The organism is Micromonospora psammae (genome assembly GCF_036902725.1).
Lineage (GTDB): Bacteria > Actinomycetota > Actinomycetes > Mycobacteriales > Micromonosporaceae > Micromonospora.
The window spans coordinates 1-56745 of sequence record NZ_JBAKHM010000005.1; the positions used below are offsets into that span (position 1 = coordinate 1).

The following is a 56745-nucleotide window of genomic DNA, read 5'->3' on the forward strand; positions in this document are numbered from 1 at the left end:
CGCCCGACGCCGCCGTCCGCGCCGCCGGCCGGCTCCGGTGCTGCCGCCGCCGCCCCCGACGCGGGCGGGGACGAGGACTGGCCTGAGCCGGCCCGCCCCGGCGGCTCCCCGACGACCCCCGGCTCCCCGCCGACCCCCGCCGCCGACAGCGGCGCCGGTGACGGTGACTGGCCCGAGGCGGCCAGGCCGGGCGGTAGCCCGTCCACCCCGCCCACCTCGTCGGCCGGCCCGGCCGTGTCCTCGGCCCGGCCGGCGGCCGGCGCGGCCGGCGCGGCACCGGCCGCGCCGAAGCAGGCTGTCCCGCCGGCGCAGTCCGCGCCGCCCGCCGGCAAGGGCGCCCCGGTGAGCAGCGCCATCGCGGCGGCCCGCGCGGCCGCCGCCGCGGCGGGCTCCGGGGCGGCGAAGGGGCCGCGTACCGCCCAGGCCACCCGGAAGACCGCGGACGCCGACTGGGCCGGCGAGCCGCCGTACGACCCGGACTTCGACGGCCCGTTGGGTGGCGGCGGGGGACGCCCCGGCGGCGCCCAACCGGCGGCCACCCCGACGTACGAGGGGTTCGACCCGGGCGACGAGCCGCTGGACGAGGTGATCGACGAGCGGACCGCCCGGCAGTCCAGCGAGGAGCAGGCGGTGCAGCTGCTGCGGGAGGCGCTCGGCGCCGAGAAGATCGACGAGGTGGACGCCCGCTGAGGCGGGTGTTCCCCGGGCGGGGTACGGGTCGCCCCCGGCTAGGCTGGGCGCGGCCGAGCAGACGAGTGCGAGAAGGAGCCCATCCGTGCGCCCAGGTGGACAGCCGAACATGCAGCAGATGCTGAAGCAGGCGCAGAAGATGCAGCAGCAGATCGCCAAGGCCCAGGCCGAGCTGGCCGAGGCCGAGCTGACCGGCACGGCCGGCGGTGGCCTGGTCACCGCCACCGTCTCCGGTGCCGGTGAGATCAAGAGCATCAAGATCGATCCGAAGGCGGTCGACCCGGAGGACGTGGAGACGCTGGAGGACCTGGTGGTCGCCGCGCTGCACAACGCCGCCGAGGCGGCCCGGGAGCTGACCGAGAAGAAGATGGGCCCGGTCACCGGCGGCATGGGCGGCCTCGGCCTGCCCGGTTTCTGAGCCGGCAGATGTACGAAGGCGCCATCCAGGACCTGATCGACGAGCTGGGGCGGCTGCCGGGCGTGGGCCCGAAGAGCGCCCAGCGGATCGCGTTCCACGTCCTGTCGGCCGACCCGGCCGACGTCAACCGGCTGGCCGGCGCGTTGCGCAAGGTCAAGGAGCTGGTCCGGTTCTGCACCACCTGCTACAACGTGGCCGAGTCCGACCAGTGCCGGATCTGCCGCGACCCGCGCCGTACCGACGAGGTGCTCTGCGTGGTCGAGGAGCCCAAGGACGTGGTGGCGATCGAGCGGACCGGTGAGTTCCGGGGCCGCTACCACGTGCTCGGCGGGGCGATCAACCCGTTGGAGGGCATCGGCCCGGACAACCTGCGTATCCGCGAGCTGATGACCCGACTCAGCGGCGGGGCGGTCCGTGAGCTGATCCTCGCCACCGACCCCAACACCGAGGGCGAGGCGACCGCGACGTACCTCGCCCTGATGGTCAAGCCGATGGGGATCGCGGTGACCCGGCTCGCCAGCGGCCTGCCGGTCGGTGGCGACCTGGAGTACGCCGACGAGATCACTCTCGGCCGGGCGTTCGAGGGCCGCCGCGCGGTCTGAGGTCACCCGCACCACGGGCGCCGGGGAGGTCGCAGCGCGACCCCCTCGGCGCCCGTGTCGTATGCGCACGTCGACCCGTCCGGATCTGACACCCAAGGTCCGCAGCGGCCCGGATGACGTAACAGTTTGGCATCGCAGTTTCGGATTGTTCGGCGAAGACGGCCGTTTGCCTTCGATTCGTCGGTCATGTCGCGGCTGGGACACGATCCGATACCAACCCGCCATCCGCCGGTTTCCGCAGCGTCGAAACGGGGGCTATGGTCACCGCCATCGGTGACCCCTGTCACCACGTTGTCCGTACCCCCAAGGAGAAGCACCATGCGTGCATCCAGGCCGAAGGTCGCGATCGCGGCCGTCGCGGTCGCGGCCCTCGCGGTAGCAGGCTGCGCCGAGAGCGACCGTGATGGCAGTTCCGGTGACAGCAAGAAGAAGGACACTCTCGTCTTCGGCGTAGCCGGAGACCCGAAGGTGCTGGACCCGAGCTTCGCCAGCGACGGTGAGTCGCTGCGCGTCGCGCGTCAGGTCTTCGAGACGCTGGTCCGCCCGGAGGAAGGCGGCACGAAGGTCACCCCCGGCCTGGCCGAGTCCTGGACCCCGGACGCCGCCGGCACCACGTGGACCTTCAAGCTGCGCTCCGGCGTGAAGTTCCACGACGGCACCGAGTTCAACGCCGAGGCGGTCTGCAAGAACTTCGACCGCTGGTACAACGCGAAGGGCCTCATGCAGAGCCCCGACGTGACCGCGTACTGGCAGGACGTCATGGGCGGCTTCGCCAAGAACGAGAGCACGGACCTGCCGCCGAGCCTCTTCAAGTCCTGCACCGCCAAGGACGCCACCACGGTCGACCTGGCCTTCACCCGGGTCTCCAGCAAGATCCCGGCCGCGCTGATGCTGCCGTCGTTCTCCATGCACAGCCCCAAGGCGCTGGAGCAGTACGACGCCAGCAACGTGGGCGGCACCGCCGAGGACATCAAGTACCCGTCCTACGCGACCGAGCACCCCACCGGCACCGGCCCGTTCAAGTTCAAGTCCTGGGACGTCGCCAACAAGACGCTCACCATCGAGCGCAACGACGACTACCACGGCACCAAGGCCAGGCTGAAGACCCTCATCTTCAAGACGATCTCCGACGAGAACGCCCGCAAGCAGGCGCTCCGCTCCGGTGACATCCAGGGTTACGACCTGGTCGGCCCGGCCGACGTCGAGCCGCTGAAGAAGGAGGGCTTCAACGTCCTCACCCGCCCGGCGTTCAACGTGCTCTACCTGGCGATCAACCAGAGTGGCAACCCGAAGCTCGCCGACCTCAAGGTCCGGCAGGCCATCGCGCACGCCCTGAACCGGCAGGCGCTGGTCGACTCGAAGCTGCCCCCGGGCGCCAAGGTCGCGCTGAACTTCATGCCGGACACCGTCGAGGGCTGGAACGGCGACGTCACCAAGTACGAGTACGACGTCGAGAAGGCGAAGAAGCTGCTGGCCGAGGCCGGCGCAACGAACCTGAAGCTGAAGTTCCACTACCCGACCGAGGTCACCCGGCCGTACATGCCGAACCCGAAGGACATCTTCGAGCTGCTTTCGGCGGACCTCAAGGCGGCCGGCATCCAGGTCGAGGCGATCCCGCTGAAGTGGAGCCCGGACTACCTCAACGCCACCACCTCCGGCAGTAAGCACGACCTGCACTTCCTCGGCTGGACCGGTGACTACGGCGATGCCTACAACTTCATCGGCACCTTCTTCGACCGGAAGAAGGACGAGTGGGGCTTCACCAACAAGGCCCTGTTCGACCAGTTCAAGGACGCCGACAGCACCGCCGACCCGGCGGCCCGGGTGGAGAAGTACAAGGCGCTGAACAAGGCCGTCATGGACTTCCTGCCGGGTGTCCCGGTGTCGCACTCGCCGCCGGCGATCGTGTTCGGCAAGGACGTGACCGGGATCAAGGCGAGCCCGCTCACCGATGAGCGGTACGCCAGCGCCGAGTTCAAGTCCTGACCTGACGCACGCAAGGAACGCGGGCGGACGCCGTTTCGACGGCGTCCGCCCGCAACCCTCCGCACCCCCTTCGAGGCCACCGTGTTCCGGTTCATCGTCAGACGCCTGCTCCAGCTGATACCGACGCTGTTCGGGCTCTCCCTCCTGCTCTTCATCTGGCTCCGTCGACTGCCCGGCGGTCCGGAGACCGCCATCCTCGGCGAGCGCGGCACACCCGAGATGCGCGCCGCGATCCGCCGCAACATGGGCCTGGACGAGCCGATCCTGGTGCAGTACGGCCGGTTCGTCCGTCGGCTGATCCGCCTGGACCTGGGCACCTCGACCGCCACCAAGCGCCCGGTCACCACCGAGTTCCTGGAGCGCTTCCCCGGCACCGTCGAGCTGACGATGATGGCCCTGGTGCTCGCGATCGGGATCGGCATCCCGCTCGGCTACCTGGCCGCCCGCCGCCGGGGCCGGCTGCTCGACCACCTCTCGGTCGGCGGCTCGCTGATCGGCATCTGCATCCCGGTCTTCTTCCTGGCGTACGTGTTCAAGGCGATCTTCTCGGAGAACCTCGGCTGGTTCCCGTCCTCCGGCCGCCAGGACCCGACCATGGACGCCACCCGGATCACCAACTTCTTCTTCCTCGACGGTCTGCTGACCCGGGAGTGGGACGCCGCGGCCGACGCGCTGTGGCACCTGGTCCTGCCCGGCCTGACGCTGGCCAGCATCCCGCTGGCGATCATCGTGCGGATCACCCGGGCCAGCGTGCTGGAGGTGCTCAACGAGGACTTCGTCCGCACCGCCGAGGCCAAGGGCCTGACCGAGTCGACGGTGCGCCGCCGGCACGTGCTGCGTAACGCCATGCTGCCGGTGGTCACCTCGATCGGCCTGCAGACCGGGCTCCTGCTCTCCGGCGCGGTGCTGACGGAGACCGTCTTCGGGTTCACCGGCATCGGTGCCTTCGTCGCGGAGGCGATCAGCCAGCGTGACTACCCGGTGCTGATGGGCTTCATCCTGATCATCGCGGTGGTGTACGTGCTGGTGAACCTCCTGGTCGACCTCTCCTACAGCCTGATCGACCCGAGGGTGAGGGTTCGATGACGATCACCACCGGCAAGAAGAAGCAGAAGATCGACCGGCTCTCCGAGCTGGCCGCCCGGGAGGACGAGCGGGGGGTGAGCCTCTGGCAGGAGGCGTTCCGCCGGCTCCGCCGCAACCCGGCCGCCATCGTCGGCACCGTGATCCTGGCGATCTTCGTGCTCGTCGCGGTCGTCGGCCCGTTCCTCGTGCCGTACAGCCCGACCGACACGATCGGTATCAGGGACGGGCTGATCAAGCCCGGCGTCATCCCCGGCATCGACGGTGACCACTGGCTCGGCTACGACCACCAGGGTCGGGACGAGTTCAGCCGGCTGATCGTCGGTGCCCGGCAGACCCTCCTGGTCGGCGTGGTCTCCACGCTGATCGGTCTGGCCGTCGGCGCGCTGATCGGCGGCGTCGCGGGTGCCGCCGCCGGCCTCGGCGGCCGGTGGGGGCGGTGGATCGACAGCATCCTGATGCGCTTCATCGACATGATGCTGGCGTTGCCCAGCCTGCTGCTCGCGGTGAGCATCGCCGCCCTGCTCGGGGCGAGCCTGACCACCGTCATGATCGCTGTCGGCGTGGTCTCGGTGCCGGTCTTCGCCCGGCTGCTGCGCGGCTCGATGATCTCCCAGGCGAACAGCGACTACGTGCTGGCCGCCACCTCGCTGGGCGTGAAGAAGCCGAAGATCGCACTGAGCCACGTGGTGCCGAACTCGCTCGCCCCGGTCATCGTGCAGGCCACCCTCACCCTGGCCACCGCGATCATCGAGGCCGCCGCGCTCTCCTTCCTGGGGCTCGGCAACCCCGACACCTCCGTGCCGGAATGGGGTGTGATGCTCGCCGACGCGCAGCAGTACATCGACATCCGGCCGGGCCTCGCGGTGTACCCGGCGGTCGCCATCATCATCACCGCGCTCGGCTTCACCCTGCTCGGTGAGGCGATGCGCGAGGCCCTCGACCCGAAGCTGCGGAAGTAGGTCGACCTAATGGCACTGCTCGAAGTGGATGACCTCTCCGTCACGTTCTCCCGGCGCGGTCAGCGCACCGTGCACGCCGTCGACGGGGTCTCGTTCTCCGTCGACGCCGGCGAGGTGGTCGGTCTGGTCGGTGAGTCCGGCTGCGGCAAGAGCGTCACCTCGCTGGCCATCATGGGGCTGCTGCCCAAGCAGCCCGGCCTGCGGGTCGGCGGCAAGGCGGTCTTCGACGGCACCGACCTGCTCCAACTGGACGACCGGTCGCGGCGGGACATCCGTGGCCGCGACGTGGCCATGATTTTCCAGGACCCGCTCTCCTCGCTGAACCCGGTGATCCCGATCGGGTTGCAGGTGACCGAGGTGCTCACCCGGCACCGGGGGATGAAGGGCGCGGCGGCGGAGAAGGAGGCGGCGTCGCTGCTCGACCGGGTCGGCATCCCCGACCCGAAGCGGCGCCTGAAGGAATATCCGCACCAGCTCTCCGGCGGCATGCGGCAGCGCGCCCTGATCGCGATGGCGGTGGCCTGTCAGCCCCGGCTGCTGATCGCCGACGAGCCGACCACCGCGCTGGACGTCACCATCCAGGCGCAGATCCTGGAACTGCTCAAGGACCTGGTCCGGGACTCCGGCACCGCGCTGGTCATGATCACGCACGATCTCGGCGTGGTCGCCGGCATGTGCGACACCGTCAACGTCCTCTACGCCGGTCGGGTGGTGGAGACGGCCCGCCGCCGTCCGCTGTTCCGCGAGCCCCGGCACCCGTACACCGTGGGGTTGCTCGGGTCCGTGCCGCGCCTGGACGCCGGGCGTGGCGAACGGCTCAACCCGATCCCCGGTTCGGTGCGGGACGTGCTGCCCTGGCCGGACGGCTGCGCCTTCGCCCCGCGCTGCACCCGCCGGGTCGACGAGTGCGTGGGGGAGCCGCCGGAGCTGGTGCTCGCCCACGACGGCCGCAGCTACCGCTGCGTCAACCCGGCGCCGGTTCCCGGACTGACGCCGGCCGAGGACGTCCGGGCCGTGGTGCCGACGGACGCGCAGCCAGGTTCGGTGCCGGCCCAGGCCGTTCCGGACGACCCGCCCACGGTGCCCGGCCTGGGCCCCGCGCCGCGCGAGGAGGAGAAGCCGTGACCGAGAGCGACATCCTCGTCGAGGTCCGCGACCTGAAGGTGCACTTCCCGATCAAGCGCGGGGTGATCTTCGACCGGACGGTCGGCCAGGTGAAGGCGGTCGACGGGGTCGACCTCAGCATTCCCCGGGGCAAGACGTACGGCCTGGTCGGCGAGTCCGGGTGCGGCAAGTCGACGCTCGGCCGGGCGCTGCTCCAGCTCACCCCACCGACCGCTGGCGAGGTCAGCTTCGACGGGGTCGAGCTGACCACGCTGCCGGCTGGGAAGCTGCGCGCCATGCGTCGCCGGATGCAGATGATCTTCCAGGACCCGATGTCGAGCCTCGACCCCCGGCAGAACGTCGAATCGATCCTCACCGAGGGGTTGCAGGCCCACGGGATCGGCGCCGACCGCGACGACCGGCGGCGGATCATCGGCGAGACGCTGGACGCCGTCGGGCTGCCCCGCTGGGCGCTCTCCCGCTACCCGCACGAGTTCTCCGGCGGGCAGCGACAGCGCATCGGCATCGCCCGGGCGCTGGTGCTCGGCCCGGACCTGATCGTCGCCGACGAGCCGGTCTCCGCGCTCGACGTGTCGATCCAGGCCCAGGTGGTGAACCTGCTCGACGAGCTCCAGGAGAGCCTCGGCCTGACCTACCTGGTCATCGCGCACGACCTCGCCGTGGTGCGGCACATCTCCGACGTGATCGGCGTGATGTACCTGGGCGCCCTGGTCGAGGAGGCGCCGAGCGACCGGCTCTACACCGAGCCGCTGCACCCGTACACCCGGGCGCTGATGTCGGCGGTGCCGGTGCCGGACCCCGACGTGGAGGACCGGCGGGAGCGCATCCTGCTCGCCGGCGACCTGCCCTCCCCGGCGAACCCGCCGTCCGGTTGCCGGTTCCACACCCGCTGCCCGTGGGCCCAGCCGACCCGCTGTGCGGACGAGCGCCCGGCGCTGCGGGAGATCCGGGGCAGCCGGGTCGCCTGCCACTGGGCCGAGCAGATCGCCAGCGGGGAGCTGAAGCCGCACGCCGTCAGCGCCGAGGTGGTCCGCCCCGAGGGTGAGGGTGAGGCCCCGAGCGTGGTCTCCGCGCCCAGCGAGCCCGGCTCGTACGTCTGAGACGTCGGCGGGCGGGACACCCGGGTCGGGTGTCCCGCCCGCCGTGGTTCAGCCCTCCGGGCGGTGGAGCAGGGCGACCGCGATCGCGTGCACCGCGTCCAGCCCGGCCGGGTCGGCCAGCGGCGCCTTGCCACCCGTCACCACGTACCACTCGTCGGCGTCCTTGTACTGCACGGCGAGGGTGACCTGGCCGTCCGCGTACCCCGTCCGCAGGGTCAGCTCGCCGGTGACCACGCCGACCTCGTCGGTCATCACCCCGCCCGGGCCGGCGACCAGGTCCGCGGTCAGCTCCCGGGGGGCGCCGGTGCCGCCGGCGTCGGCGCTCATCCCCGCGCCCGGCACCTCGGCGGAGGCGGCCGGGCTGCCGTCGGCGGTCATCCCGGCGGTGGTGGCCCCCGGGGCGGGTGTCGCCCCGGCCCCGGTCACGGCTTGTTCGCCCATGTGCAACCCTCCAACATGTCGCTGAGGGCGGCCTTCTCGGCGCTGGTCACCGTCAGCCGCCAGTGGTGCTTGACCGTCACCCAGTCCTCGGCGTACTTGCACCAGTACGACCGGTTCGCCGGTTTCCACTGCGACGGATCCTGGTCACCCTTTGCCCGGTTGGAGCTCGCGGAAACCGCGATGAGCTGCGGTCGGGACAGGTCGTTGGCGAAGTCGCCGCGCCGCGCGTCGTCCCACTCGGCCGCACCTGAACGCCACGCGTTCGCCAGCGGGACCATGTGGTCGACGTCCACGTCGGAGGGATCGGTGAAGGACCGCCCGTCGTAGACGCTCTCCCAGCGCCCCGCCACCACGTTGCAGCCGGAGAGCCGGATGTCGTCGCCGTCCCGCTTCAGCACGCTGTCCCGCACGTCGCAGTTCGTGCCGGTGTCCCGCCAGTGCGGGAAACGCTCCCGGCTGTAACCCTTCATCGACGCGGCCTTCGCCACGGTCAGCTCGGCCAGTTGCTCACCGACGTTCCCGGCGCTGCTCGGCGGCGCCTGCGGCTCGTCTTCCGCGACGTCGCAGCCGCCCACGCCGAGCGCGAGCACCGCGGCGAGCGCGCCCGCCACCGTCCCGCGGGCTCCTGATCTGGTACGCACAGTCGACACCTCTCCAGCTTGCGGGCTCCCGGCGATCCCGCACAGTACCCAAGCGGGGTTTCGTCGTTTCGTGGCGTGTCCGGTCCCCGCCGTGGAGATTGGTACCCATGACCGCACCCGAGCACGCGCTCCGGATGGGCACCGTCCCAGCCCGGGGGACGCTGCTCGCGGCGGTCCTCGCCTCCGGCATGGTCTTCCTCGACAGCACGGTGGTGAACGTGGCGCTGCCCCGGCTCGGCGCCGACCTCGACGCCACCGTCGCCGGTCTGCAATGGACGATCAACGGCTACCTGTTGATGCTGGCCGCGTTCGTGCTGCTCGGCGGGGCGCTCGGGGACCGGTTCGGCCGCCGGCGGATCCTCCTGCTCGGGGTGGTGTGGTTCGCGGTCGCCTCCGTCGCCTGCGGCCTGGCGCAGGACACCGGCCAGCTCGTCGCCGCCCGGTTCCTCCAGGGCGCCGGCGGCGCGCTGCTCACCCCCGGATCGCTCTCGGTGCTCCAGGCCAGCTTCCGCCCCGACGACCGGGCCCGGGCCATCGGCGCCTGGTCCGGGCTCGCCGGGGTCTCCACCGCGCTCGGCCCGTTCCTCGGCGGCTGGCTGGTCGACGTCTTCTCCTGGCGGTGGATCTTCCTCGTCAACCTGCCGCTGGCGGCGGCCGTGGTGCTGGCCGCGCTGCGCTGGGTGCCGGAGAGCCGGGACGCCGACGCCTCCCGCGCCGGGCCGGGCCGCCGCTTCGACGTGGCCGGCGCGCTGCTCGGCGCGCTCGCCCTGGGCGGGCTCACGTACGCTCTCATCGACGCTCCGGCGCGCGGCGTGCGCTCGCTGCCGGTGCTCGCCTCGGCGCTGGTCGGGGTGCTGGCCGCGGTGGCCTTCGTGCTGCTGGAGCGGCGGCGGGGCGACGCCGCCATGCTCCCCGCCGGCCTCTTCACCAGCCGGCTCTTCACGGTGCTGAACCTCTTCACCGTGGCGGTCTACGCGGCGCTCGGCGGGTTCACCTTCTTCTTCGCCGTCTACCTGCAGAACGTGGTCGGCTGGTCGGCGCTGCGGACCGGGCTGGCCACCGTGCCGATGACGCTGTTGCTGCTGGTGGGCTCGGCCCGGGCCGGCGCCCTGTCGGCGAAGATCGGTCCCCGGCTGCCGCTGACCGTCGGGCCGGTGATCGCCGCCGTCGGTCTGCTGCTGCTGCACCGGATCGGACCGGGCGCGTCGTACTGGATGGACGTGCTGCCCGGGGTGCTTCTCTTCGGCCTCGGACTGACCCTGGTGGTGGCGCCGCTGACCGCCTCGGTGCTGGCCGCCGTCGCCGACCGGTTCGCCGGGGTGGCCAGCGGCTTCAACAACGCCGCCTCCCGGGTCGGCGGCCTGCTCGCGGTGGCCGCGCTGCCGCTGCTGGTCGGCCTCTCCGGCGCCGGGTACGAGCAGGCGACCGAGCTGACCGACGCGTACCGGGGGGCGATGCTCTGGTGCGCCGTTGGGCTGCTGGCCGGCGCGGTGACGGCCGCCGTGCTGATCCACCGGCCCGACGGCGGGGCGCCCCCGTCGCCGCAGCGCTGAGCGGAGGGACCCCCTGCTCCGCGCGAGGCGTCGACAGGGGGCCCCTTCCGGCCGGGTCAGTCGCGGGCGCGGTTCACGGCGCTGGTGACCGCCTTGATGGAGGCGGTGACGATGTTCGCGTCCGTGCCGACGCCCCAGACGGTACGACCGTCCACGTCGCACTCCACGTACGCGGCGGCCTGCGCGTCACCGCCGGAGGAGAGCGCGTGCTCGTGGTAGTCGAGCACCCGTACCGCCACCCCCACCGACTGGAGCGCGTTGACGTACGCGTCGATCGGGCCGTTGCCGACCGCGGTGATCGGGCGCTGCTCCCCGCCGCGGCCGACCCGGGCCTCGATCTCGACCTTGCCGTCGACGGTGCCGATCGTGTAGCCGGCCAGGGTGAGGTCCGCGTCCACCTGGTGGTCGAGCAGGTAGTTCCGGGCGAAGATGTCCCACATGGTGCCCGGGTCGACCTCGCCGCCGGCGTGGTCGGTGACCTGCTGGACCACCCCGGAGAACTCGATCTGGAGGCGACGCGGCAGGTCGAGCTGGTGCTCGGTCTTCATGATGTACGCGACGCCGCCCTTGCCGGACTGCGAGTTGACCCGGATGACCGCCTCGTAGGTGCGCCCCAGGTCCTTCGGGTCGATCGGCAGGTACGGCACCGCCCAGGTGTGCTCGTCGACCGGCACCCCGGCCGCAGCCGCGTCGGCGGCCAGCGCGTCGAAGCCCTTCTTGATGGCGTCCTGGTGGGAGCCGGAGAAGGCGGTGTAGACGAGATCGCCCGCGTACGGGTGCCGCTCGTGCACCGGTAGCTGGTTGCAGTACTCGACGGCGCGCTTGACCTCGTCGATGTTCGAGAAGTCGATCATCGGGTCGATGCCCTGGGAGAAGAGGTTCAGCCCCAGCGTCACCAGGTCGACGTTGCCGGTGCGCTCGCCGTTGCCGAAGAGGCAGCCCTCGATCCGGTCGGCGCCGGCCAGCAGGCCCAGCTCGGCGGCGGCCACCCCGGTGCCCCGGTCGTTGTGCGGGTGCAGGCTCAGCACCAGGCTGTCGCGCCGGGGCAGGTGCCGGTGCATCCACTCGATCGAGTCGGCGTACACGTTGGGCATGGCCATCTCGACGGTGGCCGGCAGGTTGACGATCAGCTTGCGGTCCGGGGTCGGGTCGACCACCTCGATGACCTTGGCGCAGACCTCCAGCGCGTACTCCAGCTCGGTGCCCGTGTACGACTCCGGCGAGTACTCGTAGTGGATGTCGGTGTCCGGGGTGTGGATCTCGGCGTACTTCCGGCAGAGCCGGGCGCCCTGGGTGGCGATGTCGGTGATCCCGTCGCGGTCCAGCCCGAAGACCACCCGCCGCTGGAGCGTCGAGGTGGAGTTGTAGAAGTGCACGATCGCCCGGCGGGCACCGCGCAGCGACTCGAAGGTCCGGTCGATCAGGTGCTCCCGGCACTGGGTGAGCACCTGGATGGTGACGTCCTCCGGGATCAGGTCCTGCTCGATCAGCTGCCGGACGAAGTCGAAGTCGGTCTGGCTGGCCGAGGGGAAGCCGACCTCGATCTCCTTGTAGCCCATCTGCACCAGCAGCTGGAACATCCGGCGCTTGCGCTCCGGCGACATCGGGTCGATCAGGGCCTGGTTGCCGTCGCGAAGGTCGACCGCGCACCAGCGGGGCGCGGCCTCGACGTGCCGGGTGGGCCAGCTGCGGTCCGGCAGGTCGATCCGGAACTGCTGCTGGTACGGCTGGTAGCGGCGGAACGGCATCCGGCTGGGACGCTGCCGGGCGATCGGATCGGTCTCGGCGTCGGTGACGGGTTGAGCCATGGCGGAGTGCTCCCGTGAGGTCATGTCGGGCGTCAGCAATCGGAAGGTGTCGGCGAGGTGCGCGGGCGACGGTGCCCGCGCGGTGCCGAGGGGAGGTTCGGATGTGCTGGACGGCGCGGTTCGACTCCGCGACGAGGTGCCGGCCGGTCAGGCCTCGTCGCGGCGACCAAGGAGAAGGTACGCCTGCCACATGACAAGGTCACCCTACGTGGTGAGACGGGGGGTGGGAAGGCAGGTCCGGACTATGGGATCGGAGTCGCAGCTTCCGGTGCCGGCCCCGGTCCCGGTTCGCGCGGGATCGGCCCGTCCCGGCGACGCAGCGACATGATCCGTTGCTGATCCCGTCCGTACAGGGACTCGTACCGGACCTCAATCTGGAGCCGGTGCCGGATGAGGTGCCAGAACCAGGCGTCGGCCTCCGGCCGGTACTCCGGCAGGTGGAAGAGGAAATCGTGGAAGCCAGCGGGTAGCACCTTGCGGTCCCGCAGCGTCAGGACCCTCGGACGGATCGGCAGTGATGCGCTGATCCGGTCGACCGCGAACTCCTCCCAGGTGCCGAGGTGTTCGCCGTCGAGTGTGACGGTGGTGCCGGTGACGACCGCGGGGCCGAGCCCGTGGTTGGACAGACGCATGCCGGTCTTCTCGTGAGGCTGCCACACGAATTCGAACTGGAGGACTGGTCGCACGGATTGGCGGTTGTGGCGTCGGGAGGCCCGAGCCTCGGTGATCGAGACGGCGAGCGAGGCCACCGCGATGCCGGTGGCGCAGACGGCGGTGATCGTGTTGGCGTCCATGGCACTCCGATGTCACCCAGGTGCTCGACCGACGTCGCCCACCGTAGTGCCGCTCCGCAACGTCGGCGACGCTCGTCGGGCGGGCCGCCCACCGTGCCGGACCCCGTTGGGCGGGCGGCGGGCCGGCGCCGGTGGTCAGTGCAGCAGCAGCGCGGCGACCGGGCGTCGGCGGCGCAGCGCGGTCTCCCGGCGGCGCAGCTCCTCGGGCAGGTCGAACGGGTCGCCGAGCCGCCCGACGGCGGCCACCACCAGTGGGCGTACTCCCGGGGGGAGCTCCAGGTCGGCGGCGAGGGCGGCCCGGTCGAAGCCGGCCAGCTGGTGCACGTGCAGGCCGAGTGCGGTGGCCTGCACGGTCAGGTGGGCGACCGCCTGCCCCAGGTCGTATGCGGCCCGTTCCTGGTTGCCGCCGGTGTGCGCCCCCACCACCAGCGCGGCGGCGTGCCGCGCCCAGCCCTGGTCGTACGCCGGCAGGCTGACCAGGATCCGCTTCCACGTCTCGTCGTCGCGGTGGCCGAGCGCGAACCGCCACGGCTGGGAGTTGCCGACGGACGGGGCCCAGCGGGCGGCCTCCAGCAGCGAGGCCGCCTCGTCGCCGGTCAGTTCGGCGTCCGGGTCGAACGCCCGGGGGCTCCAGCGGAAGGCGAGCAGCGGGGTGAGGTCGGCCATGGGAAGAGAATCCCGTATGGGCGTTTCGCACCTTGGGAGGGGTGGGGCGAATGTGGGCAAGACCACCCGTAACGCCACGCCGAGTCAGGGCGTTCCCGCGCCCGGGCCCCCGGACGGCTCGGCCGTGTCGGTGCCCGACGGGTCGACCGCGTCCCGACCCAGCGGCGCGGCCTGCACCACCGGGCCGGCCAGCGGGACGGTCGCCGGCCCCGGGCCGGGCACCCCGGCCAGCGTGAGCGTGCCGAGCGCGGTCCGCACGAAGGTCGGCGTGCCGTCCCGCTCGTAGCAGTAGATCCCCACGTCCAGCGGGGGGCTCAGCGAGGCGGAGGTGGTCTCCACCGCGTAGCAGCTGCCCGTCGCGCCGGTCGGCGGCACGGCGACCGAGACCGACAGGGCCGCCCGCCGGTCGGTGAGCACCTCCAGCCAGTCCGTGAACGGATGGTGCACCCGCGGGTCCAACCGGCTCGGCAGGGAGTCGTCGCGGTCGCCGAGGCGTACGCAGGTCGCCGGCTCCGGCCGGGCGGCCGAGGGCAGGCCGCACTGGAAGAGACCGTCCCGGGTGGCGGCGAGCGAGACGTCGACGCCGCCACCGAGCGCGCCACCGGGCACGTCGACCCGCCAGCTGCCGTCGTCCGCGGTGGTCACCGTGATGTCCCGGGTGGTGCCGTCGGAGCCGGCGAGCGTGTAGCGGGCGGTCAGGTGACGGTCCCGCGCGGCCGCCGCCAGGGCGGCCAGCTCGTCCCGGGCGGCGTCCGATCCCGACGGCGCCGCGGCGGAGGCCGGGGTGGGGGCCGGGGTCTCCGGTTCCTCGTCGCCGCAGGCGGCGAGGAGCGCGGGGAGGAGCAGGAACAGGGCGCCGGTCGACCGTCGCGACGCGCGGAGATGGGCATGCACCGGGTCATTCTGCGTCCCGCGAGGCAGCCGACGGGCCGGCGCCACCCGCCGCCCACCCGCGTGTCGCGGACTCCGCTGTCGACGCCCCCGATGGCGGCGAATCCCGCGCCGACGCCGCTCGACCGACGCGGCGGACCCAGGTCGGACCGGGGTTTCGCGCCGGATGGTGGGATCACCCGACCTGCCCTCGCGTACCGCCCGATACCCTGGACAGGTCTGACACGCGCCGCCGGACACCGGATCCGGCGGCGTCGGCACGCTCAGGGTCGTCGCTGGGAGGGAGTGCGCCGTCGTGGCACTCGTGGTGCAGAAGTACGGCGGGTCCTCCGTCGCGAACGCCGAGCGGATCAAGCGGGTGGCCGAGCGCATCGTGGCCGCCCGCAAGGCCGGCGACGACGTGGTGGTGGTGGTCTCCGCGATGGGCGACACCACCGACGAGCTGCTCGACCTGGCCAACCAGGTCAGCCCGTTGCCGCCGGGTCGTGAGCTGGACATGCTGCTCACCGCCGGGGAGCGGATCTCCATGGCGCTGCTCGCCATGGCCATCCACAACCTGGGGTACGAGGCGCGCTCGTTCACCGGCTCGCAGGCCGGCGTGATCACCACCTCGGTGCACGGCCGGGCGCGGATCATCGACGTCACGCCGGGCCGGCTCAAGGGCGCGCTGGACGAGGGCGCGGTGGTGATCGTGGCCGGCTTCCAGGGCGTCTCGCAGGACACCAAGGACGTCACCACGCTCGGCCGGGGCGGCTCGGACACCACCGCGGTGGCGCTCGCCGCCGCGCTGCACGCCGACGTCTGCGAGATCTACACCGACGTGGACGGCATCTTCAGCGCCGACCCGCGGATCGTGCCGAACGCCCGGCACATCAAGCACATCACCTACGAGGAGATGCTGGAGCTGGCCGCCTGCGGCGCCAAGGTGCTGCACCTGCGCAGTGTCGAGTACGCCCGGCGCGCGGGGTTGCCGATCCACGTCCGTTCGTCATACTCGACCAACACCGGCACCATGGTCACCGGATCGATGGAGGACCTTCCTGTGGAACAGGCACTGATCACCGGGGTCGCCCACGACCGCAGCGAAGCCAAGATCACCATCGTCGGGGTACCGGACGAGCCGGGCGCCGCGGCCCGGATCTTCGACACCGTGGCCGGCGCCGAGATCAACATCGACATGATCGTGCAGAACGTCTCCACCGAGGGCACCGGCCGCACGGACATCTCGTTCACGCTGCCCAAGACCGACGGCCCCACGGCGATGGCCGCGCTCAGCAAGATCCAGGAGGGGGTCAAGTTCCGGGGCCTGCTCTACGACGACCACGTCGGCAAGGTCTCGCTGATCGGCGCCGGCATGCGGTCGCACCCCGGCGTCGCGGCCGGCTTCTTCGCCGCCCTCGGCGCGGCCGGGGTCAACATCGAGATGATCTCCACCTCGGAGATCCGGGTCTCGGTGGTCTGCCGGGACACCGACCTCGACAAGGCGGTCCGCGCCATCCACGACGCGTTCGAGCTGGGCGGCGACTCCGAAGCCGTGGTCTACGCGGGGACCGGGCGGTAGCGCCGATGACGGCGCTGCCCACCCTCGCCGTGGTCGGGGCGACCGGTGCCGTGGGCACCGTGATGTGCCAGCTGCTCTCCTCCCGACGCAACGTCTGGGGGGAGATCCGACTGCTCGCCTCCGAGCGCTCGGCCGGGCGGAAGGTGCACTGCCGGGGCGAGGAGCTGACCGTTCAGCCGCTCACCCCGGAGGCGTTCGACGGCGTCGCCGTCGCCATGTTCGACGTGCCGGACGAGGTCTCCGCGCAGTGGGCGCCGATCGCGGTCGCCCGCGGCGCGGTCGCGGTCGACAACTCCGGCGCCTTCCGGATGGACCGGGACGTCCCGCTGGTGGTGCCGGAGATCAACCCGGACCAGGTGCGCAACCGGCCCAAGGGCATCATCGCCAACGCCAACTGCACCACCCTCGCCATGATCGTGGCGATCGCCCCGCTGCACCGCGAGTACGGGCTGCGCGAGCTGGTCCTCGCCTCCTACCAGGCGGTCTCCGGCGCCGGCAAGGCCGGCGTGGACACCCTGCACACCCAGCTCACGAAGATCGCCGGTGACCGGGTGCTCGGCTCCCGCCCCGGCGACGTACGGCAGGCCGTCGGCGACGAGCTGGGCCCCTTCCCCGCGCCGCTGGCGCTCAACGTCGTGCCGTGGGCCGGGTCGTTCGCCGACGGGGGCTGGTCCTCCGAGGAGATGAAGGTCCGCAACGAGTCCCGCAAGATCCTCGGGCTGCCCGACCTGAAGGTCTCCGCCACCTGCGTACGGGTGCCGGTGGTGACCGGCCACTCGGTGGCGGTGCACGCGGTCTTCGCCACCGAGGTGGACGCCGAGGGCGCCCGCGAGGCGCTGCGCAACGCCCCCGGGGTGATCCTGGTCGACGACGCGGCCGCCGGGGAGTTCCCGATGCCCATCGACGCGGTGGGCACCGACCCCTCCTGGGTCGGCCGCATCCGCCGCGCCCTCGACGACCCCCGGGCCCTCGACCTCTTCGTCACCGGCGACAACCTCCGCAAGGGCGCCGCCCTCAACACCGCCCAGATCGCCGAACTCCTCGCCAAGGAACTGACCCCCCGCCCCTGACCCCCTCACCCCGCGCGTCGGGGTCAGGCGGCGGAGAGGTGGACGCCGTCGCGGCCGTGGCGTTTGACCCGGTAGAGGGCCTGGTCGGCGCGGCGGAGGGTCACCTCGGGGGACTCGCCGGGGTGCGGGAGGGCCACGCCGACGCTGATGGTCCGGCCGGTACGCCGCGCCGCCTCGGTCAGCCGCTCCGCGACGCCCACCGCCTCCTCCGGGCGGGTCACCTCGATCACCGCCACGAACTCGTCGCCGCCGACCCGGTACAGCTCGTCGCCGTGCCGCAGCGCCCCCTCCAGGGCGCGGGCCAGCCCGACCAGCAGCCGGTCGCCGGCCTGGTGGCCGTACGTGTCGTTGACGGTCTTGAAGCCGTCCACGTCGATCGCGAGCAGGGCGGTACGCCCCGGCGTGGCGGCCCGGATCCGCTGCCCGAACGGCCCGGTGTGCCGCAGCCCGGTGAGCGGGTCGGAGCTGGCCTGCTCGCGCAGCTGGGTCAGGGTGCGCAGCCGGTCCAGCGCGCCCCACGCCTGCCCGGCCAGCAGCTCCATCAGGTTGACCGTGGTCGGGTCGGGTCGCAGCAGCCGCTCGTCGGCCACCAGCAGCACCCCGCCGTCGTCCGGCCGGCCGACCGGCACCGACACCAGGGTGCGCACCCCCGCCCGGGCCAGCGGTAGGTAGTCGTCCGTCGGCGGGTGCCCCGCCTCGCCCAGCGTGTACGCCGACCCGTGGCGGTGGGCGCCGGCGATCATGCGGCCGAGGGGGCCCGCGCCGGCCTCGGTCAGCTCGGCCCGGATCCGGGCCTCCAGCTCGCCGGTGGCGCCGGTCGGCTCGCTCACCCGCGGGCCCCGCCGGCCGGCCAGCACCAGCACGGCCGCGGAGAGGGTGGAGACGTCCCGGGCCGCGGTGATGGCGGCGGTCATCAGGTCCCACTCGGTGGGGGCGGAGGTCATCGCGGTGGCGTGCCGGAGCAGCTTCTCGCTGCGGCTCTCGGCCGGCGGGCCGCCGAGCGCCATGATCCGGGCGCCGAGCCGGGCGGCGAGCCGCTCGGCGGTGGCCCGCCAGGGCGCCAGCTCGACCGGTCCGCTCCACTGGAGGTCGAGCACCCCGACCGGCCGGCCCGCCGGGTCGAGCACCGGTACGCAGATCTCGGCGGTCACGTCGGGGCGTACCGGGAGGTGGTCGGGGTCGGCGGCGACGTCGGGGACGGTGGCGGCCTCGCCGGAGGCGTAGACCCGGCCGACGATGCCGGACTTCGGCGGCACGGTGGAGAAGACCTGCCAGGACCCGGTGGCCGCGACGCAGCGCAGCCGGTCGTGCACCTGGAGCAGGACGGAGATCGTCGCCGGGGTGTACCGGGCGAGGGCGGTCACGGTCCACTGGCACGCCTCGATCGCGCTCGACGCCATCGGCAGGCGGACCGTGACGTCCCGGACGACTCGCTCGTGATCCACGTTCTTCCAGGTGGGGAGGGCCCGGACGGGTGCCGGGGCTGCGAGCAAGCGTACTCAGCCGGCGGCGGTCCGCCCACGGTCAAGATCAGCGACTGTTCGTACACATGTGCCATCCACAGGCTGTGGACAGGGGCTGTGGGGCTGCGGGACGGGCCACGCCGGGGAGCCTGCCGGGGTTAGCGTGAGGGTCCCGGTCGCAGTGGAGGAGCCATGCTCATCGCCCAACTGACTGACCCGCACGTCACCACCGGCGCGCTCGCCGCCGTGCCGGCGGCCGGCCTGCACCGCGCACTGGGCCGGGTGCTGGCGCTGCGCCCCCGCCCGGACTGCGTGGTGATCACCGGCGACCTGGTCGACCAGGGCCGCCCCGACGAGTACGCGGCGCTGCGCGAGGTGCTCGGGCGGTACCCGCTGCCGGTCCACCTGGCCGCCGGCAACCACGACGACCGGGAGTCGCTGCTGGACGCCTTCGGCGGCACGCCGTGCCTCGGTGGCGGCTTCTCCGCGTACTACCACGTCGACCACCCGGAGGTGACGGTCGTGATGCTGGACTCGTCGACCCCCGGCGAGGACGGCGGCCGCCTCGGCGAGGACCAGCTCGGGTGGCTCGACGGGGTGCTCGGCGGCCGTACCGAGGTGCCCGCCCTGGTCTGCCTGCACCACCCGCCGGTCGCCGTCGGCGTCCCGGCCGCCGACGCCATCCGGCTCGCCGACGGCGACGCGCTCGCCGAGGTCATCCGCCGACACCCCCACGTGGTACGCGTCGCCGCGGGCCACCTGCACCGCCCGGTGACCACCGCGTACGCCGGCACGGTGCTCACCGTCGCGCCGAGCACCTGGCGGCAGGCGTCGCTGACGATGAGCGCCGACGACCAGATCGGCTGGGTGGACGAGCCGACCGCCTTCCTGCTGCACGCGGTCGACGGCGACGGCTGCGTCACGCACACCGTCCAGGTCAGCCACGCCGCCGGGCAGACCTGCGGCTACTGAGCCGCACCGGTGGACCTGCTCCCGCTTCGCGGTCGCCACGCCGAGCCACCGATCGTCGGTCGTCCGCGGACCGGTGCGGACCAGCCGACACGCCGGCCGGTCGGGCGGCGGTCGTCGCCGGAAGGGGCATCGCCGGCCCGACGACCGCCCGTTCCATGATCACCGTCCGGTTGGGACAGTCCACCCGCGCGGGTTTGTTTGCCGACGCAGAGGTTTCACAGTCCACGATTGCCGCCCGACATCGATAGCCTCGGCCCACTCCGTGGCCGACCCCCGGGTCGGCCCACCGCATGTGGGGGAACGCATGAAGCAGAAGCTCTTCGGTTACGCGGCGACGCTCGCCGCCGTCCTCGGCGGCACGGTCGCCGTTGCCACGCCGGCGCAGGCGGCCACCCCGGCCATCCAGATCACCAAGGTCTACTACAACTCGCCGGGCACCGACAACCGCTCCAACAGCAGCCTCAACGCCGAGTACGTCAAGCTCACCAACCGGCGTAGCACCACCATCAACCTCAAGTCCTGGACGCTGCGCGACAAGTCGAGCCACGTCTACAAGTTCGCCACCGACTTCCGCCTGGCCTCCGGCGCCAGCGTCTACATCCACACCGGCAAGGGCACCAACACCTCCACCCACCGGTACTGGGGCTCCGGCGCGTACATCTGGAACAACACGGGTGACACCGCCTACCTGCGCAACTCCGCCGGTACGGCGATCGACTCCTGCTCCTGGGGCAGCAGCGGCAGCTACACCTACTGCTGAACCCTGCGGGCCGGCACGGGCCCGCGTGACCCCCCCCGCCGAGACGGCCGGCACCCGCGTGAGCGGGAGCCGGCACTCGACCGACCGCCCCGGGCAGCGGGCGGCTCCTCCGCACCGGGAGCCGCCGGCCCGCCCGGGGCGGTCGTCCGCGTCACGGGGCCGCCGAGCCGTCGCCTGGGTGCGAGATCCGGCGACGGCGGTCAGCTCCGCAGGAAGCGGCGCAGCTCGACGGCGAGCAGCTCGGCGGGCACCTCGTGGAAACCACCCGCCAGGCTCACCCGCCGGGCACCCGGGACCGCCCCGGCGGTGGCCCCCGCCGCGTCGCGCAGCCAGTCCGGGCTGCCGGTGCTCTCCACTACGACGGTCGGCACGCTGATGCCGGCGAGCAGCTCCGCGGGGAGCGTCCCGTCGCCGGTGACGGTGGCGTCGTGGACCAGGGACGGGGCCATCAGCTCCAGCCACGGCCACATCGGTTGGTCGCGCATGCCGCGTACCTGGTCGGCGGGGATGCCCACCGCGTCGAGCAGGAAGCACTCGACGGCGTCGCCCCGCCGGCCCGCCGCCACCAGCTCGGCCAGCCGGGGTGCGAGCGCCGTGCCCGACCCGGCGCGCGGCCCGACCTGGAACGGCGGTTCGAAGAGGGCCAGCCCGGCGACCGGCAGCCCGGCGGCGGTCGCCAGGGCGGCCAGGATCGCCCCGGAGGAGACCCCGTACAGGTACGCCGTGCCGCCGGCCGCCTCGATCAGGGCCGCCAGGTCCTCGATCTCCCGCCGCACCGCGTACGGCGCGGTGTCGCCACTGTCGCCCCGGCCGCGCCGGTCGTATCCGAACACCGTGAAGTCACCCGCCAGCGCGGCGGCCACCGCCCGGGTGGTCGACCGGTCGTTGAACGCGCCGCCCACCAGCACCATCGCCGGCCCCTCGCCGCTGCGCTCGTACGCGATGGTCGTGCCGTCGGCGGAGCGCACCGTGCCCACCGCCGGGGTCGTGTCGGTCATTCGCGGATCCTCTCCTCGTCGTGTCGTCCTCCATCCTGGTCGGTGCCGCCGACAGGAATCCGACGCACGCCGGACCGCTCCCACCTACCCGTCATGTCGGAATGGTCCGAACGTCCGTCCCGGGTCACCTCACGTATCCGCAGGTCTGTCGACTTCCCCAGTCGACCGGGTCGGCCGGAGGTGAGAGGCTGACAGCCGACGGGAGCGGCGACCCCCGACCGCCGCCATCCGCGAACGACCCCTGTCACGGCACGGATCAGGGTCGCTCGGGCGAACCATCGCCCGGGGGGAGCGTCCAACGCCGAACCTCACAAGGAGTTCCATGTCCGTCCCCGGGATGCGTCGGGCCGCCATCGGCCTGACCGCACTCGCCGCGGCCGCGCTGAGCACGGTCGCCGTCCACCCGAGCCAGGCCGACGCCGGCCCCAAGCCGGTCGACGTCAAGCTGCTCGCCCTCAACGACTTCCACGGCAACCTGGAGCCGCCGACCGGCTCCAGCGGCACCATCGCGGGGCAGTTCGCCGGCGGTGCGGAGTACCTCGCCACCCAGCTCGCCGCGCTGCGCGGCGCGACCGAGGAGGAGCAGGAGCGGACCATCACGGTCGCCGCCGGTGACCTGATCGGCGCCTCCCCGCTGCTCTCCGCCGCGTTCCACGACGAGCCCACCATCGAGGCGCTCACCCTGGCCGGGCTGGACTTCGCCAGCGTCGGCAACCACGAGTTCGACGAGGGCGCAAACGAGCTGCTGCGCATCCAGAACGGCGGCTGCCACCCGACCGACGGCTGCGCCGACGGCACCCCGTACGCGGGCGCCGGCTTCCAGTACCTCTCCGCGAACGCCTTCAAGACCGCGACCGGCGAGCCGCTGCTGCCGCCGTACGGGGTGAAGAAGGTCGCCGGCGTCAAGGTCGGCTTCATCGGGATGACCCTGGAGGGCACCCCGCAGATCGTCAGCCAGGAGGGCGTCGCCGGCCTGACCTTCAGCGACGAGGCCGAGACCGCCAACCGGTACGCCCGCATCCTGCGCGCCCAGGGCGTGGAGACCATCGTCGTGCTGCTGCACGAGGGTGGCCAGCAGGACGCCACCGGCGGCATCAACGACTGCGCCGGCTTCACCGGCCCGATCGTCGACATCGCCAACCGGATGGACCCGGCCATCGACGTGGTGGTCAGCGGGCACACCCACCAGGCGTACAACTGCGAGATCAACGGCAAGCTGGTCACCAGCGCCAGCTCCTTCGGTCGCCTGGTCACCGACATCGACCTCCAGATCGACCGGAAGACCGGCGACGTGCTGACCGCCCGGGCCAACAACGTCGTGGTCACCCGGACCGTGACGAGGGACCCGGCGCAGACTGACCTGATCACCCGGTACAAGACGGCGCTCGGCCCGGTCGCCACCAAGGTCGTCGGCAAGACCGCCGAGCCGCTCAACCGCGTCCAGGAGACCCTCTTCGGTACGGCGAAGGGCGAGTCCCCGCTCGGCAACGTGATCGCCGACGCGCAGCTCGCCGCGACCGACGACGAGCAGGGCGCGCTCGGCGCGTTCATGAACCCCGGTGGTGTCCGCGCCGACCTCGACGCCGGCCCGGTCACCTACGAGGAGGCGTTCACGGTCCAGCCGTTCGCCAACAACCTGGTGACGCTCGACCTCACCGGGGCGCAGCTCTACTGCGTGCTGGAGCAGCAGTTCGTGGTGGGCCGGACGCTCTACCCGTCCTCGTCGGTCCGCTACACGGTCGACGTGAACGGCGTCACCGGCACCACCGCCGACCCGTGCGCGGGTAGCCGGGTCGTCCGGGGCAGTCTCACCCTCGGCGGCGTGGCGGTCACCGAGGACGCCACCTACCGGGTCACGGTGAACAACTTCCTGGCCGGCGGCGGGGACGGCTTCACCGTCCTCAAGGGTGGCACGAACCAGGTCACCGGCATGATCGACCTGGACGCGTTCGTGGCGTACCTGACCGCGTCCTCGCCGGTCTCCGCGCCGGCCCTGGACCGCATCCGCACCACCGCCGAGACCCCCGCCGCCTGACGGCAGGACTCCCGCGCGAACGGGCCCCGGAGCGACGCTCCGGGGCCCGTTCCGTACCCGCCGTTCGCGTCATGATCGTGCTCGATCCCGGATGTAGTGGCCTCCGACGTGCTCCGAGCCAACTACATCCAGGATCGAGCACGATCATGGCCGTGCGCCTGGTGCGGGCCGGCCGGGGCGCGTGCCGACCGGGCGGGTCAGGCGGGGGCGGGTCAGGCGGGGTGGGGCGGGTCAGGCGGTGGTGGGCTGCGGGGTGCGGTCGGTGGGGGCGGGGGAACGGCCGTCCTGGACGGCGGTGAGGAGTGGGCGCAGGGAGAGAGCGATGACGGAGGCGACCAGGCAACCGCCGACCACCACGGCCACCCAGATCCGGCCGTCGGCGGCGCCGATCAGCGGGCCGGCGGTCACCGGACCGATCACCCCGCTGATCCCGAAGATCATGGAGCTCATCGCGTTGTACCGGCCGCGCAGCTCGTCGGTGGCGAGCGCGTTGGTCAGCGCCGGCATCACCGGCGACAGCATCGTCTCGCCGAACCCGAAGATCGCCGCGCAGGTCACCACGCCGAGCGCCGCCGCCAACGCGTTCTCCGGGCCGATCAGCCCGGCCGCGCCGAGGACCAGCCAGGCGGCCGCGAAGACCACACCGACCAGGGCGAGCGCCCTGGTCCGGCTGCGCCCCTCGATCCGCCGGATCATCAGCAGCTGCGAGAGCACGATCGTCACCGTGTTGGCCGCCAGCGCCCAGGCGACCACCCGCGGGGTCACCTCCGCCACCCGGACGGCGTACGCGGTGAAGCCGACCTCGATCTGGGCGTACCCGCAGGTGGTGAGGACCAGGCCGAAGATCACCAGGCGGCGGAAGGGCCGGTCCCGCAGCACGGTCAGGTAGCCGCCGGAGCCGGCCCCGCCCGCCCCGCCGGCGGTGCTGAGCCGGTGCCCGACGTGCGGCAGGCTGAGCAGGATGAGCGCCGGCATCAGATAGGTGACCGCGTCGAGCAGGTAGATCAGCTCGAAGGTGACCGGCCGGCTGGTGTCCACGATGGCGCCCGAGGTCAGGCCGCCGATCCCGATACCGAGGTTGAGCAGGGCGAAGTTCAGGCCGTACACCCGTTGCCGCTCGTCGTCGGCGGTCAGCGACGCCAGGATGGTGCTCTGCCCGGACCAGATCGCGGAGCTGCCGATCGCGATGAGGGTGACCACCACGAACGCCGAGGCGGTCGAGTCGACCAGGGCGAGCGAGCCGGTCCCGACCGCCTCGACCAGCAGGCAGGGCAGGACGACCCGGCGCGCGCCGAACCGGTCGATCAGCGTGCCGCCCAGCGGCGACAGCGCCAGGGTCACCGCGCCGTACCAGCCGATGACCAGGCCGGCGCGGGGATCGGAGAGGCCCCGGACGTCGGTCAGGTAGATGAAGAGGAACGGCAGGGTGAGGCCGCGACCGATCGCCGACAGGAGGGTGCCGAGGAGGATCCGTCGGGCTTCCGGGCGGCGGGGGAGGGATCGGCGCAGCATGCGGGGATTCTGCTGGCCGGGTACGACGATCCGCGAACGTTTCACCGCCCGGCGGGCGCCCGGGTGAGCAGGCCCACGCCGGCCATCGCCTGCGTGTCGGGGTGCTCTGCCATGCTGGGCCGGTGACCGTGACCTGGCGACACCTCCCCGCGCCCGCCCGCGAGATCGCGTTGGCGGCCACCGACGCCGTCCACGCCGCCCGGGCCCGCGACGGCGAGGCGTACGAGGCGGCGGTCGACCGGCTCGGCGGCGCCGAGCGGGCCGGCCTGGTCCTCGGCGTGGTGGTCCGGCTGCTGCTGGAGGAGACCCACCCGGACGGGCTGGACGGCGACGACGTCCGGCAGGTGCTCGAACGCTGCGTCCGCGCCGCGGTCCCGTGGCGACCCGACGTCGACCCGCACGTGGTGCTGGTCCTGCTCGCCGGGGCGCTCGGCGTCTACGACCCGGGCGACGACGACTCCCCACCCGACCCGGCGGCGGTCGCCCGGCACGCCCCACTGCTCGTGGCCGACCTGCTGGCGGCGGCGGACCGGCCGCTCGACGGCTACCTGCACGCCGCGTTCGCCGAGATCGAGCGGACCGAGCGGCACGACTGACCCGAAATCTGCCGCGTCGGGTCAACCTCGTGGGCCTCCGCGTTGTCTTGGTTGGCGGACTGACCGGGAGGGCAGATGCGGGATTCACGGGGCGCGGAGTTCGACGACTTCGTCCGGACACGATCGGTGACCCTGTTACGGGTCGCCTACCTGTTGACGGGTGACCGGAACGCGGCGGAGGACCTGCTCCAGGAGGTGCTGGAGCAGGTGTACGTGCGGTGGCGCCGGGTGCGGACCACCCCGGAGGCGTACGCCCGCAAGGCGCTGGTCAACCGGGCGGCCAACCGGTGGCGCCGGCGCGCCCGTCGGCCCGAGCGGGCACTGGCCGAACACGACGGGGTACGGCAGGACCACGCCGACGACGTGGCGACCCGTGAGGGGATAGTCGCGGCGCTGCGCACCCTGCCGCCCCGGCAGCGCGCCACGGTCGTGCTCCGGTATCTGGAGGACCTCTCCGTCACCGACGTCGCGGCGGCCCTCGGCTGCTCGGAGGGCGCGGTGAAGAGCAACACCTCGCGCGGACTGGCCCGCCTGCGGGAGTCCCTGGCCGGTTCCGGTCTCGTCCTGTCCTCCTCCACCATCCCCGGGAGCCCGCGATGACCATGAGCGACAGCGACGTCCGTGCCGCCCTGCACCGCGCGACGGACCAGTTGACCACCCCGCCGGACCTCCTGCCCGCCGTACGCCGGGGTGGGCGCCGCCGGTTGGTGCGCCGCCGGGCCCTGCTGGCCGTCGCTCTGACGGCCGTGGTGGCGGTGCCGGTCGGCGGGGCGCTGCGCCTGGCCGACCGGGGCGAGCCGATCGAGGTCGCCTCGCCGCTGCTGGACGAGCCGACCCGCGGCGACCTGGCCGGTGACCAGGGCTACCTGCGACAGGTCCGGGAGGCGTGGCGACGTCACCTGAGCCGCGGGGAAGCCGTGGCGATGCGGGGCGAGCCGCACGTGGTGTGGGCGGGGAACACGCCCGCCGGTCCGGCCGCCTACGTCGCCCAGCGCACCCGGACCGAACCGGGCGTCAGCGAGCCCGGGGGCGACCGTAACTTCGCCGCGGCGGCCTTCGTCGAACCCACCGCCGACGGGCCGAAGGTGCTGACGGTGGAATCGGTCACCACCGCCGGCACGGACGGCAACTCCCAGGCGGTCCTGCTCGGCCCCGAGCGGGACGTGCTGGTCGTCGTCGACTTCGGCGATCCGGTGGTGTTCTCGCCGCGGCTGCGCTACAAGGCCGACGGCCGGATCGACCGGGACTTCCAACCGGTGCCGTTCCGCGACGGTGCGGCCGTGCTGCCGGTGCCGCCGCAGCGCGGGAAGATCACCGTCGCGCTTTCCCGGACGCCGGTGAGCGCGCTGAACATGGTCCACATCGCGAACAGCTCGGCCATCCTCTTTCCCGACAGCGAGGGCAGCGGGAGCCCCAACCCGAAGCAGCTCACCTACACGCTGCCGGGAGCCGAACGGGCGTGGGGCGGTGACCCCGCCGCGGCGGCGGAGCCCACCAACCAGGGGGAGAATCCGCTCACCCCGTACGTCGACGTGGCCGGCAACCACGGCGCCGGCGATGGTCCCCTGCTCACCGTCTACGGGACCACCCCGGACGGGCGGCGGCTGCGGATGGAGACCATCCAGTACGACGACGACCCGGCCCGGGTGGTCGCGACGCTCGCCCCCGCCGAGAGTCCTTTCACGGCGGTGGCCAGCGGATTCGCCGACTGGAACGCGCCCCTGCCGGTGCGGCTGCGGCTGCCCGACCGGCAGGGCGTCCTGGTCGCCGCCGAGGGCGCGACGTTCAGCTACCGGACCGGCGCCGGCGGATGGCGTGCCGCCGGCCGCGACGCGGCCCTGCTGCCCGCCACGGCGACCGAGGTGAGGATCATCGGGGCCCGCGGCACCACCACCGTGCCGTTGACCAACTGACCCGGCCGAGCCGGCGACGCCTCCGTCCACCGTGCGGTGGACGGAGGCGTACGGGTCAGGGGCTGGCGGCGAGGAAGACGAACGCGGCCAGCAGCACCAGGTGCACTCCGCCCTGGAGCACCGTGGCCCGGCCGGGGACGACGGTGAGCACGCCCACCACGGCGGTCAGCGCCAGCAGGGCCAGTTGGGTGCCGCCCAGCCCGAGCAGCAGCGGTCCGTCCAGCCAGATCGAGGCGATGGCGATGGCCGGGATGGTGAGGCCGATGCTGGCCATGGCGGAACCGAGCGCCAGGTTGAGGCTGATCTGCACCCGGTCGCGGCGGGCCGCGCGGGCCGCCGCGAGGGTCTCGGGAAGGAGCACCAGCAGCGCGATGACGACACCGACGAAGGCCTGCGGGAGGTTCGCGGCGGCCACCCCGGCCTCGATGGCCGGGGAGACGGTCTTGGCCAGGCCCACGACGGCGACCAGTGCGACGAGGAGCAGGGCGAGGCTGACCAGCGCCGTGCGCGTCGGCGGCGGGTCGGCGTGGCCGTCGCCGTCGGCGTCGACCACGCTGCCGTCGCTGGTCACCGGGAGGAAGTAGTCCCGGTGGCGGCCCGTCTGCACCAGGACGAAGAGGCCGTAGAGGGCGAGCGACGCCACCGCGGCGAAGGCCAGTTGGGCGGGGGAGAACTCCGGGCCGGGCCGGCTGGTGGTGAAAGTCGGCACCACCAGGCTGAGCGTCGCGAGGGTGGCCACCGTGGCCAGCGCCCCGCCGGTGCCCTCCGGGTTGAAGACCGCCACCCGACGCCGGAGCGCACCGAGCAGCAGGGACAACCCGAGGATCCCGTTGCAGGTGATCATGACGGCGGCGAAGACGGTGTCCCGGGCCAGCGCCTGGGTCTTCTCCCCACCGCTGATCATCAGGCTGACGATCAGCGCCACCTCGATCACCGTGACCGCCACCGCGAGCACCAGCGAGCCGTACGGCTCACCGACCCTGTGGGCCACCACCTCGGCGTGGTGGACGGCCGCCAGCACCGCCCCGGCCAGGAAGGCGGCCGCCACCGCCACCACCACCCCCGGCAGGTCTCGCCCCCAGGTCAGAGCGAGCAACACGACAGCGAGGACGGGGACGGCGAGCGTCCAGTCGGTCAGGCGGGTTCGGGCGAGCGCGGCCATGTCCCAACCCTGCCAGGTGCGCCGACCCGCCGCCCACGGGTAGCGGCTCGATCACGTTCAGCGAACGCGCTTCGCGTCGGGCCGACATCGCGCCGTTCCGGATTGAGCCGCCCACCCCTGGGTACGGATTCTCCTGGACGAGGACGGCTCTCTCCCGAGTGGAGCGAGGATTCGACCGAACGAGGAGGAATGCCATGACCACCGTGGTGGAAAAGTCGATCGAAGTGGACGTCCCGGTCAGCACCGCCTACAACCAGTGGACGCAGTTCGAGGAGTTCCCCCGGTTCATGGGCGGCGTCGAGGAGGTCCGCCAGCTCGACGACAAGCGGATGCACTGGGTCGCCCAGATCGCCGGCGTCAAGCGCGAGTGGGACGCCACCGTGCTGGAGCAGGTGCCGGACCAGAAGGTCGCCTGGGCGGCGACCGAGGGCGCGACCAACGCCGGCGCGGTCTACTTCCAGCCGGTCGGCGCCGGCCGGACGATGGTCCGGCTGCACCTGGAGTACGAGCCGGAGGGCCTGGTCGAGAAGGCCGGCGACAAGCTGAACATCATCGAGAAGCAGGCCGAGTCGGACCTGGAGAAGTTCAAGAGCTACATCGAGTCCCGGGGCGCCGAGAGCGGCGCGTGGCGCGGCTCCGTCGGTGCGGGGCACGGCGTCGGCACGCCGGGCGTCGCCCACGCCGCGTCGTCGAAGGGCGACAGCGGCAAGGCGGGCGTCTCCGGCACGGCGGTGGCGGCGGGTGCCGCCGTCGCGGGTGCTGCGGCAGCCGCCGCGGCGGCCGCCGCGAAGCACCGCTCCGGCAGCGACGAGGACGACCGTACGACGACCGGCACCGAGTCGGACTACGTGGTGACCGAGATCGACGTGGTGCCCGAGCCCGGTACCACCACGTACCCCGGTGGCCCGGTGAGCGAGCCGAACCGCCCGCTCTGACGCACCTCCGCGGGGCCCGGCGGACCGACCACCCGGTCGGGCCGTCGGGCCCTTCGTGGTGTCCAGGTCCCAGCTATCCGGCGATCCGAAGGTTGGCCCGCTGTGGGTCCTTCCGGAGCGCACCGGGTTCGCGTTCGTCACGGACATCGGCGACTCCGCACCCCCACTCGCGGCTGCCCGAAGGCCATCCCATCGCCGAGTTCACTGGCGGGTCCTTTAGAGCTGATGACGTGAACGGATCGCCGCTGAGTCGTTCACGTCATCAGCTCTAAAGGACCGCAACACCAACCCAAGGGCCGGCAAGAGGTTGGGCTCGCGGGCCGCCCATGCGAGCACCTGGTGGCGCCGCCCACGAGGTTTGTCCCCGCCCGCTGCCGCCGCGGTCTTCCCGGGTGTCACGATGCGCTGGTGAGCAGCTCCGCCACCCTCGGCAGCAGGCCGCGCCTGCGCTCTGCAGTGTGATCCCGGGCGGGTGGTGAAGTCACCGGCGGCGGCACGGCGCGGGAGGCGGCTACTGGGGCCGGAGTATGCCTCCGGCCCCAGTGCTGATCCCACGGGCCAACGCAGCCGCTGTCCGTGGGCGAGCTCAGCCGCGCGTCTCGCCGTCCCGGCGTCGGTAGAGAACGATCAGCATGCTCCCGAGCAGAAGCAGGCTGCCGCCGAGCGCGGCCGGTACGACGATTGACGGACTGCTGAGCGAGTCACCGGTGATCGGCAGTGTCGTCTTCGTCGGGGTCGGTGTCGCGGTCGGTGTCGCGGTTGGGGTCGCGGTCGGCGTCGGGGTCGGCGGCGTGTCGAAGCCACACACGAACCAGTGGCTGATGTCGTGCGGCTCGCCGGTCTCGGGGTTGATCGGCGCAGTCATGTCCTCGACCACGATCGGTCCGACGAACGGCCCGTCGTACACGTTGGCGTCCGGGCCGCCCTTGACCACGATGCCGGTAGCGGTGAAGCCCTCGTTGATCGTGACGTCCAGCGTCCTGCCGGTAACGGTTCCGGTGCCTGCCTCGGAACTCGCCGGGCCCGAGGTGTTCGGGCTGCCCAGAATGATCTCGCCTTGCAGGCCGGCGCCCTCGCAGGTCGTGACGTTGCCTGCGACCACCCGGGGCTCCGGTGCCGGAATCGCACTCGCCAAGCGGCCCTTGATGGGGATCTGATGTGTGACGGGCTGGGCCGATGCCGGTCCGGCGACCGACAGCACGATCATGGATGCCAGGAGTGCCCTCCGGCGAAACGAACTCGCGTATGCAGCCGCACAGAAACCGCCTTGATCTGTAGGAAGTATGTTGGCCAGCCAATCAGGACAATCGGCGCAAACATTAAATACCTACATAAAAGTGCGTATAACTGCCCAATCGTTGCAAGCAACTCGAACGGGTGACTTTACCCTCCGTGACCGGCGCGTGATCGACGACAGCTTCCGGTGCCGACGAGGCCGCCACCGACGGTCACCAGCCTGCGGCGCTGCTCGCGTCGTTTACTGCCTTCTCGCTGCCTCCGGGAGAGCAGTGATCGGCGGAAACGAGTCAAGGCCCCTCCGTGGAGGGGCCTTGACCTTCACTTACCTCTGGTCGGGGTGGCCGGATTCGAACCGACGACCTCTTCGTCCCGAACGAAGCGCGCTACCAAGCTGCGCCACACCCCGAGGCGTGCCGACAAATAGTAGCCCACCCGGTCCGATGGTCAAACTCGGTACCCCCCGGCGCGGCCCGGCCGCCCCGCCCCGGCCTGAATCGTCAACGTCATCAGCTCCAAAGCAGCCCGGCGGCACATCCGGGTCCGGTCGCCGGGTGGATGAGTCGCCCCGTCGGGCGACGCCGCTTAGCGGGGGATGAGGGTCAGCACACTCGCCTCGGGTGGGCAGGCGAACCGCACCGGCGCGGTCGGGTGCGTGCCGAGTCCGGCGGAGACGTGCAGCCAGGAGTCCGAGCCGGGCCAGCGGTGCAACCCCCTGGCCATGGAGCGGGGCAGCCCGCAGTTGGTCACCAGCGCCCCGTAGCCGGGTACGCAGACCTGGCCGCCGTGGGTGTGCCCGGCGAGCAGCAGGCCGAAGCCGTCGGCGGCCATCTGGTCCAGCAGGGCCGGTTCCGGCGAGTGCGCGAGCGCGATGGCCAGGTCCGCCGAGGCGGAGACCGGGCCGGCGACACTGCCGTAGTCGTCCCGTTCGATGTGCGGGTCGTCCACGCCGACCAGCTCCACCTCGCGGCCGCCGGCCTTGATCGAGGTACGCGCGTTGTTCAGGTCGGCCCAGCCGGCCCCGGTGAAGACCTCGCGCAGCTCCTCGTACGGCAGCTCGACGCCCTCGGTGTAGCCCCGGTCGGACAGGAAGTAGGTGAACGGGTTCTTCCACACCGGGCCGGTGTAGTCGTTTGAGCCGAAGACGAAGGCGCCCGGGTGGTCGAGCAGCGGTTGCAGCGCCCGCAGCACGCCCGGGACGGCGTCGGGGTGCGCCATGTTGTCCCCGGTGACCACCACCAGGTCCGGGTCGAGGGCGGCCAGCGACGCCACCCAGTCCTGCTTGCGCCGCTGGTTGGGCATCATGTGCAGGTCCGACAGGTGCAGCACGCGCAGCGGCTCCGCGTCGGCCGGCAGCACCGGCACGTCGTACCGGCGCAGGGTGAACATGTTGCGTTCGACGAGCGACGCGTACGCCAGGGTGGCCGCGCCCGCGGCGACGGTGCCGGCGCCGAGTCGGAATAGTGTGCGCTTTCGCATGGCGTTCAGGGTAGTTTGACCGTCCATGAGCACGCTGAAGGACCGCCTCACCGCCGACATGCGCACCGCTCTCAAGGCGCGCGACGAACTGGCCACCTCGACCCTGCGGATGGCGCTGGCTGCCGTGGGGACCGCCGAGGTCGCCGGCAAGGCCAAGCGCGAGCTCACCGACGACGAGGTGCTCGCGGTGCTGACCAAGGAGGCGAAGAAGCGGCGGGAGGCCGCCACCGCCTTCGCCGACGCCGGCCGCACCGAGCAGGCCGCCAAGGAGACCGCCGAGGGCGAGGTGCTGGAGCGCTACCTGCCGAAGCAGCTCACCGACGAGGAGTTGACCGAGCTGGTCGCGGGGGCGCTCGCCGCGGGCGGCTTCACCGGCAAGGCGCAGATGGGCGCGGCCATGAAGGCGGCCCAGGCCGCGGTGGCCGGCCAGGCCGAGGGGGGCCGGGTCGCCGCCGAGGTACGCCGACAGCTCGGCCTCTGACCGTCGTACGCGAAACGGGCGGGCCCCCCTCGCAGGGTGCCCGCCCGTTCGTTCTCGCCTACGTCAGCCGCGCGGCCGGCCGGTGGGCCGGCCCGGCACGACCGGTACCTGCGGACCGCCGGGGGTGACGTTGCCGGGCGTGTTCGGCGGCGTGCCGCCGCCGCTGCTCACCTCGATGGTGACCACGCCGCCCTTGATCGTGCGGCCCTCGGGGCTGGTGCCGGCGACCGTGTTCGGCGCGCAGTTCGACGCAACCTTGTTGTCGGAGACGATGACGTCGAAGCCGGCCTCCTTCAACTCCGCCCTGGCGCTCTCCACCGACTGGCACCGGACGTTCGGAATGCTCCGCTGGTCACCATTGATGATCTTGCCGCTGGGCGGGGTGAACTGGATCCGTTCCTTGTTCTTCATGGCGACCTTCAGCGTGTTGTAGACCGCCGGGTTGATGCCCTGGGCCTCGTCGTGACCCATCTTCTGCGTGGTCTGCGGCCAGTCCGGGTCGGCCATGATGCCGGCGACCGAGTACTGCTTGGTCATCGCGACCAGGGAGGAGGTCTTCTCGCTGTCGGTGGTGCCGGACTTGCCGGCGACCGGCGCGTCGACGATGCTCTTGACGTTGCGAGCGGTGGCGCCCACGCACTTCGAGGTCGACGACCGGTCACCGACCGGGCAGCGGGCGGCGTCGACGGCCGCCCGGGCCACCTCGGTGCTGATCCGCTGCTCGCACTTCGGCTTCGCGATGTCCAGCGTCTTGCCGTCCGGACCCTTGATCTCCTGCACCGGAATCGGCTCGCAGTACTTGCCGTCCGCGGCGAGGGTGGCGTACGCGTTGGCCAGCTCGAGCGGGGTGGTCTGCGAGACGCCCAGGGTGAACGCGCCCCACTGGTTGGCACCACCCTCCTTGGTCGCCCGCCGGGCGTCGCCGCTGTCCCGGAAGGTGATGCCGAGCTTCTGCGCCGCCTTGATGACGTTCTCCGCGCCGACCTGCTGCTGCAGCGGGACGAAGAAGGTGTTGACCGAGGAGCCGAAGGCACTCCACATGTTGTGGACACCCGCCATGCTCTTGGAGGCGTTCTTCGGGCAGTAGAGGTTCGTGCCGGCGCAGGCGGCCGGGGAGTTCCGCTCGATGATGTAGTCGGACTTGAATTCGTCCGGCGAGTTGATCTGGTAGCTGAGCGGGATGCCCTTCTCCAGGGCGGCCACGATGGTGAAGATCTTGAACGTCGAGCCGGCCTGGTAGCCGGTGATGCCCTGACCGCCGCTGAGCAGCGGGTTCACCGTGTTCGGGTAGTTGCCCCGGATCTTCTTCTTGGCCTTCCTGGGCTCGCTGGCGATCTTGTTCTGCGGCTTGTTCGGATTGTCAATCTTGAAGTTGCGGTTCACCGAGAGGGCCCGCACCCGACCGGTGCCCGGCTCGACCACGGCGACCATCCGGGCCGCCTTGCTGTTCACGCCGAGATTGGCGCGGACGGCCCTGTCCGCGCCGTTCTGCGCCTGGACGTCGAGGCTGGTGGTGATGGTGTAGCCACCGCTCTTGAGTCGCCGCTCACGGTCGTACGTGGTCGAGCCGAAGGTCTCCTGCTGCATCCACCAGCGGTAGAAGTAGTCGCAGAAGAAGCCCCAGTCCTTCTGGTTGGTGGCGACGCAGCCGTTCGGGGTGCGCTTGTCCTTGACGTTCATCGGCAGGGCGATGGCGGCGTCCGCCTCCTGCTGGCTGATCGCGCCGATCTCGGCCATGTTCTTGAGGACGTAGTTGCGCCGGTCCAGGGCGAGCGGGCGACCGCTCTCGGTGTTCGGGTCGTTGGTGGTCGGCGCCTTCACCATGCCGGCCAGCATGGCCGCTTCCTCGAGCTTCAGCTTGCTCGGCGGCTTGCCGAAGTAGACCTGGCTGGCGGCGTAGACCCCGTACGCGCCGTTGCCGAAGGAGGCGATGTTCAGGTAGCGCTCCAGGATCTCGTCCTTGGAGAACTCCTCGTCGATCTGGAGCGCCAGCCGCATCTCGCGGAGCTTGCGGCCGCTGGTGTCCTCGGTCGCGGCGACCACGTCGGCCGGGTGGGTGGCCGAGTAGGCGATGGCCAGCCGGACGTACTGCATGGTCAGCGTCGACGCGCCCTGCTGTGAGGCGGTGCCGGACTGGTTGTTGACGAAGGCGCGGGCGATGCCGTTGAGGTCGACCCCGTTGTGCTTGTAGAAGTCGTGGTCCTCGGCCGCGATGATCGCCTTCTGCATGAACGGCGAGATGTCGGCGAGCTTCACGTCGCGCCGGTTCTCGTCGTACATGATCGCCAGCGGTGTCTTGCTGTCCGAGGCGAGCAGGTAGCTGATCTGCGGCGACCGGGCCACGGTCAGTTCCTTGGGTAGTGCGCCGAAGGTCTCGGCGCCGGCCTTGGCGGCAAGTCCGGACATCGCCACCGCGGGGAAGGCCGCCGCAGCGACCACCACGCCGGCCAGCAGGCCACAGATGAGTAGCGATGCGGCATTGGCGAAGACATTGTGGTCACGTTTCCGCATCCAGGTCACCTCGACAGGGTACGCGAGTAGGGAACGAGGGGCGCTGGGGCGTTCTTTCCCCATTTCCTGCGCGCGCCGACCTCGTTGTGCTAAACGCACGACCCCCGGTACGTGGTTGCGTGTGACTGGCGTCGAGTCTCCACCGATCGGGTGGAGCGGCGCAGCGTTTTCACGTACTCGGGCCGGGTATGCGGCGAGCGAAGGCCCGGGAAGCCGGGAGTGTCCGGAATGATGGATTTCGCCGACAACGTTGCGTAATCAGGCGACTACAGAGCATGATGGTGGCGGCGACAGGGCCACACGTCGTCCGTGCCTCCTTGGGGAAGGAAGGGCCGGACGACCGGGGGGATTCAACGGCTGGTCGCACGAGGTCGGTAGGTACTGCAAGGGGGGACGTGTACACATGGGCATGATCACTGACTGGCCGTCGCTGGCGGCATGTCAGAACGGGGACCCGGACGCGTTGTTCGTACAGGGCGCCGAACAGAACGTGGCGAAGAGGATCTGCCGGAGCTGCCCAGTTCGGTACGAGTGCCTGGCCGACGCGCTCGACAACCGCATCGAGTTCGGGGTGTGGGGTGGGATGACCGAACGCGAACGTCGGGCGCTGCTGCGACGTCACCCGCAGGTGACGAGCTGGCGCAAGATGTTCGAGGCGGCGATGAAGAAAAACGCCAAGGACAAGGCCGGCAAGGACAAGATCCTGGTCACCACCGGCTGACGCCGGTCACGGCCGGCTGATCGCCGCGCCGATCGTCCGCAGCCCGTCGACGTCGTGCACGTCGGCGGGCTGCGCCGTCACCGACACCGCCGGCACCGCCGGGAACGCCTCGGTGAACCGGGCCGCCACCCGCTGCTCCCGGACCGCCTGCTGGGCCAGCGTCGCGTGCGCCCGCAGCACCTCCACAATGCTGTCGTGGCCGCCCATCTCGGCCAGCCGCTCCGCGGCGGCGAGGCTCTCGGCCGCGGCCAGGTCGACCGCCGGGCGGTGCACCCGGTTGAGCACCAGCCCGGCCAGCGGCATCCGCTCCTCGCGCAGCCGCCCGGCGAAGTAGGCCGCCTCCCGGACCGCGTCCGACTCCGGCGCCGCGACCAGCAGGAAGGCCGTCTCCCGCGCCTGGAGGATCCGGTACGTCTGCTCGGCCCGCTGCCGGAAGCCGCCGAACATCGAGTCCAGCGCGGCGACGAAGCCGGAGAGGTCGGTCAGCAGCTGGGCGCCGAGCACCTTCTGCACGACCTTCGAGAACATGCCGAAGCTGGCGGTGACGAAGCTGAACATGCTCCGCCCGCCGGTACGGGCGGGCGCCAGCAGCAGCCGCAGCATCCGGCCGTCCAGGAAGCGGGAGAGCCGGGCCGGGGCGTCCAGGAAGTCCAGCGCCGAGCGGGACGGCGGAGTGTCCACCACGATCAGGTCCCACTCGCCCCGGGCGTGCAGCTGGCCCAGCTTCTCCATCGCCATGTACTCCTGCGTGCCGGCGAAGGTGGAGCTCATGGCCTGGTAGAAGGGGTTGGCGAAGATTTCCGCCGCCTTCGCCGGATCGGTGTGCTGGAGCACCACGTCGTCGAAGGTGCGCTTCATGTCCAGCATCATGGCGTGCAGCTCGCCGCCGCTGGCCTCGACGTCGATGCCCTTGACCTGCCGGGGGGTGTTGTCCAGCTCGGTCAGGCCGAGCGACTGGGCCAGCCGGCGGGCCGGGTCGATGGTGAGCACCACCGTCCGGCGGCCGTGCTGCTCGGCGGCGCGCAGCGCGAGCGCCGCCGCCGTGGTCGTCTTGCCCACGCCGCCCGCACCACAGCACACGATGATCCGCACGCCGGGGTCGGCGAGGATCCGGTCGACGTCAAGCCGGGGCGCCGCGTCTGTGGAAGGCACCAATCGAGCGTATCGGGCCGGTGGGGCCCGCGCGCCCGGGCCGACCGCAGGTGTGAGTCAATCGGCCCGGCGGAGGAGTTCGGCGAGGGCGTCCAGCCCGGCCCGGTCCACCCCGTCGGGCAGCAGCGGCAGCTCGGTCAGGGGCAGGCCCAGCTCGGCCAGGTCGGTGCGGAGGGAGTCCTCCAGCTCGCGCCGGACCCGCTGGTCACGCGCCTCGTCGGCCAGCCCGGCGACGGTGCCCCGGTCGGCCGGCAGCCCGGCGGCGAGCAGCCCCCGCTTCAGCTCGGCCTGGGTCACCTCGCGTCCCGCCGGCACCGGCGGCCGGGCGCCGTTGACGATCACCCGGCCGACGCCGAAGCCCAGCTGGGTCAGCTCGGCGATCGCGTCGACCGTCTCCTGGACCGGCATCTCCTCCAACAGGGTCACCACGTGCACCGCGGTCATCGGGGAGCGCAGCAGCGCCGCCACCCCCTCGCTCTGGGTCTTGATCGGGCCGACCTTGGCCAGCCGGGCGGTCTCGGCGGTGACGTTGAGGAAACGGCCGATCCGTCCGGTGGGCGGCGCGTCGAGGACCACCGCGTCGTACGCCCGGCGCTGGCCGGTGGTGCGGGTGGTCGCCTCCTTCACCTTGCCGGTGAGCAGCACGTCCCGCAGGCCGGGGGCGATGGTGGTGGCGAAGTCGATCGCGCCGAGCTTGCGCAGCGCCCGGCCGGCCGCGCCGAGCTTGTAGAACATGTCCAGGTACTCCAGCAGGGCCTCCTCGGCGTCCACCGCCAGGGCCCGCACCTCGCCGCCGCCGGGGGCGTCGGTGAGGTGCCGCTCCTCGTAGGGCAGCGGGTCGGTGCCGAAGAGCTGGGCGATGCCCTGCCGCCCCTCCACCTCGACCAGCAGGGTGCGCCGGCCGTCGCGGGCCAGGGCGAGCGCCAGGGCCGCCGCCACGCTGGTCTTGCCCGTGCCACCCTTGCCGGTCACGACGTGGAGGCGGGCCGGCCATCCGGTGCCGGCGGGATCGCTCGGCTGCTCAGCTGCTCGCACCCGTCGAGCGTATCCACTGCGCCGGGTCAGGCCACCTCGCAGACCCACCAACCCGTCGTCCGCACCACCGTGAAGCGCAGCGCCTGCTCGGCGACCTTCTCGTCGGCGGTGGTCATGGTGAGCTTGGCGGTGACGGTGGCCCGGTCACCGGTCTGGTTGTCCACCTTCGGGGAGGACCAGCGGAAGCGCGGGTTCTGGTAGCCGGCGGCGTACCGCTGCACGTCGGCGACCTTCGCGTCGATCTTGTCCTGGTCCCGGGAGTCGACGCAGACCAGGCTGGCCGCCTTCTTCGCGTCCCGGTCCCGGTAGACGGCGGTGAGGAAGTCGTCCACCGCCACGGTCGGCTCCTTGGCGCCCTTGCCGCTCTCGGTGTCCCGCAGGGCCAGGAAGGCGGCCGTGCCGCCGCCGAAGAGCAGGACGGCGGCCAGGGCGATCGCGCCGAGGAGCAGGCCGCGCCGGCGGGGCGTGGCCGGCGCCGGGTACGCCGGGTAGGCCGGCGGGGGCGGTGGGATGGCGCCCGGAGCGGACGTGCCGGGGGAGGCCGGACCGGGCTGGCCGGGTACGTCCTTCCGGGATGCCGGGACATCCGGCGATCCGGTCGCGCCACCGCTGGGCGGTTGGGTCATGTGGTCCCCCGGGGGAAGGGCGTCCTCGCCGCCCCTGGCGATGACGCGGGGTCAGGGCCGGGCGGGCGCGGCCCGTCCGACGGGAAGGGTAACGGTCGATGGGCGCTTCCGTGGCGGAGCGCTCACGACCTGTCGTTCCGTCGGGTCGCGTTACGGACCGGGTGGCTGTCGCATATGTGACTTGGGGTGATCGGGTGTGCGCGTCCCGTTGTGGCTGCCCACGGGTCGGTCCTACGTTCGTGCCGGTGCGGGGGAAGCGGGTCGGGCGGAGGGCCCGGTCCGGACGGTGGTCAATCACGGCACGAGGCCCGGAGGCAGTACATGCGCGACGCGGACAACTTCGCCCGAGCCCAGTTCCCTCCCGGCGACCGGACGTGGCGGCTCGGCGCGGCCGGTGACGTCGACGGGCCGGTCGGGTTGCCGGTGAACGAGCGGTCCTACCGGCGCTGCGCCGAGCCGTCGGAGGTGCTGCGGGTGCTGGACCGGACCGGGCCGCGGCAGCGGGACGAGGAGGAGCCAGGGTACGTCATCCACCTGCCGATCCGGGTGGCCGACCTGTCGGCGGCGACCGCCCTGGCCGGCACGGTGGCCACCTCGCTGGGCTTCCTGGCCGAGCTGGACGCCGGCGAGACGACCGTCTCGACCGCCGACGACCAGAACAACCGGCACCGGGTCTTCTGCGACCTGCTGCTGCCGGACCGGTCCCGCTGCCCGCAGCCGTACGACCACGAGGGCCCGTGCGGGGAGGTGCCCACCGCGCCCGAGCAGCGTCCCGCACCCCGGCCGTCGCCCGGACCGTAGGCTGTGCCTGCACAGTAGTCCGCGCGCAGGCAAGGGAGCCTTCCACCGATGCAGAAGTGGGAATACGCCACGGTCCCGCTGCTGGTCCACGCGACCAAGCAGATCCTCGACAACTGGGGTGAGGACGGCTGGGAACTCGTCGCCGTGGTCCCCGGCCCGAACCCGGACCAGCTGGTCGCGTACCTGAAGCGGGTGAAGGCGTGAGCAACGGTCCGCACGCGAAGCTCGCCGAGCTGGGCATGGCCCTGCCGGACGTGGTGCCCCCGGTGGCCAGCTACGTCCCGGCGGTGCAGTCCGGCCAGCACGTCTACGTCTCCGGTCAGCTGCCGATCGCCGAGGGCAAGCTGCTCGCCACCGGCAAGGTGGGCGCCGGCGTCTCCGCCGAGCAGGCCAAGGACCTCGCCGAGCGGTGCGCCCTGAACGCCATGGCCGCGATCGACTCGCTGGTCGGCCTCGAGAACGTCGTCAAGATCGTCAAGCTGACCGGCTTCGTGGCGAGCGCGCCCGGGTTCACCGGCCAGCCCGGCGTGATCAACGGCGCCTCCGACCTCTTCGGCACCGTCTTCGGCGAGGCCGGCCGGCACGCCCGCTCCGCGGTCGGCGTCGCCGAGCTCCCCCTCGACGCGCCGGTCGAGGTCGAGGTCATCGTCGAGGTCTCCTGACCGGTCACCGTCCGCCCCTGTGATCTTGCGGTTCGGGCCGGGGCGAAAGCCGTGAACGGCCACAAACCAGGGGCCGAATTCGCAAGATCGCGGGGAGTGGCGGACAGGGTCGTACGATCGCAGCCATGACCGGGCATCTGACGGCGCCGGCGGCGGCGCTCGCCGACGCGCTGCCGGACTGGGTGACGCTGCTCCGCGCGCCGAACCCGGGGCCGATGACGCTCGACGGCACCAACACCTGGGTGCTGCGTGCGGCCCCGGGCGCGCCGGCCGTGGTGATCGACCCGGGGCCGGCCGACGACGGGCACCTCGACCGGATCGCCGGGCACGGGCCGGTCGCGTCGGTGCTGATCTCGCACGGGCACCCGGACCACACCGAGGGCTCCGCCCCACTGGTCGACCGCCTCGCCGGCGTGGCCGTCCGGGCCGTCGACCCCGCGCACACCATCGGCGGCGCGCCGCTCACCCCGGACGCGCCGATCGAGGCCGCCGGCCTGACCGTCCGGGTCCTGCCCACCCCCGGCCACACCACCGACTCCGTCTGCTTCCTCGCCCAGGTCGGCGACGAGCGCGTCGTGCTCACCGGCGACACCATCCTCGGCCGGGGGACCACCGTCGTCGCCCACCCCGACGGGCACCTCGGGGACTACCTCGCCAGCCTGGAACTGCTCTCGGTGTACCGGGGAATCCCGGCGCTGCCCGGGCACGGCCCGGCGCTGGCCGACTGCGCGGCGGCGGCCGAGTACTACCTCGCCCACCGCCGCGCCCGGCTCGACCAGGTGCGCGCCGCCGTCGCCGAGGGCGCCACCACCGCCGGCGAGGTCGTCGCGAAGGTCTACGCCGACGTCGACCGGTCGCTGTGGTGGGCGGCCGAGTGGTCGGTCCGGGCCCAGCTGGAACACCTCGGGGTGGAGCAGCCGTGACCTGTCCGGTCTGCGGCACCGTGGCCGTACCCGGCGCCCGGTTCTGCCACAACTGCGGCGCGGCCCTGCCGGCCGCCGCCACGCTGCCCGCCGCCGAACGCCGGGTGGTCACCGTGCTCTTCGGCGACCTGTCCGACTTCACCTCCTGGTCGGAGGACCTCGACCCGGAACGGGTCGGCGCGGTCACCGACCGGGTGCTCGCCGCGCTCGCCGGCGCGGTCAAGACCTTCGGCGGGCACGTCGACAAGCTCACCGGCGACGGGATCATGGCGGTCTTCGGCGCGCCGGTGGCGCACGAGGACGACGCCGAGCGGGCGATGCGCGCCGCGCTGTCCATGCAGCGGGCCGTCCGCCGGGTGCTCGACGACGAGCGGGGCGGTGGCGCGCCGCTCGGCCTGCGGGTCGGGCTGAACACCGGCGACGTGATCGCCGGCATCCAGGCCGCCATCGAGTACACCGTCATCGGCGACACGGTGAACACCGCCGCCCGGCTCGCCGACGCCGCCGCCGTCGGCGCCGTCTACGCCGGCGCGCGGACCGCCGCCACCACCCGGCACGTCGCCTCCTGGCGGGCGCTGCGCCCGTTGCGGCTCAAGGGCAAGCGCGAACCGGTCGAGGCGTACGAGCTGCTCGGTCTCCTGGACGCCCCGGGCACCCGCTCCGGCCTCGGCGACGAGGCGCCCTTCGTCGGCCGGGAGACCGAGATCGGTCGGGTCGCCGGCCGGCTCGCCGAGGTGATCGACCGGGGTGAGCCCCGGGTGCTGCTGATGACCGCCGAGGCGGGCATCGGCAAGTCCCGCTTCGCCGCCGAGGTGGAACGCCTCGCCGCCGGGTACGACGTCGGCGCCGGCCGGTACGCCGCGCACAGCGGCGCCCGGGTCCTCTCTGTCCGCTGCGCCGCCTTCGGTGAGCGGCGCCGGCTCGCGCCCCTGGCCGACCTGGTCCGGGCGGCGGTCGGCCTGCCCAACGACACCGCCACCGCGCTCACCCGCCCGGCGGTCGAGGAGCGGCTGCGCCGGCTCGGGCAGCGACTCGCTCGGCTCCGCCCCGCACCGCCACCGATCGCCAGTGACCAGCTGCTTGCCCTGCTCGGCTACGCCGAGCTGCCCACGGCCGGCCCCGCCGAGCAGGGCGAGTGGGCCACCGCCCTGCCGGCCACCGACGCCGAGGTGGTGCCCAACGCGGTGGCCGGGCTGCTCAGCGCCCTCGCCGCCGAGGCGCCGCTGACGATCGTGGTGGACGACCTGCACGACGCGACCGCCGAGACGATCCGCGCGCTGGGGCTGACCCTGTCCCGGCTCGGTGGCCCGGTGCTGGTGCTGCTGCTCGGCCGGCCGGAGCTGGTGCGTACCGCCGGGGCGCTGACCCGGGTCGCGGACGCCGAGGTGCACGCGCTGCCCCCGCTGCGCGGCGCGGACGCCGCCCGGCTGCTCACCACCTACCTCGGCGGGGGGAAGCTGCCGCAGGCCGACACCGACCGGCTGCTCTCCACCGCCCAGGGCAACCCGTTCTACCTGGCGGAGCTGGTCACCCTGCTCCGCGAGCGGGGCGCGCTGACCGCCGGCGGCGACGGCGGCTGGCGGCTGGCGCCCGGCTCGCTCGGCAGCCGGCTGCTCTCCCGGGACCTGGCCGCCGTCCTCGCGGCCCGCATCGACGCGCTGCCGCCGGACGCCCGCTCGGTGCTGCGGGACGCCGCCGTGGTCGGCGACGCCGTGCCCGCCGGCACCCTGGAGGCGCTGCGCGAGCAGCGGGGCGGGCGGGACGGCCGGCCGGCGGCGGTGGCCGCGGTCGAGCTCGAACGGGCCGTCGAGGAGCTGCTGCAACGCCGGATGCTGCACCGCACCCGCGTGGGGTACGCCTTCGCCACCCCACTGATGCGGGAGGCCGCGTACGCCGGGGTGAGCAAGGCCGAGCTGGCGGAGCGGCACGCCGCGCTCGCCCGTTGGGCCGCCCCCGCGCCGGAGTCCGCCGGCCCGTCGCCGGGCGGCTTCACCGACGCGGCCCGGGACGACTTCGTCGCCGAGCACGTCGAGCGGGCCGCCGCCCTGGCTGACGCGGTCAAGCTGCGCCCGGACGCGCCGGCCCGGACGGTCGCGCCGCTGGGCGTGGCCGCGCTGGGCCGGGCCGCCCGCCGGTCGCTCGCCGCCGGGGAGCCCGCCGGTGCGGTCGAGTACGCCGAACGCGCCGCCGAGCTGGCGCGGGACGGGGTGCCACCGGCCGACCGGGTGGTGCACGCCCGGGCCCTGCTCCAGGTCGGGCGCCCCGCCGACGCGCTCGCCTACGCCGAGAAGATCGCGGCCAACACCGGCGACGAGGCCACCCGGGCCAGCGCGCTGCTGCTCGCCGGGCAGGCCCACCAGACCCTCGGCGACCAGGACCGGGCGACGGCCTCCTATGAGGAGGCGTTGCAGGTGGCCGGCGCCGGTGACCTGCCCAACCTGCGTGCCTCGGCGATGCGCCGGCTCGGCATGGCGGATTTCGTCGCCGGTCGGCTCGGCCAGGCGAGCAGCCGGCTCGCCGCGGCCTACCAGGTTAGCCTCGCCGCGAAGGACGCCCGGGGGCAGGCCTGGTCGTTGCAGAACCTGGCCTGGGTGACCACGACCCGGGGCGACTTCGCCGGCGCCGAGGCGGTGCTCGGCCGGGCCGCCCGGCTCTTCGCCGAGCTGCGGGACCCGTACGGCCGGGCCTGGCTGCGCGGCACCACCGCCTTCGCCCGGCTGCTCGCCGGGCGGCTCGGGGAGGCCCGCCGGTTGGCGAACGTCTTCCTGCCCTTCGGCGAGCGGGTCGGCGAGGCGTGGGCGGTGGGCACGCTGCGCGCCGTCGAGGCGTTCGCCGGGGCGGAGCTGGGCGAGATCGCCGAGGCCGACCGGGCGGCGCGCCGGGCGTACCGGGACTTCGCCGAGGTCTCCGACGACTGGGGTCGCGGCTTCGCGCTGGTCGTACGGGGGGTGGTGGCGCGCGGGCTCGGCGAGCCGGAGCACGCGGCCGACCTGCTCACCGACGCGCTGGCGTACGCCGGGCGCACCTCGCATCCGCTGCTCACCGGGATGGCCGGCACGCTGCGTGGCTTCGTCGCGCTGGACATGGGTGACTTCGCCATGGCCGAGCGGGACGCCCGGGCGGTGCTCACCGCCGTGGAGCCGCACAATCCGCAGGCTCCGGCGCAGGCCGCCCCGCGGGTGCTGCTGGCCACCGCCCGGCTCGCCGCCGGTGACTCGGCCACCGCCGTCGGCCTGCTCGCCCCGGTGGCCACCACCGCGGCGAACGCTCCGACGCTGCTCTTCTCCCGCCGCCAGACGATGGCCCGGTACGCCTGCGCCCTGCTCGCGCACGGCCAGCGGGAGCAGGCGCTGGACTGGGCCCGGCGGGCGGTCGCCGCTCCGGCGGAGGACGTCCGTAGCCAGGTGATCGGGGCGAGCGTGCTGGCCGAGGCGCTGGCCGCCTGCGGTCAGCCGGTGGAGGCGCTGGCCTGCGCCGAGGAGGCGGTCCGGTTGGCGTACGCCACCGAGCAGCGCAGCGAGCGGACCGCCGCCGACGCCCTCCGCGCCCGCCTGGCCGCCGGTGCGGCAGAAGCTTCCTGACCCGCCGCCCCCGCCACTTCCGTGCCGAGAGGCGGGGCGGGGCAGGTCTGGCGGTTTCGGGGATGTGCGCGTCGGTGGGGGCGGCTAGCGTGTCACTCCACGCGGTTGTCCATCGGTGACGTCGCGCCGTCTGGCTGGGAGGACAGATGAGGCTGCCACGCTCCGCCGCCGGCTGGACGATCGCGGTCTTCGGCGTCCTGGCGCTGCTGCTGGGCGCGCTCGGGCTGCTCTGGCCCGAGGCGCAGCTGCGGATGCTCGGCTTCGAGGTGCCGCAGACCCGGGCCGCCGGGGACTACACCGGCACGTTCCTGACCGCGTCCTCGATGGCGGCGTTCAACATGGGCGCCTACTACCTACTGGCGGTCGCCACCGAGTGGCGGGCCTTCTACCGGTTCACGGTTTTCTTCCGGCTGGTCACCTTCACCGTGTTCACCCTCACGGTGCTGGCGGACGTGGCCCCGGACCGGTTCTTCGGGGTCGCGCTCTGGGAGGGACTCGGCGCGCTCGCCACCGCTGCCGGCCTGCGCTGGGACGCCCGCCGCGCGGCCGGTGCGACGTCGGTCGATGGTCCGGGCGGCGTCGGCGAGAGCACCGGTCCGGCGCCCGCCGCCGGTACGGTTCGCTGAGCGCTCCGGCGGGACGGGTATTTTCAGAGCTGTGACCGAGACCCCGCCCGGTGCCCTTCGGCTGCCCATCGTGCCCGGTCTGACTGATTTGCAGGTGTTCGCCCGGGGTGGTTACGCCACCGTCTACCGTGCCACCCAGATCTCGGTGGGGCGTGAGGTCGCCGTCAAGGTCGAGAACCGCACGTTGGACAGTGAGCGGGACCAGGCCCGGTTCCTGCGCGAGGCGCGGGCCGCCGGGAAGATGTCGTCCCACCCGCACGTGGTGGACCTCTTCGATGTCGGCGTCACCGTCGACCAGCATCCATATCTGATCATGGAGCTCTGCGACGGCTCGTACGCCGAGCGGATGCGGCACTGCCCGCTGGGTGCCGCCGAGACCCGTGACCTCGGCGTCAAGATCGCGGACGCGCTGGCCCACTCGCACGCCGCCGGGGTGCTGCACCGCGACGTCAAGCCGGCCAACATCCTCTACTCGCACTTCAATCCGGCGGTGCTCGCCGACTTCGGGCTGGCCGTGCTGGCCGAGGTGCGCGACGCCTCGGTCACCCTGGAGGTGCTCACCCCGGCCTACGCCCCGCCGGAGATGTTCAGCCACAGCCCGCCGTCGCCCGCCGTCGACGTCTACGCCCTCTGCGCCACCCTCTACGCGGTGATGAGCGGCCGGCCGCCCCGCTGGCAGTCCGAGCGGAACCCGAGCCTGGTCACCGTGCTGGAGATGTTCCACCAGCCGATCCCCGGGCTGCCCGGGGTGCCGGACGAACTGGTCGACGTGCTCCGGGCCGGGATGGACAACGACCCGGACGCGCGCCCCTCCGCGATCGAGGTGCGGGACCTGCTCGCCGCGCTGCCGCTGGACTCCTCGCCGGCCCCGGTCAGCGGGGCGCCGATCTCCGGGGCGCCGCTCGGCGGTGGCTCCACCACCGGATCCCCGTACCCCGGCGGCCGGACGGACCCGCGGCCCCCGGCCAAGGACGACCACCCGACCGTGCCGCACGACCGGCGGCGCCGGCGGCGACGCTGGTTCCTCGGCGGCGCCGGGGCCCTCGCCCTGGCCGCCTCCGCCGGCGCCGGAGCCTGGATGGCCGGGGGGACACCGCCCGTGGCCGGCCCCACGGCGGCGCCCGCGTCCAGTGGGGCGACCTCGCCCGCCGCCGGCTGGGGCACCCTGCCCGGCTGTGCGCCGGGCGCCCTGGCCGCGCCGCTGCCGGTGGGCGCGCGCTGCGCCGCGGAACTGGAGTGCTTCGGGCCGGTGCGGCTGCGCGGCGACCGCGCGGAGGCGGCCCGGGTGTCGTGCGACGGCCGGCACACCTGGGAGACGTACGCCCAGGGTGACCTGCCCGCGGCGCTGGTCGGTGCCGGACACGCGGCGATCAGCGCGGACCCCACCGTCCGGAGTGTGTGCAGCCCGCACACCTTCCGGTTGACCAGCGGGATGGCCTCCGCCGCCGGCTGGAACCTGGAGGTGCTGCCGCCGGGTGACGCGCCGGACGAGACCTATCGCTGCCTGGCCGGTCGGGGCGTCGACGCGCTGGTCATGCCGACCCTCACCGGTCGCTGACCCGGCCCGGCTCGCCGGGCCGGGAACGCACCGCCGCGCTGTCCAGCGCGTCCAGGGTGTCCGCGTCCAGCACCGACGTCCCGAGGTCCGGTTGACCGGCCCCGGCGTTGTCGTCCTCCTGCCGCCCGTTCCGGTCGCGCATCGCCGACACCGCCGTGCCGGCGATCGTGGCGAGCAGGACCGCGAGCAGGGCCAGCACGACCGGCAGGACGCCGCTGGAGTCCCCGACGACCAGGACCACGAGCACCGCGATCGCCGCGAGCGACGCGACGACCGCCACGGTCCGGGCGTCGGGCCTGAGGATTCGTCCCACCGGACAAGCATGTCGGCGTCACACCGGCTGTCAACCCGCACTGCGGTGCGGCGTCCGCCGGAAGTTCCGGGGCCGCCACCGGTTCCGTGACGAATCGACGGGCGAATAGCGTCGACCATGAACTTGTCGTTACGCCACTCCGGCGTTATGCCCCTTTGGCTGGCAAATGTCGCACGCGTTCGGTTGGCCGGCCTTCCTACAGTGACGAGGGCCGAGGGTCACCTCGGCAGTCCCCGTCCTCCACCGGAAGGCATCCACATGCCACGTAGAACCCGGTCCCTGGCCGCGGCAGGAATCGCCGGCCTCCTCCTCGCCGGATCGGCGGTCGTGCCCGCAACCGCGGCCCCCGGCAACCCCAACCAGGGTCGCCCCACCACATCGGACCGCACCAGCCCCGCCGAGGCCCGGCGGGTCGACCGCGTCCCCACGCCGAAGCTCGACTGGTACGCCTGCTACGGCGACGCCGAGTGCGCCACCGTCCGACTGCCGTTGGACTACGACAAGCCGAAGGGCGCCACCACCGAGATCGCCCTGCTCCGGGTCAAGGCCCGCGACCAGCAGGCCCGGATCGGCAGCCTCTTCCTCAACCCGGGCGGCCCGGGCGGCTCCGGCACCGACATCGCGCTCGCCGCGCCGTACTTCCTCTCCGACGAGCTGCTGGACCGCTTCGACATCGTCGGCATCGACCCGCGCGGCGTCGCCGCCAGCGAGAACCTCCGATGCTTCCCGTCGGTCAAGGAGCAGACCCGGGCGTACGCCGGGCTGAACGTGGCCTTCCCGTGGACGAAGGCCGAGGAGAAGGCGTACGTCGCCTCCTCCAAGGCGGTCGGCAGGGCGTGCTCCACCACGGGTCGACCGCTGAGCGGGGCGATGTCCACCGCCGAGGTCGCCCGCGACATGGACGTGCTGCGCCGGGCGGTGGGGGACAAGAAGCTGAACTTCCTCGGCTTCAGCTACGGCAGCGCGCTCGGTCAGTACTACGCGAACATGTTCCCCGACCGGGTACGCGCGCTGGTCATCGACGGGGTGCTCAACCCCAATGCGTGGGTCGGCAGGGGCAAGGCCCGCGACCAGCTCCAGGAGACCCGGCTGCGCAGCGCCGACGGGGCGTACCGGGCGCTGCGTGAGATCCTGGTCCGGTGCGAGAAGGCCGGCGAGCAGGTCTGCCCGCTCGCCTCGGGTGACCCGCTCGCCTCGTACGAGCTGGTGGCCCGGCGGCTGCGCGAGAAGCCGTTGGTGGTGGACGACCCGAAGCTCGGCTCGTTCACCGTCAGCTACGCCGACTTCGTCAGCGCCAGCCTCGGCTCGCTCTACAGCCCGGACGGCTGGCAGTCCATCGTGTCCATCACAGCCGACCTGCTGGCCCTGACCGAGCCGGCCTCGGCGTCACCCGCCCGCCTCGCCGAGGCTCGTCGGGCCATCGCGGAGCGCGCCGAGCAGGTCCGCCAGCAGCGCCGGTACGACTTCCCGTACCAGAACGGGCTGGAGACCTTCCTCGGGGTGGACTGCACCGACGGGTACCACCCGAGGGACGCCGGCGCCTGGCCGGCGCTCGGTGCCAAGGAGGACCAGCGCGCGCCGTACTTCGGGCGGGCCTGGGCCTGGATCACCGCCCCGTGCGCCCGCGACACCTGGAAGGTGCGGGACGAGGACGCCTGGACCGGCCCGTTCGACCGCAGGACCAGCGCCCCGGTGCTGGTCGTCGGGAACTACTGGGACCCGGCCACCAACTACGAAGGGGCGGTCAGCTCGGCGAAGCTGCTGCCGAACAGCCGGCTGCTCAGCAGCGACAGCTGGGGCCACACCGCGTACGGGACATCGACCTGCGTGACCGGCGCGGTCGACGCCTACCTGCTCACCGGCGCACTGCCCCGCCGGGGCACCGTCTGCACCGGCGACGTGCAGCCCTTCGTCGAGCTGCCGGACCGGCCGGAGGCGACCCAGCGGGCCGCCGCGCCGAAGGATGCCTCGGCCGGGCAGGCCGCGCCGACCCGCGGTGAGCCGAAGCGGTTGCCGCCGGTCGTCGCGCCGCTGCCCGCGGTGGGCTCGCTCACCCTGCGCTGACGGGCCGTCGGGGTACGGCGGGCGCTCGGTGCGCCCGTCGTATCCCGACGCGACGTCCGGACGTCCCCGCCCGGCCACGGGGATGGACGCGTGCCGATACTCTCGGTGTCCCGCAGGCCGTGCCCGTCAGCGAGGTTGCCCGATGAACGCCAACTTGTCCCCGCGCCGGCTCCGCTCGGTCGCCACCACGCTCGCGGTGGCGCTGACCCTCACCCTGGCCGCTGCGGCCGGCTGTGACAGCCAGCAGGAGCCGTCGCTCCCCTCGGTGCAGGAGAAGCTCCGCGAGTCCCACATCTGGGGCCAGCCCACCCTGCGGGTCGGGGTGGCGACCAACGAGCCGTTGATGGGCGAGGTGCGCAACGGCGTCCGCGTCGGCTTCGACGTCGAGATCGCCCGCTACATCGCCGCCTCCCTCGGCTACGAGGGGGACCAGCGGGTCGAGTTCGTGTCGATCTCCACCGAGGACCGCATCCCGGCCCTCCAGGGCGGCCTGGTCGACTTCGTGGTGTCCAGCTTCTCCATGACCGAGGACCGCAAGAAGCTCGTCAGCTTCGCCGGGCCGTACTTCGTCACCACCCAGGAGGTGATGGTTCCGACCCGGCACAAGGACGCCATCCGGACCATCGAGGACCTGCGCGACCCGAAGTACAAGATCTGCACCAGCGGTGGCTCCACCACCGAGGCGGAACTGGAGAAGCACCAGGTCCGTACGCAGGTGGTCAAGAACGTCGGGAACTGCATCGAGGGCATCCGGGCGGGCCGGTACGACGCGGTCAGCTCCGACGAGACCATCCTCGCCGGCTTCCTGGCCCGTTATCCGACCGAGTTCGAGATCGTCGACATGCCGTTCGGCACCAGCGAACTGCTCGGCGTCGGCGTGCCGATCGGTGACCCGGCGCTGCGGGACCTGGTGGCCTACTTCCTCGACAAGAGCTACCAGCAGGGACGCAACGGGCAGGCGAGCCCGTGGCAGACCGCGTACAACCGGACGCTCGGGCCCTGGATGCGCGCGGAGAAACGGCAGCCGCAGCCGCTCGACGTGCCCAATCTGGTCGACTTCGACGACAAGGCGCCACAGCGATGAGTACGGCGGCGACCACCGTCCCGGGTGACCCGGACGCCGGTGTGCGCCCGCCGCCCGTCCCGTTCGAGCCGACCGAGAACCGGGCGGCGACCGGCGAGCGTTCCGGCTGGGAGCAGGCCGAGCGCCGGGCCCGGGCCAGCCAGTCGTTCTGGACGGCCGTGGTCGGCGTGCCGGCGATCTTCTCCGTGCTCCGGCTCGGCGTGGAGGCCGGCGGCGAGTTGCAGACCACGCTGCTGCTGGTGGCCAACGTCGGGCCGATCAACCTGCTGGCCGGCTTCCTCACCACGGCGGCCCGCCTGCTCGCCACCGCGCTCGTCGCGGTCTTCGCGCTCGGCGCGGTGCTCGGCGCCAGCGGGGGCGGTGCGGCACGTCGGCCTCTCTTCGCCCGCTGGGTCGAGGTCACGCCGATCTGGTTCGTGGCGGCGAGCTTCCTGATGGCCCTGGTCACCTGGCCGCTGCTGTACCTGCCGCTGCTGGTGCCGGCCGCCTTCGCGGCGTTCCAGGTGCGGCCGGAACGGCTGCACGAGCAGCCCGTGGCTCGGGTCCTCGTCGTCGCGGCGGTGTTCGGCGGGTACCTCTTCCTGCTCGTGCCGACGTTGCGGGACGCGTGGCGGCAGGGAGAGGCGCTGGCGATCGTGCTGCTGGTCGTACCGCCGCTGCTGGCGCTCTTCGTCGCCGGACCGCTGCCCGGGGTGGTGGTCCGGCCGCTGGCCACGCTCACCCAGCTCGCCGTACTGGTGGTGCTGGTCTGGGCGGCGCTACCGGTGATCAGCACACCGGTCCTGCCGCTGACGGTCACCACGGTCGGGGACGGCTCGGGGGCCAGCGAGGACGTCCGGGGCCACGTGGTGACCACCGACGACGTCAACATGGTGATCCTCCAGGAGCGCGGCGGGGTGCGCTACGTCCCGGTCGACCAGGTACGCGGGCAGGTGCTCTGCCCCTCGGAGGAGGAGTTGCCCCGGCACCGGCTGCGGATCCACGACTTCCACGTGGAGGACTCGCTCCTGGAGGGGCTGGGGCGGCGGGTGCGCCCGGTGCACCGGGTGGACGCGGCGTGCCGGTGAGTTCCGCCTTCTGCACGTAGATCGTGCGGAGACTAGAGCCTGTCCAACCTACTTTTGCGGCATGGACCGGGGCCCGGGGCGTCTGATGGGGCCATACGAGATCGCGCAGCGCCTGGGTGTCTCGCGGCAGCGGTTCCAGCAGCTCGCCCGGTACCCCACTTTTCCGAAGCCGTACCAGGACCTTCGCGGCATGAAGGTGTGGCTTGCCGAGGACATCGAGCGTTGGATCAAGGAGCACCGCCAGCCGCGCCCGACCGAGGACGACACCCCGGGGTGAAACCCGCCAACTGAGCACGCATGTCCGTGCGTTTTCGCTCGTCGTGGCGTCGCGGGGTGGGGGCCTGACCAGTCCTCTCGCGTTGCGTGGCCGTCGGATACTCACTCGATCTTGCGCGACGCGGCTGGCACGATCCTCGGGTGAGCGACGGACTAGCGCGTGCGCGCGCCGATCTAGCTGCCGGTCGTCCCTGGAAGGCACTTGAGCGGCTGAACGGCGTCCTGGCGCATCGTCAGGATCACGAGGTGCTCGACCTTCTGGCCACGGTTCACTACGAGATGCGAGACCTGCCCGCCGCAGGTGCTCTCTGGTTCGTCCTTGGCCGCGACGATGAGGCAGCCCAACGCTCGATCTCGGCCTGGTTGGAGCAGCACCGGAATGACATCGCGCGTTGGCACAGCGTCCCCGGCCCGGTCCGGCGCAGAGTCAGCACCGCGCAACTGGAAGGCCTGAGGCGAGCGGCCGGGCAAGCGGACAAGGGCGGAACGCGAGACATTGCCCCGGCTGGCGAGCCCAGCGCACGGTGGGAGGGGATCGTGTTCGGGGGATGCGCCATCACTGTCGTTGTCTGGTTCCTGGCGATGGTGGGCATTGGGATGTGGACGGTCTTCCGGTGGATCTGGGACTGACTGTCTTCGAGATGCCGCAGACCGCACCGGATGACAACCGATGATGCGGTATATCCGGGTTCGGGGCGATGAGGCCAACTCCACCCACTGGATCATCGGGCGGAGTTGGCCCTACAGACCCGCCGAAAGCACTCTCAGTACGACTTGTCCTGGCCCAGCACGTGCTGGGCGACGAAGTTGAGGATCATCTCCCGGCTGACCGGGGCGATCCGCCCCGCCCGGACCGCGCCGAGCAGCGTCGCCACGCCGTACTCGGTGGTCATGCCGGCCCCGCCGAGGGCCTGCACGGCGGTGTCCACGGCGAGCGCGGCGGCCTCGCCGGCGGCGTACTTGGCCATGTTGCCGGAGACGCCGGCCTCCAGGTCCCGCCCGGCGTCGTAGAGGGTGGCCGCCTTGTGGATCATCAGCCGGGCCAGCTCCACCTGCACCGCCGCGTGCGCCAGCGGATGGGAGACGCCCTGGTGCGAGCCGATGCTCCGGCCAGCCCAGACCTTCCGGGTGGCGGTGTACTCACTGGCGCGCTCGATGGCGTACCGGCCGGTGCCGGCGCCCATCGCGGCGACGGTGATCCGCTCCGGATTGAGCCCGGCGAAGAGCGCCGGCAGCCCGGCGTCGAGGGACTCGCCGACCAGGGCGTCGGCGGGGAGCCGCACCTCGTCCAGGTAGAGCAGGAACTGGTTCTCCGGGGAGAGGATCTCCATGTCCAGCTTGGACCGGGTCAGCCCGGGGGCGTCGGTCGGCACGATGAACAGCGCCGGCTTCAGCTTCTGAGGAGACCCGTCCCCTGCGCCGCCCTGGCCGTCTCCGACGGCGACGCGCGCGACCACCAGCACGTACTGCGCCTCGTCGACGCCGGAGATGTAGCACTTGCGGCCCGACAGCAGCCAGTCGTCGCCGTCGCGGCGGGCCACCGTGCCGAGCCGGTGGAAGTTCGAGCCGGCTTCCGGCTCGGTGATCGCGAAGACGATCTTCTGGGTGCCGTCGGCCAGGCCGGGCAGGTGCCGCTTGCGCTGCTCGTCGGTGCCGTGCTTGTTGATCACGGTGGCGGCGATGGCGGGGGAGACCACCAGCAGCAGCAGCGGGCAGCCGGCCGCGGCCAGCTCCTCGCAGACGATGGCCAGCTCGGTGATGCCGCCGCCCCCGCCGCCGTACTCGGTGGGGATGTTGACGCCCAGGTAGCCGAGCCGACCGGCCTCGCTCCACAGCTCGCTGGTGTGCCCGCCGGCCTTCGCCTTTTCGACGAAGTAGCCGTGGCCGTACTTGCGGCCCAGCGCGCGGACGGCGTCGCGGAGCTGGTCCTGCTCGGGGGTGAGGTCGAAGTTCATGACTGAGCCTCCTCGGGGTTGACCACGGCCAGCACGGCGCCCGTGTCGACCTGACCGCCGGCCGGCACCGGCAGCTCGGCGACCACGCCGTCGGCCGGGGCGAGCACGGGATGTTCCAGCTTCATCGCTTCCAGGGTCAGCAGCAGGTCACCGGCGGAGACCCGCTGGCCGACCCGGACGTGCACCCGGGTCACCGCGCCGGGCAGCGGCGCGAGCAGCGACCCGGCGGCCAGCGCCGCGGTGGGCAGCGGGAAACGCGGCAGCTCCGCCAGGCTCGCCGCCCCGTCCGGGCCGTCCACGAAGACCGCCGACCCCACCCGGTGTACGCGGAACGCGCGCCGCACCCCGTCGACGTCCAGCACGACGCGCTGCGGGGTGGCCTCGACCAGGGCGACAGCCGGCGAGCCGCGGTCCGACGTGGTGTGGCCGGCGATCCCGCCTCGGGTCGGGTCGCTCCCGGAGACAGACGTTGCCGCCGAGGTAGCCAGTCCGGAGGCGGCGGGCGATGTCGACCAGTCGGCAAGCCGCCCCGCGCGGTCGAGACGGTAGCGGACCTCGATCTCGTTGCCGTCCGGTCCGGTGAAGCGGGCGACCTGCGGAAATGCCGGCACGTTACGCCAGCCGGAGGGGAGGCCGGCGAGCACGGGAGCCGAGGCGCGGCGGCCGGCGGCCGAGGCGAGCGCCGCTGCCAGCGCGACCAGCGGAAGTTGGTCGGCGGGCAGCAGCGGCTCGAAGACCTCGGAATGCCGGTCCAGGAAGCCGGTGTCGATGTCGACGGCGGCGAACTCCGGGCTGCGCAGGATGCGGACCAGCAGGTCCCGGTTGGTGGCCACGCCGTGCAGCTCAGCCCGAGCGAGGACGCCGGCCAGGGCACGGGCCGCCTCGGTGCGGGTGGGTGCCCAGGCGATCACCTTGGCCAGCATCGAGTCGTAGTGCACGCTCACCACCGAGCCGTTCACCACCCCGGAGTCCAGTCGCAGCCCGGGCCGCTGGAGGTTGCCGAACTCGCAGTTCACCCCAGGGATGGAGAACCGGTGCAGCGTGCCGGTAGCCGGGCGGAAGCCCTGGGCCGGATCCTCGGCGCAGAGCCGTACCTCGATCGCGTGGCCGCGCATCCAGTGCGGGTCGGTGGCCCGCTCCGGCAGCGGCTCGCCCTCGGCGACCAGCAGTTGCAGGCGGACGAGGTCCAGCCCGGTGGTCAGCTCGGTGACCGGGTGCTCAACCTGGAGGCGGGTGTTCATCTCCAGGAAGAAGATGTCCCCGTCGGGGGTGAGCAGGAACTCGACGGTCCCCGCGCCCACGTAGTCAACGGCCCGTCCGGCGGCCACCGCCGCGTCGTGCAGCCGCTCCCGCACCGCAGGGGGGAGGACGCCGGGCGCCTCCTCGACGATCTTCTGGTGCCGGCGCTGGATGGAGCAGTCCCGCACGCCGAGCGCGACCACCGTGCCGTGGCTGTCGCCGAAGATCTGCACCTCGACGTGGCGCCCGCGCTCGACGTACCGCTCGATGAAGACCGTGCCGTCGCCGAACGCGGCGGCCGCCTCGCGGCGGGCGGAGGCGACGGCCTCGGCGAGATCGGCGGCGTCGCGGACGACGCGCATGCCCCGCCCGCCGCCCCCGGCGGACGCCTTGACCAGCACCGGGAAGTCGGTGATCTCGTCGGGGTCGGTCCAGGTCGGCAGCATCGGCACGCCCGCCTCGGCGAGCAGCGCCTTCGCCTCCATCTTGTCGCCCATCGCGGCGATCGCCTTCGCCGGCGGGCCGACCCAGGTCAGCCCCGCGTCGGTGACCGCCGCCGCGAACTCGGCGTTCTCGGCGAGGAAGCCGTAGCCCGGGTGGACGGCGTCCGCGCCGGCCCGGCGGGCCGCGTCGAGGATCCCCTCCACCCGCAGGTACGTCTCGGCGGGCGTGTTGCCCGGCAGGCGTACCGCGTGGTCGGCGTCGGCGACGAACGGCGCGTCGGCGTCCGCGTCGGAGTGCACGGCGACCGTCTGGACGCCGAGCGCCCGGCAGGTGGCGAAGACCCGACGGGCGATCTCCCCCCGGTTGGCCACGAGCAGTCTGGTGATCATGAGTGCCAACCCCTCACATCCGGAAGACGCCGAACCCGTCGGCGCCCTTCACCGGTCCGTTGTGGATCGCCGACAGGCAGAGCCCGAGGACGGTCCGGGTGTCCCGGGGGTCGATCACCCCGTCGTCGTAGAGCCGGCCGGAGAGGAAGAGCGCCCCGGACTGGGACTCGATCTGCTGCTCGACCATCATCCGCATCGCCGCGTCGGAGTCCTCGTCGTAGTCGCGGCCCCGCGCGGCGGCGGCCTGCCGGGCGACGATGGAGAGCACCCCGGCCAGCTGCGCCGGCCCCATCACCGCCGACTTGGCGTTCGGCCAGGTGAAGAGGAACCGCGGCTCGTACGCCCGCCCGCACATGCCGTAGTTGCCGGCGCCGTAGGAGGCGCCCAGGTTGACCGTCAGGTGCGGCACCGTCGAGTTCGACACCGCGTTGATCATCAGGGCGCCGTGCTTGATGATGCCGCGCTGCTCGTACTCGGTACCGACCATGTAGCCGGTGGTGTTCTGGAGGAAGACCAGCGGGGTGTCGGCGGCGTTGGCGAGCTGGATGAACTGGGCCGCCTTCTGCGCCTCCTCGCTGAACAGCACGCCCCGGGCGTTGGCCAGCACGCCGACCGGCCACCCGTGCAGCTCGCCCCACCCGGTGACCAGGGCGGTGCCGTAGTTCGGCTTGAACTCGTCGAACTCGCTGCCGTCCAGCACCCGGGCGAGCACCTCACGGGGGTCGAACGGCACCTTCAGGTCGGCGCTGGCGATGCCGAGCAGCTCCTCCGGGTCGTACTTCGGG

The 56745-nt window shown here is 72.7% G+C and carries 50 protein-coding genes, 1 tRNA gene and 2 pseudogenes (1 of these 53 only partly in view); 32 read left to right on the plus strand and 21 right to left on the minus strand.

The genetic code is table 11. The features are described from left to right. From V6U79_RS09955 to V6U79_RS09990, 8 genes and pseudogenes are all read left to right on the plus strand, one after another. Nucleotides 1-690: pseudogene (locus V6U79_RS09955) on the plus strand (DNA polymerase III subunit gamma and tau); the annotation flags it as partial. 109 nt (nt 691-799) lie between these two features. Further along, entirely contained in the window at nt 800-1108 is a 309-nt protein-coding gene (locus V6U79_RS09960) for a YbaB/EbfC family nucleoid-associated protein (RefSeq protein ID WP_334531696.1), read from the plus strand. A gap of 8 nt (nt 1109-1116) precedes the next feature. After that, nucleotides 1117-1710, plus strand: a complete 594-nt coding sequence (gene recR, locus V6U79_RS09965) for a recombination mediator RecR (RefSeq protein WP_334531699.1) — start codon at nt 1117-1119, stop codon at nt 1708-1710. 318 nt (nt 1711-2028) lie between these two features. Beyond that, on the plus strand, nt 2029-3696 hold the full coding sequence (locus V6U79_RS09970; protein ID WP_334614410.1) for an ABC transporter substrate-binding protein: 1668 nt from the start codon (nt 2029-2031) through the stop codon (nt 3694-3696). An 81-nt stretch (nt 3697-3777) separates the two neighbouring features. Continuing rightward, nucleotides 3778-4782 (plus strand): ABC transporter permease, encoded by a 1005-nt coding sequence (locus V6U79_RS09975; RefSeq protein WP_334531705.1) that lies wholly within the window; start codon nt 3778-3780, stop codon nt 4780-4782. Continuing rightward, a complete protein-coding gene (locus V6U79_RS09980) occupies nt 4779-5741 on the plus strand; it encodes an ABC transporter permease (protein WP_334531709.1) in 963 nt (320 codons plus the stop codon). The genes V6U79_RS09975 and V6U79_RS09980 overlap by 4 nt, the downstream gene beginning before the upstream one ends. Before the next feature lie 9 nt (nt 5742-5750). After that, complete coding sequence (locus V6U79_RS09985; RefSeq protein WP_334614411.1) at nt 5751-6866, plus strand: ABC transporter ATP-binding protein; 1116 nt, start codon at nt 5751-5753, stop codon at nt 6864-6866. Continuing rightward, on the plus strand, nt 6863-7966 hold the full coding sequence (locus tag V6U79_RS09990; protein ID WP_334614413.1) for an ABC transporter ATP-binding protein: 1104 nt from the start codon (nt 6863-6865) through the stop codon (nt 7964-7966). Before V6U79_RS09985 ends, V6U79_RS09990 begins: the two co-directional genes overlap by 4 nt. Nucleotides 7967-8014: 48 nt before the next feature. Here V6U79_RS09990 and V6U79_RS09995 read toward each other — a convergent pair whose 3' ends face one another. Next, the gene (locus tag V6U79_RS09995; RefSeq protein WP_334614415.1) at nt 8015-8407 is read right to left on the minus strand and encodes a hypothetical protein; all 393 of its coding nucleotides are present in this window, start codon (nt 8405-8407) and stop codon (nt 8015-8017) included. Further along, the gene (locus V6U79_RS10000; protein WP_334531721.1) at nt 8389-9048 is read right to left on the minus strand and encodes an HNH endonuclease family protein; all 660 of its coding nucleotides are present in this window, start codon (nt 9046-9048) and stop codon (nt 8389-8391) included. Before V6U79_RS10000 ends, V6U79_RS09995 begins: the two co-directional genes overlap by 19 nt. A gap of 107 nt (nt 9049-9155) precedes the next feature. On the opposite strand from V6U79_RS10000, the gene V6U79_RS10005 reads away from it, so the two are divergent. Beyond that, nucleotides 9156-10601 (plus strand): MFS transporter, encoded by a 1446-nt coding sequence (locus tag V6U79_RS10005; RefSeq protein WP_334614417.1) that lies wholly within the window; start codon nt 9156-9158, stop codon nt 10599-10601. Nucleotides 10602-10657: 56 nt separating this feature from the next. On the opposite strand, the gene leuA is transcribed toward V6U79_RS10005, so the two are convergent. The 4 genes from leuA to V6U79_RS10025 form a co-directional block, all read right to left on the minus strand. Then, nucleotides 10658-12409 (minus strand): 2-isopropylmalate synthase, encoded by a 1752-nt coding sequence (gene leuA, locus V6U79_RS10010; RefSeq protein ID WP_334614419.1) that lies wholly within the window; start codon nt 12407-12409, stop codon nt 10658-10660. Nucleotides 12410-12651: 242 nt separating this feature from the next. Next, nucleotides 12652-13203 carry a hypothetical protein gene (locus tag V6U79_RS10015; RefSeq protein WP_334614421.1) on the minus strand — a complete coding sequence of 184 codons (552 nt, stop codon included), beginning with the start codon at nt 13201-13203 and terminating at the stop codon, nt 12652-12654. Nucleotides 13204-13338: 135 nt separating this feature from the next. After that, nucleotides 13339-13869: a nitroreductase family protein gene (locus V6U79_RS10020; RefSeq protein ID WP_334531731.1), complete on the minus strand. Its 531-nt coding sequence runs from the start codon at nt 13867-13869 to the stop codon at nt 13339-13341. 84 nt (nt 13870-13953) lie between these two features. Then, nucleotides 13954-14763 carry a hypothetical protein gene (locus V6U79_RS10025; protein ID WP_334531734.1) on the minus strand — a complete coding sequence of 270 codons (810 nt, stop codon included), beginning with the start codon at nt 14761-14763 and terminating at the stop codon, nt 13954-13956. A 292-nt stretch (nt 14764-15055) separates the two neighbouring features. On the opposite strand from V6U79_RS10025, the gene V6U79_RS10030 reads away from it, so the two are divergent. Both V6U79_RS10030 and V6U79_RS10035 read left to right on the plus strand, forming a co-directional pair. Next, a complete protein-coding gene (locus tag V6U79_RS10030) occupies nt 15056-16321 on the plus strand; it encodes an aspartate kinase (protein ID WP_334531737.1) in 1266 nt (421 codons plus the stop codon). A 5-nt stretch (nt 16322-16326) separates the two neighbouring features. After that, a complete protein-coding gene (locus V6U79_RS10035) occupies nt 16327-17391 on the plus strand; it encodes an aspartate-semialdehyde dehydrogenase (protein WP_334531740.1) in 1065 nt (354 codons plus the stop codon). Nucleotides 17392-17414: 23 nt separating this feature from the next. Here the strand turns inward: V6U79_RS10035 and V6U79_RS10040 are convergent, their stop codons facing one another. Further along, the gene (locus V6U79_RS10040; RefSeq protein ID WP_442933376.1) at nt 17415-18791 is read right to left on the minus strand and encodes a sensor domain-containing diguanylate cyclase; all 1377 of its coding nucleotides are present in this window, start codon (nt 18789-18791) and stop codon (nt 17415-17417) included. A 255-nt stretch (nt 18792-19046) separates the two neighbouring features. Here V6U79_RS10040 and V6U79_RS10045 point away from each other — a divergent pair, with 255 nt between their 5' ends. Beyond that, a complete protein-coding gene (locus tag V6U79_RS10045) occupies nt 19047-19826 on the plus strand; it encodes a phosphodiesterase (protein ID WP_334531745.1) in 780 nt (259 codons plus the stop codon). A gap of 304 nt (nt 19827-20130) precedes the next feature. Continuing rightward, a complete protein-coding gene (locus tag V6U79_RS10050) occupies nt 20131-20586 on the plus strand; it encodes a lamin tail domain-containing protein (protein ID WP_334614423.1) in 456 nt (151 codons plus the stop codon). A 200-nt stretch (nt 20587-20786) separates the two neighbouring features. Here the strand turns inward: V6U79_RS10050 and V6U79_RS10055 are convergent, their stop codons facing one another. Next, nucleotides 20787-21584 (minus strand): alpha/beta fold hydrolase, encoded by a 798-nt coding sequence (locus V6U79_RS10055; protein ID WP_334531750.1) that lies wholly within the window; start codon nt 21582-21584, stop codon nt 20787-20789. 322 nt (nt 21585-21906) lie between these two features. Between V6U79_RS10055 and V6U79_RS10060 the strand changes: the two genes are divergently transcribed. After that, nucleotides 21907-23619: a bifunctional metallophosphatase/5'-nucleotidase gene (locus tag V6U79_RS10060; RefSeq protein ID WP_334531753.1), complete on the plus strand. Its 1713-nt coding sequence runs from the start codon at nt 21907-21909 to the stop codon at nt 23617-23619. Nucleotides 23620-23850: 231 nt separating this feature from the next. Here V6U79_RS10060 and V6U79_RS10065 read toward each other — a convergent pair whose 3' ends face one another. Continuing rightward, nucleotides 23851-25131, minus strand: coding sequence for an MFS transporter (locus V6U79_RS10065; RefSeq protein ID WP_334531756.1), 1281 nt, complete (start codon nt 25129-25131; stop codon nt 23851-23853). Nucleotides 25132-25253: 122 nt separating this feature from the next. On the opposite strand from V6U79_RS10065, the gene V6U79_RS10070 reads away from it, so the two are divergent. The 3 genes from V6U79_RS10070 (at nt 25254) to V6U79_RS10080 (ending at nt 27640) form a co-directional block, all read left to right on the plus strand. Beyond that, the gene (locus V6U79_RS10070) at nt 25254-25727 is read left to right on the plus strand and encodes a hypothetical protein (protein ID WP_334614424.1); all 474 of its coding nucleotides are present in this window, start codon (nt 25254-25256) and stop codon (nt 25725-25727) included. 75 nt (nt 25728-25802) lie between these two features. Beyond that, nucleotides 25803-26327, plus strand: a complete 525-nt coding sequence (locus V6U79_RS10075; protein ID WP_334531761.1) for a SigE family RNA polymerase sigma factor — start codon at nt 25803-25805, stop codon at nt 26325-26327. Beyond that, entirely contained in the window at nt 26324-27640 is a 1317-nt protein-coding gene (locus V6U79_RS10080) for a hypothetical protein (RefSeq protein ID WP_334614425.1), read from the plus strand. Before V6U79_RS10075 ends, V6U79_RS10080 begins: the two co-directional genes overlap by 4 nt. Nucleotides 27641-27695: 55 nt before the next feature. Here V6U79_RS10080 and V6U79_RS10085 read toward each other — a convergent pair whose 3' ends face one another. Next, the gene (locus tag V6U79_RS10085; protein ID WP_334614427.1) at nt 27696-28802 is read right to left on the minus strand and encodes a calcium:cation antiporter; all 1107 of its coding nucleotides are present in this window, start codon (nt 28800-28802) and stop codon (nt 27696-27698) included. 194 nt (nt 28803-28996) lie between these two features. On the opposite strand from V6U79_RS10085, the pseudogene V6U79_RS10090 reads away from it, so the two are divergent. Beyond that, nucleotides 28997-29443: pseudogene (locus V6U79_RS10090) on the plus strand (SRPBCC family protein); the annotation flags it as partial. Between the two features lie 880 nt (nt 29444-30323). Here V6U79_RS10090 and V6U79_RS10095 read toward each other — a convergent pair. From V6U79_RS10095 to V6U79_RS10105, 3 genes are all read right to left on the minus strand, one after another. Further along, nucleotides 30324-30944, minus strand: coding sequence for a hypothetical protein (locus V6U79_RS10095; protein WP_334614429.1), 621 nt, complete (start codon nt 30942-30944; stop codon nt 30324-30326). Between the two features lie 361 nt (nt 30945-31305). Further along, nucleotides 31306-31382: transfer RNA gene (locus tag V6U79_RS10100), tRNA-Pro, on the minus strand. A gap of 176 nt (nt 31383-31558) precedes the next feature. Further along, on the minus strand, nt 31559-32452 hold the full coding sequence (locus V6U79_RS10105; RefSeq protein WP_334531772.1) for a metallophosphoesterase: 894 nt from the start codon (nt 32450-32452) through the stop codon (nt 31559-31561). A gap of 25 nt (nt 32453-32477) precedes the next feature. Here V6U79_RS10105 and V6U79_RS10110 point away from each other — a divergent pair, with 25 nt between their 5' ends. After that, nucleotides 32478-32933 carry a GatB/YqeY domain-containing protein gene (locus V6U79_RS10110; protein ID WP_334531775.1) on the plus strand — a complete coding sequence of 152 codons (456 nt, stop codon included), beginning with the start codon at nt 32478-32480 and terminating at the stop codon, nt 32931-32933. A 63-nt stretch (nt 32934-32996) separates the two neighbouring features. Here the strand turns inward: V6U79_RS10110 and V6U79_RS10115 are convergent, their stop codons facing one another. Further along, nucleotides 32997-35444: a penicillin-binding protein gene (locus tag V6U79_RS10115; protein ID WP_334531778.1), complete on the minus strand. Its 2448-nt coding sequence runs from the start codon at nt 35442-35444 to the stop codon at nt 32997-32999. 403 nt (nt 35445-35847) lie between these two features. Here V6U79_RS10115 and V6U79_RS10120 point away from each other — a divergent pair, with 403 nt between their 5' ends. After that, on the plus strand, nt 35848-36165 hold the full coding sequence (locus V6U79_RS10120; protein ID WP_334531781.1) for a WhiB family transcriptional regulator: 318 nt from the start codon (nt 35848-35850) through the stop codon (nt 36163-36165). A 6-nt stretch (nt 36166-36171) separates the two neighbouring features. Here V6U79_RS10120 and bagB read toward each other — a convergent pair whose 3' ends face one another. The 3 genes from bagB to V6U79_RS10135 are packed head-to-tail and all read right to left on the minus strand — an operon-like array spanning nt 36172 to nt 38978. Next, complete coding sequence (bagB, locus tag V6U79_RS10125; protein ID WP_334531784.1) at nt 36172-37320, minus strand: ArsA family ATPase; 1149 nt, start codon at nt 37318-37320, stop codon at nt 36172-36174. A 54-nt stretch (nt 37321-37374) separates the two neighbouring features. Beyond that, nucleotides 37375-38352, minus strand: coding sequence for an ATPase BagA (gene bagA, locus V6U79_RS10130; RefSeq protein ID WP_334531785.1), 978 nt, complete (start codon nt 38350-38352; stop codon nt 37375-37377). Between the two features lie 26 nt (nt 38353-38378). After that, nucleotides 38379-38978 (minus strand): Rv0361 family membrane protein, encoded by a 600-nt coding sequence (locus tag V6U79_RS10135; protein ID WP_334614430.1) that lies wholly within the window; start codon nt 38976-38978, stop codon nt 38379-38381. A gap of 321 nt (nt 38979-39299) precedes the next feature. On the opposite strand from V6U79_RS10135, the gene V6U79_RS10140 reads away from it, so the two are divergent. The 7 genes from V6U79_RS10140 (at nt 39300) to V6U79_RS10170 (ending at nt 47129) form a co-directional block, all read left to right on the plus strand. Next, a complete protein-coding gene (locus V6U79_RS10140) occupies nt 39300-39779 on the plus strand; it encodes a hypothetical protein (protein ID WP_334614431.1) in 480 nt (159 codons plus the stop codon). A gap of 48 nt (nt 39780-39827) precedes the next feature. Beyond that, nucleotides 39828-39983, plus strand: a complete 156-nt coding sequence (gene sp36, locus V6U79_RS10145) for a Sp36 family protein (RefSeq protein WP_334531793.1) — start codon at nt 39828-39830, stop codon at nt 39981-39983. Beyond that, nucleotides 39980-40441 carry a RidA family protein gene (locus tag V6U79_RS10150; protein ID WP_334531795.1) on the plus strand — a complete coding sequence of 154 codons (462 nt, stop codon included), beginning with the start codon at nt 39980-39982 and terminating at the stop codon, nt 40439-40441. Before sp36 ends, V6U79_RS10150 begins: the two co-directional genes overlap by 4 nt. A 125-nt stretch (nt 40442-40566) precedes the next feature. After that, the gene (locus V6U79_RS10155) at nt 40567-41364 is read left to right on the plus strand and encodes an MBL fold metallo-hydrolase (RefSeq protein ID WP_334531797.1); all 798 of its coding nucleotides are present in this window, start codon (nt 40567-40569) and stop codon (nt 41362-41364) included. Continuing rightward, entirely contained in the window at nt 41361-44945 is a 3585-nt protein-coding gene (locus V6U79_RS10160) for an adenylate/guanylate cyclase domain-containing protein (RefSeq protein ID WP_334614433.1), read from the plus strand. Before V6U79_RS10155 ends, V6U79_RS10160 begins: the two co-directional genes overlap by 4 nt. A 146-nt stretch (nt 44946-45091) precedes the next feature. Next, entirely contained in the window at nt 45092-45571 is a 480-nt protein-coding gene (locus tag V6U79_RS10165) for a hypothetical protein (protein ID WP_334614435.1), read from the plus strand. A gap of 31 nt (nt 45572-45602) precedes the next feature. After that, the gene (locus tag V6U79_RS10170; RefSeq protein WP_334531805.1) at nt 45603-47129 is read left to right on the plus strand and encodes a serine/threonine-protein kinase; all 1527 of its coding nucleotides are present in this window, start codon (nt 45603-45605) and stop codon (nt 47127-47129) included. Here the strand turns inward: V6U79_RS10170 and V6U79_RS10175 are convergent. Continuing rightward, nucleotides 47116-47442, minus strand: coding sequence for a hypothetical protein (locus V6U79_RS10175; protein ID WP_334531808.1), 327 nt, complete (start codon nt 47440-47442; stop codon nt 47116-47118). The two genes, V6U79_RS10170 and V6U79_RS10175, sit on opposite strands and share 14 nt — an antisense overlap. A gap of 258 nt (nt 47443-47700) precedes the next feature. Here V6U79_RS10175 and V6U79_RS10180 point away from each other — a divergent pair, with 258 nt between their 5' ends. The 5 genes from V6U79_RS10180 (at nt 47701) to V6U79_RS10200 (ending at nt 52563) form a co-directional block, all read left to right on the plus strand. Beyond that, nucleotides 47701-49506: an alpha/beta hydrolase gene (locus V6U79_RS10180; RefSeq protein ID WP_334614437.1), complete on the plus strand. Its 1806-nt coding sequence runs from the start codon at nt 47701-47703 to the stop codon at nt 49504-49506. Nucleotides 49507-49648: 142 nt separating this feature from the next. Further along, on the plus strand, nt 49649-50590 hold the full coding sequence (locus V6U79_RS10185) for a transporter substrate-binding domain-containing protein (RefSeq protein ID WP_334531813.1): 942 nt from the start codon (nt 49649-49651) through the stop codon (nt 50588-50590). Then, a complete protein-coding gene (locus V6U79_RS10190; protein WP_334614438.1) occupies nt 50587-51657 on the plus strand; it encodes a hypothetical protein in 1071 nt (356 codons plus the stop codon). Before V6U79_RS10185 ends, V6U79_RS10190 begins: the two co-directional genes overlap by 4 nt. Nucleotides 51658-51718: 61 nt before the next feature. Then, complete coding sequence (locus V6U79_RS10195; protein WP_334614440.1) at nt 51719-51934, plus strand: helix-turn-helix transcriptional regulator; 216 nt, start codon at nt 51719-51721, stop codon at nt 51932-51934. A 140-nt stretch (nt 51935-52074) separates the two neighbouring features. Continuing rightward, nucleotides 52075-52563 carry a DUF6584 family protein gene (locus V6U79_RS10200; RefSeq protein WP_334614442.1) on the plus strand — a complete coding sequence of 163 codons (489 nt, stop codon included), beginning with the start codon at nt 52075-52077 and terminating at the stop codon, nt 52561-52563. Nucleotides 52564-52697: 134 nt separating this feature from the next. On the opposite strand, the gene V6U79_RS10205 is transcribed toward V6U79_RS10200, so the two are convergent. The 3 genes in view from V6U79_RS10205 to V6U79_RS10215 are tightly spaced (at most 13 nt apart) and all read right to left on the minus strand, a layout consistent with a single transcriptional unit that may run on beyond the window. Then, nucleotides 52698-53888 (minus strand): acyl-CoA dehydrogenase family protein, encoded by a 1191-nt coding sequence (locus tag V6U79_RS10205; RefSeq protein ID WP_334614443.1) that lies wholly within the window; start codon nt 53886-53888, stop codon nt 52698-52700. Further along, nucleotides 53885-55960 carry an ATP-binding protein gene (locus V6U79_RS10210; protein ID WP_334614444.1) on the minus strand — a complete coding sequence of 692 codons (2076 nt, stop codon included), beginning with the start codon at nt 55958-55960 and terminating at the stop codon, nt 53885-53887. Before V6U79_RS10210 ends, V6U79_RS10205 begins: the two co-directional genes overlap by 4 nt. A gap of 13 nt (nt 55961-55973) precedes the next feature. After that, on the minus strand, nt 55974-56745 hold the final stretch of the coding sequence (locus V6U79_RS10215) for an acyl-CoA carboxylase subunit beta (RefSeq protein ID WP_334521325.1). The gene runs 830 nt beyond the window's last position; only the last 772 of its 1602 coding nucleotides appear in the window; its start codon lies off the right edge, out of view — the gene reads right to left on this strand; the stop codon is at nt 55974-55976.

Bases quoted from the DNA above. Each gene is read 5' to 3' on its own strand.
- V6U79_RS10040 (WP_442933376.1), bottom strand. From the start codon at position 18,791: ATGGCGTCGAGCGCGATCGAGGCGTGCCAGTGGACCGTGACCGCCCTC.
- sp36 (WP_334531793.1), top strand. From the start codon at position 39,828: ATGCAGAAGTGGGAATACGCCACGGTCCCGCTGCTGGTCCACGCGACC.
- V6U79_RS10195 (WP_334614440.1), top strand. From the start codon at position 51,719: ATGGACCGGGGCCCGGGGCGTCTGATGGGGCCATACGAGATCGCGCAG.
- leuA (WP_334614419.1), bottom strand. From the start codon at position 12,409: ATGGCTCAACCCGTCACCGACGCCGAGACCGATCCGATCGCCCGGCAG.
- V6U79_RS10110 (WP_334531775.1), top strand. From the start codon at position 32,478: ATGAGCACGCTGAAGGACCGCCTCACCGCCGACATGCGCACCGCTCTC.
- V6U79_RS10020 (WP_334531731.1), bottom strand. From the start codon at position 13,869: ATGGCCGACCTCACCCCGCTGCTCGCCTTCCGCTGGAGCCCCCGGGCG.
- V6U79_RS10035 (WP_334531740.1), top strand. From the start codon at position 16,327: ATGACGGCGCTGCCCACCCTCGCCGTGGTCGGGGCGACCGGTGCCGTG.
- V6U79_RS10180 (WP_334614437.1), top strand. From the start codon at position 47,701: ATGCCACGTAGAACCCGGTCCCTGGCCGCGGCAGGAATCGCCGGCCTC.
- V6U79_RS09995 (WP_334614415.1), bottom strand. From the start codon at position 8,407: ATGGGCGAACAAGCCGTGACCGGGGCCGGGGCGACACCCGCCCCGGGG.
- V6U79_RS09980 (WP_334531709.1), top strand. From the start codon at position 4,779: ATGACGATCACCACCGGCAAGAAGAAGCAGAAGATCGACCGGCTCTCC.
- V6U79_RS10190 (WP_334614438.1), top strand. From the start codon at position 50,587: ATGAGTACGGCGGCGACCACCGTCCCGGGTGACCCGGACGCCGGTGTG.
- V6U79_RS10105 (WP_334531772.1), bottom strand. From the start codon at position 32,452: ATGCGAAAGCGCACACTATTCCGACTCGGCGCCGGCACCGTCGCCGCG.
- V6U79_RS09985 (WP_334614411.1), top strand. From the start codon at position 5,751: ATGGCACTGCTCGAAGTGGATGACCTCTCCGTCACGTTCTCCCGGCGC.
- V6U79_RS10165 (WP_334614435.1), top strand. From the start codon at position 45,092: ATGAGGCTGCCACGCTCCGCCGCCGGCTGGACGATCGCGGTCTTCGGC.
- V6U79_RS10205 (WP_334614443.1), bottom strand. From the start codon at position 53,888: ATGAACTTCGACCTCACCCCCGAGCAGGACCAGCTCCGCGACGCCGTC.
- V6U79_RS10065 (WP_334531756.1), bottom strand. From the start codon at position 25,131: ATGCTGCGCCGATCCCTCCCCCGCCGCCCGGAAGCCCGACGGATCCTC.
- V6U79_RS10095 (WP_334614429.1), bottom strand. From the start codon at position 30,944: ATGATCGTGCTGTCGGTCGCCGGACCGGCATCGGCCCAGCCCGTCACA.
- V6U79_RS10135 (WP_334614430.1), bottom strand. From the start codon at position 38,978: ATGACCCAACCGCCCAGCGGTGGCGCGACCGGATCGCCGGATGTCCCG.
- V6U79_RS10085 (WP_334614427.1), bottom strand. From the start codon at position 28,802: ATGGCCGCGCTCGCCCGAACCCGCCTGACCGACTGGACGCTCGCCGTC.
- V6U79_RS10060 (WP_334531753.1), top strand. From the start codon at position 21,907: ATGTCCGTCCCCGGGATGCGTCGGGCCGCCATCGGCCTGACCGCACTC.
- V6U79_RS10045 (WP_334531745.1), top strand. From the start codon at position 19,047: ATGCTCATCGCCCAACTGACTGACCCGCACGTCACCACCGGCGCGCTC.
- V6U79_RS10140 (WP_334614431.1), top strand. From the start codon at position 39,300: ATGCGCGACGCGGACAACTTCGCCCGAGCCCAGTTCCCTCCCGGCGAC.
- V6U79_RS10015 (WP_334614421.1), bottom strand. From the start codon at position 13,203: ATGGACGCCAACACGATCACCGCCGTCTGCGCCACCGGCATCGCGGTG.
- V6U79_RS10075 (WP_334531761.1), top strand. From the start codon at position 25,803: ATGCGGGATTCACGGGGCGCGGAGTTCGACGACTTCGTCCGGACACGA.
- V6U79_RS09960 (WP_334531696.1), top strand. From the start codon at position 800: ATGCAGCAGATGCTGAAGCAGGCGCAGAAGATGCAGCAGCAGATCGCC.
- V6U79_RS10210 (WP_334614444.1), bottom strand. From the start codon at position 55,960: ATGATCACCAGACTGCTCGTGGCCAACCGGGGGGAGATCGCCCGTCGG.
- V6U79_RS10155 (WP_334531797.1), top strand. From the start codon at position 40,567: ATGACCGGGCATCTGACGGCGCCGGCGGCGGCGCTCGCCGACGCGCTG.
- V6U79_RS10120 (WP_334531781.1), top strand. From the start codon at position 35,848: ATGGGCATGATCACTGACTGGCCGTCGCTGGCGGCATGTCAGAACGGG.
- V6U79_RS10185 (WP_334531813.1), top strand. From the start codon at position 49,649: ATGAACGCCAACTTGTCCCCGCGCCGGCTCCGCTCGGTCGCCACCACG.
- recR (WP_334531699.1), top strand. From the start codon at position 1,117: ATGTACGAAGGCGCCATCCAGGACCTGATCGACGAGCTGGGGCGGCTG.
- V6U79_RS10050 (WP_334614423.1), top strand. From the start codon at position 20,131: ATGAAGCAGAAGCTCTTCGGTTACGCGGCGACGCTCGCCGCCGTCCTC.
- V6U79_RS10080 (WP_334614425.1), top strand. From the start codon at position 26,324: ATGACCATGAGCGACAGCGACGTCCGTGCCGCCCTGCACCGCGCGACG.
- V6U79_RS10005 (WP_334614417.1), top strand. From the start codon at position 9,156: ATGACCGCACCCGAGCACGCGCTCCGGATGGGCACCGTCCCAGCCCGG.
- V6U79_RS09970 (WP_334614410.1), top strand. From the start codon at position 2,029: ATGCGTGCATCCAGGCCGAAGGTCGCGATCGCGGCCGTCGCGGTCGCG.
- V6U79_RS10115 (WP_334531778.1), bottom strand. From the start codon at position 35,444: ATGCGGAAACGTGACCACAATGTCTTCGCCAATGCCGCATCGCTACTC.
- V6U79_RS10055 (WP_334531750.1), bottom strand. From the start codon at position 21,584: ATGACCGACACGACCCCGGCGGTGGGCACGGTGCGCTCCGCCGACGGC.